The sequence below is a fragment of the Algoriphagus sp. genome, assembly GCF_046296635.1.
Lineage (GTDB): Bacteria > Bacteroidota > Bacteroidia > Cytophagales > Cyclobacteriaceae > Algoriphagus.
In genome coordinates this window covers 1-57671 of the sequence record NZ_JBKBKZ010000028.1, presented here as the reverse complement: position 1 = coordinate 57671, position 57671 = coordinate 1, and the positions used below count along the sequence as shown (strand labels likewise).

Below are 57671 nucleotides of genomic sequence, written 5' to 3'. Positions count from 1 at the left end.
CCCCAAGTGCTAACCAAATAAGTCTTAACTGATTCAGACATTTTCTTGGCTTCTAGAGCACCTTTCTCTGTAGACCCAACCAATTTGATATTAGTGGAAGGATATTTCATCATGCGTTCGCCAAGTATATTCAGCACATTGTAATACACCATCAGTTGTCGATCAGCCCGGCCAGCTAGATCTTTCGGTGCAAAGACATCCAATTGATCTGCTTTGAAATCTTTTACCTGACTTTTTTCAAGCGTTACATAGCGATTTGGAATAGCAGTGGAATTTGCATCAAAGTACACGTAGTTCCGAATTGGAAATGTCTCCAGGAAGCTGGTTGATCCAGGCTTATTCTCAGGAGAGTTTACAGCAAATTTAACCACTGGCACTGCCATTGGTGCAGGAGCCGGAGCTTGTACTGTCATTGGGATTTTACGCCCTTTACCAAACTTCAAAGCTGCCCCTACACGAAGCGTAGTCAGAGTCCAAGTTTCGGTAGAACGGGGATTCTGTCCAAAATATGGCTGGATGGCGACGAATGGTGAAAGGATGGTTTGTACTTTTTTGTTTTGGGAGGAAAGCTGAATATCATGTCCAGCTCCAATTTGCAGCGAAATCAGTTTTTGGTTCATATCGCTGAATTCCCCAGTTACTGCGGGAGTCGGTGCTTGATCAGGAAAATCCGGATTGATTCCCAATTGGTACTTGAATGCATTCGTTCTATTGAACGCAAATCGTGGACCTACATATAAATAGAAGCTATTTTTAAAAGGAGCAAAACGAAGGCTCGGCTCTATAGTAAGGTAACTCAAATCAGTAGACAAATCCGCCGGACAATTGCACGGAGTAGTGATCTGGTCAAATGAACTCTTACGGCTGTCATGTCCTGCCTGAAGCATCATTCCAAAACTCGATCCCAGACGATGATATTCGATCACAGGACCGAGAAACAAGCCAACCCCATTTCCGTGATTGAACCCCGCAGGAATGGTTAAAGTTGAGTTTAAACGCTGAGTAAGGCCTTGATTGAAGTTGAAATTCGCTCCGGCCGCCACTCCAAACTTCCAAGCAGGTCTGCTGTACTGATCCTGCTGAGCTTGAACCGTGATATGAGTTCCTGCCCCAAATATCATTGCGCCAACAAGAAGGGCTTTGACAGGGAGGAAATTAGGGGACCACGCAGCGCGCGATCCCTTAGTTTTATGTGTTATTAAGTTCATTAGTTTGAATTAAGGTTTTTCGATGGTATTTGTATTTGTCATCACTACCGCTCCATTGAGCACGAGCATTCTGCCTACGATCTTGGCATTGGAATTCATGGTGACTGAGGTCAATGCCAATACATTTCCTTTGAATGCGGTATTGTCTCCAATCGTAGCAGAGCTTCCTACTTGCCAGAAGATATTTTCGGCTTTAGCACCTCCACTGAGGATAATACTTCCACCTGCTCCTCCTACTGTGGTAAAACTTGAACCAATCTGGAAAATCCAGACAGCGTTAGGATCACCCTTTGCATCCAAAGTCAGATCACCTGCCTGTATCAAAAGCGAGGTATTGCTTTTGTAAATGCCAGGAGCAAGTGTTTTACCACCCTGGTCACCCGCGATAGTTGAAGGTGCCGGAGAAGTAGCTCCTTCAGCAAACAAATACGCTTCTAACAGATGTTGTTTAGCTTGTATCAACATGGCTGCCACGCCTGCTGGAGAGGCATCATCGGAGGCATAGATTGCTCCATTCACAATAGTTGCAGGCGGAAACCCGGTTACAGAAGAACGTGCACCAGGAGTAATACCTACATCCAAGTTTCGGATTACACTGAAGCCAGCATTATTACTGATTCCAGTGGCAGCGAAAATTCCAAACCTTCCGGCAGTCTTAAGATCTACAAAATAGGCAGACTGCTGAGTCAGGGTTGTGAAGGTCCAGACATAATTCTCAGCCAAACCGGTTCCTGCCAGATTTTGCGCACCTGTAGTGATAGTCGCAGTGTACGTTTGGTTAGGTGAAAGCGGGTTATTAGGAGTAAACGATGCCGTAGTTCCAATGTAAGTTACAGACCCATTGATCGTATTTGCACCTTGTCTGAGTGTAAAGGTTGTTCCCGAAATCGTCGCTGGATTCATTGGCTCACTGAATGTGGCTCTGATTACTTTATTCAGTGGAACATTTTGCTCATTGTTTTGCGGGTCAGTAGAAAGCACCGTTGGAGCGACTGCAACTGCCGTAGTAAATGTCCAGACATAATTATTGGCCAATGCAGTACCTGTTGAATTCTTAGCCCCCGTAGTGATTGTTGCGGTATAGACTAGACCAGGTAAAAGAGGATTAGTTGGCACAAATGAGGCAGTCGTACCAGTATAAGAAACAGTACCTGTAACAACTGTATTGCCTTGTTTTACCAAGAATGTCTCTCCTGTTATCGAGGCAGGATCCATCGTTTCACTGAAAACCGCTTTGATAGTCTTATTTAAGGCTACATTTGTCGCGTTGTTTTCAGGGTCAGTAGAAAGCACCGTTGGAGCGACTGCAACTGCCGTAGTAAATGACCAGACATAATTATTGGCCAATGCAGTACCTGTTGAACTCTTAGCCCCCGTAGTGATTGTTGCGGTATAGACTAGTCCAGGTAAAAGAGGATTAGTTGGCACAAATGAGGCAGTTGTACCTGAATAAGAAACTGTACCTGTAACAACTGTATTGCCTTGTTTTACCAAGAATGTCTCTCCTGTTATCGAGGCAGGATCCATCGTTTCACTGAAAACCGCTTTGATAGTCTTATTCAAGGCTATATTTGTCGCGTTGTTTTCAGGGTCTGTAGAAAGCACCGTTGGAGCCACTGCAACTGCCGTAGTAAATGACCAGACATAATTATTGGCCAATGCAGTACCTGTTGAACTCTTAGCCCCTGTAGTGATTGTTGCGGTATAGACTAGACCAGGTAAAAGAGGATTAGTTGGCACAAATGAGGCAGTCGTACCTGAATAAGAAACCGTACCTGTAACAACTGTATTGCCTTGTTTCACCAAGAATGTCTCTCCTGTTATCGAGGCAGGATCCATCGTTTCACTGAAAACCGCTTTGATAGTCTTATTCAAGGCTACATTTGTCGCGTTGTTTTCAGGATCTGTTGAAGTAACAGTCGGTGGAACTGGCGCTACTGTGGTAAATGACCAAACATAATTATTGGCCATCGCAGTACCTGTTGAACTCTTTGCACCGGTAGTGATGGTAGCCGTATAGACTAGGCCTGCCAAAAGCGGATTTGTTGGTACAAAAGATGCCGTGGTGCCTGTATATGATACCATGCCAGCTACTATTACATCTCCTTGTTTAACCAAGAATGTCTCTCCTGTTATCGAGGCAGGATCCATCGTTTCACTGAAAACCGCTTTGATAGTCTTATTCAAGGCTACGTTTGTCGCGTTGTTTTCAGGATCTGTTGAAGTAACAGTCGGTGGAACCGGTGGAACAGTTGTGAATGTCCAAATGTAATCACTAGCCAATGCTGTACCTGACACGTTTTTAGCACCTGCGGTAATCGTAGCAGTATAAACAAGATTAGGGGATAGCGGATTGGTTGGTACAAAGGAAGCTGTGGTACCGAGATAGGTGACCGTTCCAGCTACTACTGTATCTCCTTGTTTCACCAGGAATGTCGTCCCTGTGATAGTAGCAGGATCCATCACTTCACTGAAGAACGCTTTAATTGTCTTATTCAAAGGTACGTTAGTTGCTTTGTCCACAGGATCAGTGGAAGTTACAGTCGGTGGAACCGGAGCAGCAGAAGTCGTGAATGTCCAGACATAGTTATTTTCCATTGCCAGACCTGACAGATTCTTCACGCCGGTAGTGATGGTGGCCGTATAAACCAAGCTTGGTGATAAAGGACTATTTGGCACGAAGGAGGCAGTACCTCCTGAATAGGTAACCGTACCAGGAATTACTGTGTCTCCTTGCTTTAATAGGAATGTTGCACCAGAAATTGTAGTAGGATCCATTGCCTCACTGAAAGTGGCTTTTATGGTCTTGTTATAAGACACATTAGTCGCTTTGTCCACAGGGTCAGTGGAGGTTACTGTTGGAGGAACTATCGCAGCAGCTGTTGTAAATGACCAAACATAATTGCTCGCCATTGCGGTACCCAATAAATTCTTGGCACCATTAGTAATAGTGGCTGTGTAGATTAGGCTAGGCGACAGGGGATTATTTGCTACAAAAGATGCTGTTGTACCTGCATAACTCACTACTCCTGTGATTACATTGTTCCCTTGTTTCAAGGTGAAAGTCATCGTTGAAATTGAAGCAGGATCCATCGCTTCACTGAAAACCGCTTTGATAGTCTTATTCAAGGCTACGTTTGTCGAGTTGTTTTCAGGATCTGTAGATATTACCGTCGGTACGATTAGAGCTTCCGCTGCGGCCGTCGTGAATTTCCAGATATAGTTGCTTCCCAGCGGAGTTCCAAGAATATTCTTAGCACCGGTGGTGATGGTACCGATATAGACAAGACCTGGAGAAAGCGGACTGCTTGGCGTGAAAGTCAATGTACTTCCATTGAAGCTAAGTGTTCCGTTTATCGTCGTATTTCCTTGTTTTAGTGAAAAGGTGGATGCATTAATAGTAGACGGATCCATTGCTTGACTGAATACCGCTTTGACTACTTTGTCAAAGGCAACATTTGTAGCATTATTCACAGGATCTGTAGAAGTAACAGTCGGAGCAACAGCGACCTCAGATGCAGCAGTTGTAAAACTCCAGACATAATTGGTTGCTAGGGCTGTACCCAATGTATTCTTAGCACCGGTAGTGATTGTGCCAGTATAAACAAGATTAGGAGAAAGCGGACTATTCGGTTTGAAAGTAAGCGTTGTTCCACTGAAGCTGAGTGTCCCGTTTACCACAGTATTACCTTGCTTTAAGGAAAAGGTCGATGCCGTAATTGTAGCAGGATTCATCTCTTGGCTGAAAACAGCTTTGACCGTTTTATCGAATGCTACATTTATTGCATTAATCCCAGGATCTGTAGAAACGACCGTCGGAGCAACAACTACCTCAGAAGCCGCAGTAGTAAAAGTCCAGACATAATTTCCACCAAGGGCAATTCCTAATTTATTTTTAGCACCCGTGGTGACGGTACCCGTGTAGACAAGACTGGAAGATAGAGGCGTGTTGGAGATGAATGTAGCAGTTGTACCGCTATAAGTTACCGTTCCCGCAATGACCTTATCACCTTGTTTTACTGTGAATGTTGCTCCAGACAGTGTATTTGGATCCATCTCTTGGCTGAAAACCACACTGACATCTGTATTGATCGAAACATTTATTGCCTTATCTGCTGGATCGGTTGATACAATAGTTGGGGCCGCACCTGTATTAAAGGTCCAGGTGTAGGCAACTGCAAGAGGGATTCCGTCTGTATTTACCGCATCAACACTTATTGTGCCTGTGTAGGTAGTGGACGGCAAAAGATCTACTGAAGGAATAAATGTAGCAACACCGTTACTGTAACTTACAGCACCTGTTAAGCCTGTTGTCCCGTTATTCAATGTAAATGAAGTAGCATTAATTGTCGAAGGATCCATTTCTGCACTGAAAGTGGCAGTGATGCCAGTGTTAAGTGCAATTCCTGTAGCTAGATTAGTAGGGCTAGTAGAAGTCACAGTAGGTGCGACACCTGTAGTAAATGTCCATACATAAGGAGTCTGTAATACATTTCCCAATAAATCCGTCACAATCGGTTCTACCGTACCTGTATAGGTAGTATTAGCGCTAAGAGGACTATCCGGAAGAAAATTCATGGTGTTCGTTGGGGCATCATAAGTCAATGTACCGGAGACACTACTATCTACTCCGCCTGATGCATTCATTACTCTCAAGCTAAAGGCCGCTGCCTTAATGCTGGCAGGATTCATTTCCTCATTGAAAGTCACAGAAATGAGCTTATTCAGGGGAACTCCAACAGCTTTATCTGTAGGATTTGTGGACTCTACTTCGGGGCAAATTCCAAGGAGTTCATCAAAGGTATCTTGGCAACTTGCGAAGACTGCCGTTATCGATAAGGCGACCAAAATGGACCGCCAAAATCGGTTCTTAGTAGTTTCTGTTTTCATAAAACTTAAATTTTATTTTTCATTTAGTGTACTGGGTGATCAATTTTATATCCGCTGGTAATTCGAGTAGGAATAGATTAAAAAAAGATATAAACGGAATAAATAGTGAAAATTGAAATTGGTAACATCAAATTTGCATTTGGTAGGAAATTTGGTTTTTAGCTCTTTAACAGCCTTTTTTGAATCCTATATTGGCTAAAGGTGATGTGTCTATTTGCTGAAAAAGTTATACTCCAAGAGAAAGAAATTACATATTTCACTGATTTTGAAAAGTAGCAAACGGCGCATTTTCCAAGTAAAATTTCTATTATTAGGTTTGAATCTGAGTGATACCTTAAAGTTTCGGATACAGAATTTCAACCAACCATTCTAAATGCTAAAACTCTTTTTTTTGATTTCCATTGGACTCATTATACTCAACCCAAATCCTGCATTTTCCCAGCAAAAAACCGGGCTATTGGAAATCTCTAAATTCGTAGACGGAGATACTTTTTGGGTGCTCAATGAAAGGGGACAAAATGAAAAAATCCGATTAATCGGGATCAACACTCCTGAGGTGAGACGAACAGGCAGAAAAGAGGTAGAATACTTTGGCCAGGAAGCTTCTGACTTCGTGAAAAAGACGCTGACAGGAAAGAAAGTCAGACTGGAATACGATGTCCAACGGTACGATCGATATAAGAGAACATTGGCTTATGTTTATCTGGACGACGGCACATTTTTGAATGCCCTTTTGGTAAAAGAAGGGTATGCAACCGCCGCAACCTTTCCTCCTAATGTGAAATACTCAGAATATTTCGTAAAGCTGGAACGGGAAGCAAGGACTCTAAAGAAGGGGATGTGGAAGGATTGAGTCTTGAGGATTTACTCTTTAAATTATATGTATATACGCTACTTTGCCAGTAGATCAAAATGGCCTCGACTTCGCTCGGCCACCGGATTTGATGTTGTTAAAGGGAGGGGAGGAACATGCGGCTGCGCCGCATATTCCTCCCCTCCCTCAAAAACAAACCAACGGACACCGAGCGAAGTCGAGGTGGAACATAATAAAATTTGGCTGGTGGCAGAAAAGCATATACCCAAAATTTGTACAATACCCTGACTTTACCCCACCCTTGACTCCGAATACAAGTCATAAGCAGCCACCAATAATTGTCTGGCAGGGGAATAGCCATACTTTTCATGTTCCTCGATTTCACTTCGATTGATTGCAAAACCCGGTAAATACTTTTCATCCAACTCGTCCCAAAAAATCAACAAATAGCAATACGAGATCGGACTCGCCCTTCCTGCTTCCATCCAGGAATTAAAAAGTGCTTCATCAAGGGATTTTGGGTATCTCAGTCCTTCGAACATGGGAAAGATTTTTCTTATTCGATCATAAAAGTAGGCAATGCGAATAAATGTTTAGCTAGAAAATCTATATACTAGGAAGCAAAAAAGAATCCCAACCTTCTTTGTGGAAAGTTGGGACACTAGTTGATTTTTTGTGAATATCCTCCTCTTCACAAGTAGATAAAAAAGTATCTGGCAATTAAAATCTAAATTTAAGGCCTTCTTTGACTGCGGCCTCTTCGGTCTTCTCCTGCGCGCCGTGGCGTGGTCTCCGGTCTTCCAGCCTCAAACCTATGGAAGATTCGCCTGCTGAGAGAAATTCTTATACCTATATTCTTGAACTTTTCCAAGATCAATACACATCCAAAATCTGATATCTAAGCCCATTATATTCAATGATATCACCTTTTTTCTTACCCTTCATTTCTGGATAAATGGGTGCATGAACGGACAGTCCAAAAACTGATTTGCCATTCACTTCTACCGATTCGATGGAGGTGCTCACAAAGAAAATGCGTTGATCGGTCTCTATCACTGACCCTTCCCCTATTTCCTCGGTGACAGATTCCGGATCGATATTTTCCAAGACCATCAACTCATTTCTTAGAAAAAGTAATTCGTGCTCCATTCTCACCAATAGATCATTTTGCTCAGAGGTACCACGACCACCTTGGCTTTCCGATTCATCTTTGGTAGTCACCTCGGATTTGAGTCGAGCTACCTCCTTTTCAAAATCAGAAATGGTCAATTGCTGCTTGATGGTGCAAGCGTGTAAAATGCTGCTTTTCGAAAGTCTGGAGCTCATAGTAATATCAGATTATTGTTTACAATGATAGCTAACGCCAAACTTGCTTCATATGACGAAAGTCAGCAAAGAAACTGATTTAGAAATCAATGACTTGCTGACAGATAACACTTTGAGAATGAAATTTCATTTCAGATGGATTTCAATTCTTCCCAGCAAGCCAAATTCTCATCCATTTTTAAATAATAACTCTATTACCTTTCTCCGCACTTTCAAGAATTGCCTGAACGATTCGAATATCTCTGAGCCCTTCTTCTCCAGGCACCAAATACGAATTTCCTTCCATAAACGCCTTGGCATCCTGATCCATTTGATTGGCTTGTTGCCAAGGCACATCATAAGGAAAGTTGATCTCTCCAAGCGGGCTTTTTCCTTTGTTTCCAGCGTAAGAAGAAAAAGGAGCCATTTCTATAGTACCTTTTTCACATGTGATATTCAGAAAGTTGACGTTTTCCGCGAAAGATGTCTTGATCTTCCCGATTACACCTCCGGGGAATTCCAGTTCCGCCTCCACGATATCTCCCAATCCATCTTTATAAATTTCGGGACGCTCTGTCCAGACTTTGGCGGAATTAACAGCGACAGGCTCCATATTTGAACCCAATCTTGCACCTTGAATTGAATAAACCCCCATATCATAAATCACTCCTCCACCCATTTCACGCTTTTGCTTCCAGTGATCCGTTCTTCCTTCACGATACCCCGCTGCACAATCCAGGCTTAACACTTTCCCCAATGAACCCTCTCGGACTATCTTTTGGTACGCTTGGGTATTCGGTTCATGCTGACAGCGATAGCCAATAGAAAGTCCAACACCATTTGCTTTGCAGGCATCAATCATCGCTTGGCAATCTTCCGCTGTGACAGCCATGGGCTTTTCGCACCAAACTTCCTTTTTGGCCTTTGCGGCACGTTCCACATACTCCCGATGCATGGAGGGAGGGAGCACCACATAGATTACGTCGATATCCGGATTGTCCACAATCGTGTCAAAATTATCGTAGTTATAAATGTTTTTATCCGGGATATTGTATTTCGCTTTCCAAGTTTCGGCCTTTGATGGAGTTCCTGTCACGATACCAGCGAGATAGCAATGCTTGGTGTTTTGCAGAGCAGGAGCGAGTAGGTCAGTGCTATAGTACCCGAGTCCAACCAAAGCAACGCCGAGTTTATCTTTCTTGGATTTATTGCTGCAAGCAAAAAGGCTGGAGGATGCCAAGAGCCCGAGTCCGGTGGCCAATCCAAGGGTTTTGAGTGAATCGCGTCTAGAGGTCATAGAGTCAAAATTTGATTGAAAAAATAAGTTATTGGTTCTTTGTCTTTTATAAAAACCAAACTAGAGGTATTTTCAAATAATATTCTTCCTGATTGAAAATTCACATTGAAACTAATAACCTTCCCAATTATGAAAAAGCTTCTTATTCTTGTCTTCCTAGCCTTACCTATCATTGCTTTTGCGCAAACCAAGCCTTATTTATCACTTGATGATGCAGAACGAATCACTGAAGCCGCTGAAGCGAAAGCTATGGCTGAGGGCTGGAATGTTGTCATCGCTATTCTTGACGATGGCGGACATCTGATTTCTTTGAAACGGATGGATGGTGTCCAAATCGGATCAATTGATGTTGCTCAAGCCAAAGCAAAATCCGCTTTGTATTTCAAGCGACCCACGAAAGTTTTTGAAGAGGCAATGAAAGGCGAAGGAGGTGGCAGAATCGCTACCCTTCCGAATGCTGTCGGCGTCGAAGGCGGCCTCCCGATTTTCAGAGATGGCATCATCGTTGGTTCCATCGGTATCTCCGGCGTGACCTCCGCTCAGGATGGAATCATTGCAGAAGCAGGAGTGAAAGGGTATTGAGGAGGGATGAATTTGAATGTCTGAGTTCCGGATTTTAGGGTCGGATGTCAGGTGACCGATGACCGATGAATACCCAAAATCAAGTGTTTCGAAGAATTTTCTATTCTTTAATTCACACTACTGGTAAGATCCCGGATATCCACATTTGATTTTTTATTAGTTTAGATTCTAAGTTAATTTAGATCAATGAAGAAATTATTTTACCTATCGATTATTGGCATCCTAATTTCTTGCTCGGAGAAAGCTGAGGTTATCACCGGGAAATTAGAAGATTTTATTTCGGGTGAAGTCAGTTTTGAGCGGGATGAAAAAACCGGCTTCATGGGATTTAGGGAACCCATCCTAATTGATGGAAAGGAAGTTGTTTATACTGAATGGAATGGCATGTTTCAATTTTTTGATGCTCAGACTGGCTCGAGGTTAACACAATTTCAACTTCCAAAAGAAGGCCCAAATTCCCTAAAAGGTGGTTATCACGGTGGGAAAGCTTTTGACGGCCTGATTTTAATAGCTGCAAACAACATCGGAAATGTAAATTTTTATCAGTCGGATTCTCTTTTCAGAACTCTAAAATTGGATATGAATTCCTATGTATCGAAAGGTTATCTGGAATTACCAGACCCAGAGAACAGCTTGCATATTCTTTCGGAAAACGAATTCGAAATCACCTTCGATCCTTTTGAAATTATGTCATTTCGTACGAAGAAGGATGGCTTGGATCTTGAATTCGGATCCTGGATTGGCAAATTTGATTCTTTGGGAAACTGGTTATGCAAATCTGACTTCAAGGCTCCCTATGATGAGACCTATGCAAATTCTATTTCAGCGGGCAAATTATTGAGGCTCTTGGAGAATGGGAATTCTTGGGCAATGTTTCCCTTTTCTGACTCACTTTACTTAATCAAGGATTGTAAGATCATTGACCGAAAAAAACTGGATGGTTTGACTCCTAAAACCTATTTCCCTGAGCTATTTATTGAAAATGGGAATTCAGGGTCATGGGAAAAACCGGACAATAGCGCGATGAATAAGCACTTGCTATATGATTCGAAAACTAACCTTCGAGTACGAGTAACTTTAATCAATCAAATACGAACGAAGCCAGAAATCAAGGACATCAGACAACGAATGTTCCTCAATGAAACCACTTATTTATTATCGATTTATGATGAGGCGTGGAATCTCAAAGCGGAACTTGAGTTCACTTATCCTGTAGGCAGTAGATTAGAAAATATCTTCTTAAGCTCAGGCTACATTTACCTAAATAAGTCTGAGCAAAAGTCGGAGGATGAATATGAGTTTCATAAAATTGACTTGAGTCGGTTTATTAATTAGAAGCTATCATAAATGAAAAACTTTGCTCCACTCCTCCTAGTCTTTTTGATTCTTTTCTCCTGTTCAAAGAATCCTGCCTCCAACATTTATCAAGGGAAATTGGAGGAGTTAATTGTTGGTGAATTTACTTTTCATCTTGACTCATTAACCAAATCTGTATATGAAATAAAAGTAGTTAAAGATGGAAATCATGAACTTCTTTTAACAAAAAAATCTGCTCTGAAGTATAAAGGTTGGGCTTTTGTTTTTACAGATCCAGTGTCAGGATTTGAGGTAAATAGAATAGAAATTCCATACCAAGGTCCTGAATCCATGAAAGCAGGAATTTCAGGAAATGTCGTTATATCCAAATATTCGGTATTCGTAGTGAATCTCATGGGAGAAATTGCTGAGTATAACCAAAATGGACAACAAATTAGGTTCTTTTGCAACCTTAAAAATTACCTTGATAGTAATGAGATAAATAAAACGCGTTTAAGTCTTAATAGGAAATTTGAATTCATTGAAGACGCTATCTTACAATTTAATGTGAAACCCAATACAAATAACCTCCCCGAATCTAACGGGCAGAAATATGAATTTTCCATCAATTTTACTGAATGGATACTATCTATAAATCTAAATACCCTGCAAATTGAAAAAAGTGATTTTGGTATGCCTCAGGGGTATGAACGATTTAAAAATGATTTCACGGCAACAAACTTGGTAGGGTCATATGACCTTAAGAGAAATAAATATTATTTGGGCTGGCCTAGTTCAAATGAAATCTATGTTTTAGAAGGAGTAGATCTAATTGAAAGAATCACACCTGGATCGAATGTAGAATTTAATTTTATACCAAGGGAAATTGAGCTTTTACCAAGCGGATGGACAAATTGGGCCTTACCAAAAGAAGGGGCTGAAAATCTCTTTTTGCTTTATGTTGAAAAAAATGACTTGATTCTTAAATGCTCAAAGATAAAGGAATCTGGAGCTGGAAAAACAAAGTTTGAACGCACAAAACACTATGTTCTAAGTGTTTATTCAGGGGATTGGGATCCACTTGGAGAATACTTTTTTGATTATGAATTCGAATTAGATCTCGAAAATTGGTTTCTCACTTCAGAAGGTCTTTTCATCAACAAACCCGAGCAAAAGTCCGAGGATGAATATGAGTTTTACAAAATTGATTTGTCAAGATTTAAAAATTAAGCCCTAATCTTCGTCTATAAATTTGCGCCGATCTGCGACCTTTTCTGCGGCGGTCTGCGGGAAATAAAAAAACGACTGATCTTTGGCTAAAGCCCCATTTAGATCATAATTCTTTAAGGAATGGGCTAAAGCCACATTCCTATTCATAATTCTGTATTTTCAATTGGATTTCACTCAATTCAATTTGGTCGTTTATAAATCTGCGCCGATCTGCGTCTTTTTCTGCGTTGCTCTGCGGGAAATAAAAAAACGACTGATCTTTGGCTAAAGCCCCATTTGGATAATAATCCTCTTAGGAATGGGCTAAAGCCGCATTCCAATTCATAATCCTGAATTTCAATTTGATTTCACACAGGCCAATTGGGTTTTGTATAAATCCGTGAAAACCTGCCTGCCGCAGGCAGGTCTGTGTGTTTTTCTGTGAAGATCTGTGGGAAACAAAACGACTAAATCTCCCCAGCCGCTCGTAAATCATAAATCTTAAATCGTACTTAGGTATACATCGCCCCATTCACATGCAGCACCTGTCCTGAGATATAACTACTCATATCGGAAGCCAAAAACACACAGGCATTTGCTACTTCTTCCGGCTGTCCGCCACGCTTCATCGGTATTCCATCTCTCCAGCCCTGCACCGTCTTTTCATCCAAAGCCCCGGTCATTTCAGTTTCAATAAATCCCGGCGCCACCGCATTGCATCTAATATTTCTTGATCCTAGTTCCAAAGCCACTGACTTCGTGAAACCGATGATTCCGGCTTTGGATGCCGCATAATTTGCCTGACCGGCATTGCCTTTCACTCCTACAACTGAAGTCATGTTGATGATGGAACCAGCTTTGGCCTTCATCATAGTGCGTGAAGCCGCTTTTACGGTATTGAAGCAGGACTTCAGGTTCACATTCATGATTTCGTCCCAAGCTTCTTCAGTCATTCGCATCAGAAGGTTGTCTCGGGTGATGCCGGCATTATTCACCAAAATATCCAAGGCACCAAAATCAGCCACCACGTCAGTAATCAATTGCTCAGCAGCTTTGAAATCCGATGCATCGGAGCGATAGCCTTTAGCCTTAATTCCATAAGCTTCCAATTCTCCCTCAAGTGCCTGGCCCTTTTCCACACTGGACAAAAAAGTGAAGGCAACATTTGCCCCTTCCTCTGCAAATCGAATAGCAATAGACCTGCCTATTCCCTTTGAAGCTCCTGTTATCAATGCGGTTTTCCCTGTGAGTAATCCCATGAAGTGTAAAATTTTGTTTGGCCAAAATTAGAAAAAAAGCTCAGATTTCTGCTTTTCCAAAATTTATCAAATCGGTTTTAAATTGAAAACCAAAGTATTAAATCTCTAAAAATTGATTTCGCAAAATATAAGTGGGAGGATTAATGATTTGTTAAAATTTTCCCTTAAAAAGCTTAATTATTTCAGTTTTAGAGGGTTTTGAAGTAAAAGCCATGTGGGAACTCGGATTTTTTTCTGAAGCCAAAAGGCCTATTTTTGCAGAGTTTCAATTTGTAATCAAACAAGAATTAGATATGTCTTCGACAAAATTTGACTTGATCGTGCTGGGAAGTGGACCGGGTGGCTATGTAGCAGCGATTCGTGCTTCTCAACTCGGACTGAAAACTGCCATCGTGGAAGCAGCTGAGTTAGGAGGCATTTGCCTCAACTGGGGTTGTATTCCAACCAAAGCTTTGCTGAAAAGCGCACAGGTTTTTGAATATATCAATCATGCGGCAGATTACGGCATCACAGTGAAAGGTGCTGATGCAGACTTCACCGGAATGATAAAAAGAAGCCGAGGTGTTGCCGACGGAATGAGCAAGGGCGTGCAGTTTTTAATGAAAAAAAACAAAATCGAAGTCATCACCGGATGGGGTAAAATCCAGCCCGGTAAAAAAGTAGAAGTTGAAGACAAAGAAGGAAAAAAGACAGTTTACGCTGCTGATAACATCATTATCGCTACAGGTGCCCGAGCTAGACAATTGCCATCACTGAAAATCGATGAAAAAAAGATCATAGGATATCGAAAAGCCATGACCTTGGAAAAGCAGCCAAAAACAATGGTTGTCGTAGGATCAGGAGCTATCGGGGTGGAATTCGCCTATTTCTACAACTCCATTGGAACCAAGGTAACCATCGTGGAATTCATGGATAGAATCGTCCCTGGAGAAGATGCGGAAGTCTCCAAAACTTTAGAAAAAATTTACAAAAAAGCTGGCATGACCATCATGACCGCTTCGGAAGTGACGGCAGTGGACACCAAAGGTGCCGGTTGCAAAGTGACTGTGAAGACCGCCAAAGGTGAAGAGACGCTGGAATGTGAAATTGTCCTTTCCGCAGCTGGTGTAGTTTCCAATTTGGAAAACATCGGCTTGGAGGATGTTGGAATTTTGGTAGAGCGAGGCAAAATCAAAGTTGACGAATACTACAAAACCAATATGCCGGGATATTATGCCATCGGGGATGTGATCCCTGGACCAGCATTGGCGCATGTCGCATCGGCTGAAGGCATCACATGCGTAGAAAAGATTGTCGGTCACCACCCGGAACCAATAAATTACAACAATATCCCAGGCTGTACTTATTGCTCCCCGGAGATCGCGTCGGTAGGTTTTACAGAAGCACAAGCTGTGGAAGCTGGATATGAAGTAAAAGTGGGGAAATTTCCATTCTCAGCATCCGGAAAAGCTTCGGCAGCAGGAGCGAAGGACGGATTTGTGAAATTGGTATTTGATAAAAAATATGGAGAGCTCCTCGGCGCTCACATGATTGGAGCCAACGTAACCGAAATGATCGCTGAGATCGTTGCGATCCGCAAACTGGAAACTACTGGGCATGATTTGATTAAAACCATTCATCCACACCCGACGATGTCAGAGGCAATAATGGAGGCAGCGGCAGCAGCTTACGATGAAGTAATTCATCTTTAATTGAAAATAAATGAACACCAAGCTAAAACTTTCAGCTTGGTGTTCTATTTTTAAGCGTATTCTATTTCAACCCATTGACCTTTGCAGGAAGAACAACTTATCGAAGGCTTAAGAGCCAAAGACCGGAAAACCACGGAATATCTCTATGAGAAATATTCACGTGCTTTGTTTTCTGTGATTTCAAGAATTATTTCTGATCCAGACATTGCGGAAGAGATTTTTCACGATTCATTTATTAAAATCACTCGAAAAATAGATTCATACGAGGAGTCGAAAGGCCGTTTATATACTTGGATGGCTAATATTTGCCGCAATTCAGCCATTGACAAACTTCGCTCCAAAGAAATTTCACAATCTGCTAAGACCAACGGAATTGATGACTTCGTATATGGACTTGAAAGTCAGTCAGGAACTATGGAGCAGGTAGAGGCGATAGGAGTAAAGGAGTTGATCAATAACTTAAATCAGGATCAACGATTTATCATAGACCATATATACTTCAAAGGATACACGCATTCGGAGGTCTCGGAGGAATATGACATTCCTCTCGGTACAGTCAAATCCCGTGTCAGGGCTGCACTTCAAGTATTAAAAAAGAACTTAGACAGAATCTAGTGGATATTCAATCATACATAGCATCAGGTAAACTTGAACTCTTCCTATTGGGAGAGTTGACTGAGCGCGAGCGTGAGGAAGTCCTGACCCTGGCAAAAACTTATCCCGAAATCCAAAAGGAATTGGATGAGTTGGAGGAAGCAATGCATTCCTTTGACCATTTGACAGGACCATCACCCTCACCAGAGATCAAAGCACGAATATTTGAAAGTTTGGAATCAGACTTCAAAATAGAAGCGCCTAAAAAGGTAACAGCGGCAAAACCGGCAGAAACCAAGGTGGTACAGCTTTCCCCTTGGAAAAACTTTGCAGTAGCAGCATCTTTAGTGGCAGTATTAGCGAGTGCCGCGGCGATTTATTTCGCAGGTAAGTATTACGACGTAGATGAAAGATTCACCGCTTTGCTGCAAGATCAGCAAGTGATGGCGGATAACTTTAATCAAGTCAAACTTCAATACGAAGAGACAGATTCCAGATTGGATCGCTTGATAGCCGGTGATTTCAAACGAGTGGAAATGAAAGGCGAAGGTTTTGAGATGCAGAAAGACGCTAAAGTGGATGTCTTCTGGGATCAAAGCAAGCAAGAAGTCTTCGTTGCGGTGAACAATTTGAACTCTCTTTCCTCAGAATTCGACTACCAACTCTGGGCAATCGGCAAAGACGGTCCCGTGGGAATTGGTTTAGTTAATCCTGGAGAGAAATTCACCCTTCAGCAGATGCAAGCTGTCGCAGAAGCAGGAGTCTTTGCGATTACCATCGAGCCAAAAGGCGGATCCAAAGCGCCAACCCTAGAAAAGTTGGTTGTGTTAGGAGAAGTTGCTTAACTTACTTAGTATGAAAATCCCAAAGCCTGCTTTGCAAAAAGCGGGCTTTTTTTTTTAAAAAGGTTTGCATTTTTAACTTTATTTTTTTTTTTTTGATTAACTAAAACCAATTTTACTTTGATAAAAAAATCAGTAATCACGTTATGTTTAATTGTTGGTGCAATTGGATTCTCAAATCCCGAGTCCAAGGCCGACGCCGGAATTCCGAGAGGTAAATGGATTGATGTTTACCAGGGAGGGTCTATCCCGGTAGGTGCAGTGTGTGCAAGTTCATTACTTACCAAAAAGTGTATCGTTGGAGACACTAAATCATATGCCCCACCTACGATTGGAGGATAAGAAAACCTCGACCCACTATTACTTGATAAGAATGCTAGCAATTAGCATTCTTATCATAATTTGGTCTTGTTCTGATAAGAATGGATCAACAATTTTTATTGGATCAAAAGATCATTTTTCAGAGAACGCAACAAATCTCGAAAACATCTTTACTCCCTTGATGGAAAATCAGTACAATCGATATTCTTTTACCCAGATATATAATGATTCCTTATTGTTTGGGATGAATCCCTTTATAAATAAAACCAAAATTGATGTAATCAACCTTTTAGAACCTAAAAAATCATATGCTATAAAGTTAAAAGAAAAAGAATTCAGCGTAAATCCTTCTTCATTCTTTATCCATAATCTTGACAGCATTTTTCTTTTGCAGCCAAGTAGTAAGGAAATATCACTTATAAATAGTTCAGGTGAATTGATTGAAAAATTTGATTTTAATAAACCTATACTAGAAAAATATGAATTGCTTGAGTTTCTACCTCTCAAACCAATTTTTCATGATGGAAACCTCTACGTCAATGTTCGACCAATTGGTCTGCTTGAAAATAGCGATTTCCTAAGCTTGCCTCAATTCCTACAAGTAAATACCCTTACCAACGAATTATTACTTTTAGGTGAAATGAACTCAATCGCAGCTTATTTAGGGAATAATGAAGTAAATACTGATTTTTACTCTCCATATTATCAGGTTATCAATTCTAATTTACTTATTATATACCCATTTTATCCTTTTCTTATTCAAATAAATTTAGATTCACCAAAATCAACTCCTAAGTTTCATCCAATAAAAAGTCAATATGTTGAGAAAACTTCACCATTAGCTTCATCCAGAATTCACGAAGATCAATTCCTAAACGCAACTTACCGTTCAAGTATCACTACCTTTTCAGATTTAAATTTTCATAAAGGATCAAAATTAATATCGATAATTTTTATGCATCCTTTTGAAAGCCTTTCAGCGGAAGGCCGTTTAAAATCGTGGAATTCACGAGAAAGTTCCCTGATAATAATGGATACATCATTTGCAATAACTTCAGAAATTAAATTTAGAAATGGAGAATTACTTATGAATGCCTCCATCCCGTTTAGTTCTAGTTTAAGAATAGCAAACTCAATCGAAAATGAAAAAATTGAAGATAGTCTTCATTATTACAGGCATATTGATTTTTCAAAAATGTCAAGAAAACACTGACTTAAAAAATTTTAATTTACACTTAGAATACTTCAAAGAAATTAATTTCCATAACTATAATGAATATGAGTATATTCTAATTTACGATAAATACGGTTGTGAATTCTGCAATACCAAAGCGGACCCCATTATATCAAAATACTACAACAACTATAATGTAAAACTCATAGAGTTGTCAAACCCAAATGAAGTAAATTATCAGCACGAAATCATAGTGGATTCCGGCAGGATTTATTACAGCTTTCCCTTTCAATTCGATGGATTAACAATAATTAATCTAAAAGCGAAAAAAATTTTAAAGCCGCTAAATGAAAGTATAAAATGAAATATAAATCATTAACATTCATTTTTATTTTATTATTTAACTACTCAAAATCTCAAAGCCTAGAGTTCACGTTTATTGATATGTATACAGGTCTTGCCATACCTATGGTACAGATAGATATTTGCAACAAAAGATTTGAAGCAAATGAATTTGGAATGTTAAAGGTTAATCTTGCGGAAGAGATTTGTGAATTTTCTGCTTTTGCTTTTAATTTTAAAATTCTTAATGGCAAAATCGCAATCAAAAATAAAAACCAAATTACCTTAAAGCTTGAGCCATTAGAGGTACAATTGAAGGATTTCGAAATAATAGCAGATAAAATTAATATTACAGATGGGAGAGAAATAGTCAGAATTGCTCTTGCAAACTTCGAAGTGACTCATGAAAAAATTCAATTTCCAGTTGAAATTCAAGATAGCACTTCTTATACGATTGGTAATGAATCATTTTTTACAACAATTAATGACGGGAAATTTACGGACCATGATCTTTTTAATATGAAGTTTTCTCAGAAAAAAACCATTACCAATCCATCAAAATACAATTTTTTAAAGGAAATTAATGCTCAAAATGGAGCATCTACAATTCAACAAAAACTAAAAGAATATAAAATAAATAGAACAGATTATCTTTCAGAAACAGATTGTGATATTTATAGTAATATAGATTGTTATTTCTCGACTTTCTATTCTTCAATAAGAACGCTAAGGATTAACCCATATTTTTCAAACGTTCCAAAAAATCAGGAATTTGATCATTATGGATACTTTAATGAAGATTTTCTTATCAATCATGAATTTAAGCTGTTAAGTCTTGATACCATCTCGGGAAGAGCTTGTTATTTTATTCAAATTTTACCAAATAGAAAATCTCCACCAATTTCCATTGCTGGTCAAGGTGTGTCAAACTGGTATAACCCAACTGGTAAAATTTGGATAGACATGGAAGACCTAGCTCTAACAAGATTGCATTATAAATATCAATTTACGTTAAAGTCTAGATTATTTAGCCACAAGGTAGATAAAGCTGAATATGAATCAGGAAAAATATATTTTGAAAATTTTCTTGAATTTAAAAAGATAGGAAATAAATTTTCACCTGTATACCAAATCACAAGAGAAAAAAACAGAAACCTAAGAATTTTTTATACTGATACTTTTTTCGAGCCAGTTTACGTCGAACATTATTTAAAGTTTAAATCTCCAAACCCTTAATTTTAGTAGACACTCAGATTTAAACAAGTTATTCCATTTATCTTTAAAAAATGGAACTCCAACTCTCCACTCCTGCCCTGCTCTTTTCAGCCATTACCTTATTGATGTTGGCTTTCACGAATCGATTTTTGGCCATTGCCACCCTAATTCGTGGTTTGCACAAAAACTATCGCTCTGAACCGGAATCCGAGCTAATCGTTGAGCAGATTCACAATCTCCGCCGTCGATTGACGCTTATCAAAAACATGCAGCTGTTTGGAGTTTTCAGCTTTTTAATGTGCATCGTTTGTATGTATTTGCTTTTTCTAGGCTACACCCTTGCTGCCAATTGGGTATTTGTAGCTAGCATGCTTTCGCTTCTGATTTCTTTGATGATTTCCTTGGTGGAAATCCAGATTTCAACCAAAGCATTGAACCTGGAGCTTTCAGATATGGAAAAAATCTTCGAAAAGCGGAAAAGCAGCCTAGATATTTTCTTTAAAAAAGATCCTAAAAATGAAAATGAGTAAAAAATCAAAGTATTTCTCCCATGTTGATTGATTTAAGAAGTGATACAGTAACCCGGCCGACTCCGGGAATGAAAGACGCCATGTTTTCCGCCCCGTTGGGGGATGATGTGTTTGGAGAAGATCCGGCAGTCAATGCGCTGGAGGAGAAGATTGCAACCCTTTTTGGAATGGAAGCAGCGCTATTTTGCCCTTCTGGCACCATGACCAATCAGATTGCCATTCGCCTCCACACTCGAATTCAGACGGAAGTGATCTGCCATCAATATTCCCATATTTACCTCTATGAGGGTGGTGGAATCATGGCCAATTCCCATGCTTCAGTCAAACTTTTACCGGGAGATCTGGGGAAAATCACTGCATCACAAATCGCAGAGTCCATCAATCCTGATGATGTGCATGCTCCGGAGACTACCTTGGTTTCGCTGGAAAACACGATGAATAAAGGTGGAGGCAGCATTTATACTCTGGATGAAATCAAGCCAATTCATGCGCTTTGCAAGGAAAAAGGTATCAAACTTCACCTGGACGGTGCGAGACTTTTCAATGCTTTGGTGGAAACTGGCGACAGTCCTGCCGATTGGGGCGCTCAGTTTGACACGATTTCGATTTGCTTGAGTAAGGGATTAGGCTGTCCGATTGGTTCGGCATTGCTTGGATCAAAAGCAGATATTAAACAAGCCAGAAAGGTCCGTAAGGTTTTCGGTGGAGGAATGCGACAGGCAGGATTTCTCGCTGCTGCTGGCATTTATGCTTTGGATCATCAAGTCGAACGACTAAAGGAGGATCATGCAAGAGCCAGAACTCTAGGAGAAATGCTTAGCAAACTCCCCTACGTTTCGGAGATTTTCCCCGTGGCAACCAATATTGTGATTGCAAGATTGCAGGGAACTACTCCAGAGGAATTCATGAAAAAGCTGGCGGAGCAAAACATCAAATCCGTCAAATTCGGAAAAGATCTTGTACGTTTTGTTACCCACTTGGATTTTGATGATGTGCAATTGGAGGAGTTTGGGAGAAGGGTAAAAGAAATTTGAGATTCGGTATTTGAATTTTGAAATCAATTACTAACTTCAAACGTTAGTATCGTAAAACAGAACTAGTGATACAATCTTTTGGCGACAAGGAAACTGAGAAAGTTTGGAATGGAACCCGTTCGGCTAAACTCCCAAATGAAATTCAAGAAATCGCAAGAAGGAAACTTAGAATGCTCAATAACTCTCAAAACATAAATGATTTAAGAATTCCCCCATCAAATCACCTTGAAAAACTCTCAGGAAATTTATCGGGCCAATTTAGTATTCGCATCAATAAACAATGGCGCATCATCTTTACATGGGAAGGCAATCAATCATTTAATGTTCAAATAGTGGATTATCATTGATATCAAAATAATGGAAAATCTTAAAAACATCCATCCTGGAGAAATTCTGTCGGAAGAATTCTTAAAACCAATGAAAGTCTCCGCTTACAGACTTGCCAAAGAAACTCATATTCCTCAAACTCGCATCTCTGAAATCATTCAGGGAAAAAGGAGGATTACCGCAGATTCAGCGTTGAGGTTTTCCAGATTTTTTGGTACTTCCCCGAAATTCTGGCTTGGGCTTCAGGATGATTTTGATCTTGAGGAAGAAAAAACCACCAAACAAACATCGATTGATTCAATCACTCCATTCGATTACAATCAGGCCTAAAAGGCCTTTTTTTTATTCTAATTTGCGTTTCTATTCACAAATCAACCCATTTTGATTCTTGCCTATCGGCTCCATTTCTTGATACTAAAATCTAGCTACTTGATACTTTCTTGCTTCTAATCTCTTGCCTCTAAAAAAATGAACCCCACTCCCCTAGCCGAACGCATGCGTCCTACCCGATTGGAAGACTTGATCGGTCAGGAGCATTTATCCTCCCCCAACTCTTTTCTTCACAAAGCTATCAGGTCTGGAAATGTGCCTTCTTTGATCCTTTGGGGACCTCCAGGAGTGGGCAAAACTACGATCGCAAACATCATCGCCAATGAGATCAAAGCCCCATTTTACACTTTAAGTGCCATCAGTTCCGGCGTGAAAGATATCCGTGAAGTGATCGAAAAAGCAAGGTTTCAACAAGGAGTGGTTCTTTTTATAGACGAGATCCACCGCTTCAATAAATCTCAGCAAGATGCACTACTTGGCGCAGTGGAAAAAGGAACCATTCGCCTTATTGGTGCGACAACAGAAAACCCTTCCTTTGAGATCAATGCGGCTTTGCTGTCTAGATGTCAGGTTTTTACCCTGAATGCTTTGGGCAAACCCGAACTGGAAGCGATGATGCATCAGGCTTTGGAAAAAGATGTCGAGCTTAAGAAAATTACAGTAGAGCTTAAGGAAATCGATGCCTTGCTTCGAATCTCAGGCGGCGATGGTCGAAAACTACTCAACCTCCTAGAAATCGTAATTGACGGAATCAACGAGAACCCTTGCCAAATCACAGATGAAATCGTGATGACAATCGCACAACAAAAAGTTGCGCTGTACGACAAATCCGGCGAACAGCATTATGACATCATTTCGGCATTTATCAAATCTATTCGCGGTTCAGATCCAAATGCTGCTGTCTATTGGTTGGCCCGGATGATCGAGGGCGGAGAAGATGTAAAATTCATCGCACGACGACTAGTTATCTTATCCTCGGAGGACATCGGAAATGCAAATCCAAATGCACTGCTCTTAGCTACCAATTGCTTCGAAGCCGTCAAAATCATCGGTTATCCGGAGGCGAAAATCATCCTTTCCCAATGCGTGACCTATTTGGCGAGTTCTCCGAAAAGTAACGCCTCTTACATGGCCATCAACCAAGCCCAAGCCTTGGTCCGTGAAAAAGGAGACTTGTCAGTTCCCCTTCACCTCAGAAACGCTCCAACCAAACTGATGAAGGATCTTAACTATGGAAAAGCCTACATGTATTCCCATGACTTCCCAGGCAACTTTGTCGCTCAGGAATTTTTACCCGATGAAATCAAAGGCACCAAACTCTATGAACCCGGAGAAAATGCTCGTGAAAACGAGTTGCGGAAATATCTGTCCGGGAAATGGAAAGGGAAGTATGGCTATTAATGCAATTTTTGATTTAAGAAGTACGATTTACGAGGCTTGATGAAAGGATTTGTACTTGGCCCCATTTGATCTATAATCGAATACAAGTGCTAAATTTTTACCCAAAAAATCTGTGGAAATCTGCGGCTTTTTCTGCGTAAATCTGCGGGAAATCATTTTCATCTGAAGAAAACAAAAAAAAATACCCCTCATTTTCAAACAATTGCAAACGAATCAAACATTTTATTTGCCTGTAAAAAATTAGAATCTACCTTTGCAATCCGTTTGATAAGAGACGGGAGTTTAGCTCAGCTGGTTCAGAGCATCCCGACTACATCGGGAGAGTCGGGATTCAAATCCAACTTTAAAGTGAACCAAAACATCTTGGGAGTTTAGCTCAGCTGGTTCAGAGCATCCCGACTACATCGGGAGAGTCGGGATTCAAATCCTACTTTAAAGTGAACCAAAACATCTTGGGAGTTTAGCTCAGCTGGTTCAGAGCATCTGCCTTACAAGCAGAGGGTCGGGGGTTCGAATCCCTCAACTCCCACATTTTATAGTTTAGCTCAGTTGTTTCAGAGCATACAAATTGGATAAAGAAATGAGATAAGATCTTTTCTATCGTGAATTAAAACATCTTGGGAGTTTAGCTCAGCTGGTTCAGAGCATCCCGACTACATCGGGAGAGTCGGGATTCAAATCCTACTTTAAAGTGAACCAAAACATCTTGGGAGTTTAGCTCAGCTGGTTCAGAGCATCTGCCTTACAAGCAGAGGGTCGGGGGTTCGAATCCCTCAACTCCCACATTTTATAGTTTAGCTCAGTTGTTTCAGAGCATACAAATTGGATAAAGAAATGAGATAAGATCTTTTCTATCGTGAATTAAAACATCTTGGGAGTTTAGCTCAGCTGGTTCAGAGCATCCCGACTACATCGGGAGAGTCGGGATTCAAATCCTACTTTAAAGTGAACCAAAACATCTTGGGAGTTTAGCTCAGCTGGTTCAGAGCATCTGCCTTACAAGCAGAGGGTCGGGGGTTCGAATCCCTCAACTCCCACTAAAGCCTAGGAGAAATCTTAGGCTTTTTTTATTTTTAACTATGCCATGTTCATTTTATATCCTTTTTTCAATGTCGAAAGACAAATTCTACATTGGTCATACTTGTGAGGAGATACAGGAGAGAATCAGAAAGCACAATTCAAACCATAAAGGATTCACTGGAAATCAAGCAGACTGGAAACTGGTTTTCATTGAAAAATTTCCTGACAAATCGAGTGCTTATGCCAGGGAGAGGTCTGTAAAATCATGGAAATCAAAGAAAAAAATTGAAGAATTAATTAAAGATTTACCCTGATGGTTCAGAGCATCCCGATACAATCGGGAGGGTCGGGGGTTCTCCCGAAAGCTTTCGGGACTCAACTCCCACTAAAGCCTCGGTGAAATCTGAGGCTTTTTTATTTCCTTTTTTTTAGCTACGAAAACAAAAAATCGAATGTCATTTCTAACATTCGATTTTAATTTATCTGTGTCCATCTGTGACATCTGTGAGAAACAAATTCTCTCTATTCCAGATTAACCATTATCCCAGCCCTGAACCATCTCCCAGGCATTTGAACTGTCCCAGCCTCGATGTAATCAGTGTTCGTGATATTGGAAGCCTCAGCAAAGAATCCCAACTTTCCTAGCCGATTATAGTCCACTCTCATATCCAACAAGAAATAAGGATCTAAACTGATCCGCTCTACATAGCGCATTTTGGTATTCCACTCTACTTTTTCACCCAGTCCAACCAAAACACCTCCAATCAATTGATTTCTCAAAGCAGTCAATGCATAGCGGGACTCCAAACCCGGTTGAGTAGTGAAATTCGCGTCGATGAAATTGTAGGAAACCATCAATTCCTTGATCTGAACAGCTTTACCATTTGGGTTAACTCGATAATTAGTGGATGCCTCAATACCGTTAAAACCTACTTCATTGAAATTTTGAGGCTGCCATGGCTGATTTGAACTTGTTCTGGTCCATTCGATTACGCTTTCAGAGTAGCGATTGAAATACACCAATTCACCCCTCCAATTGGAATGCGTCCATTTCCCTCCAAACTCAAAAGATCTTGCCTGCTCTGGTTGTAAATCAGGATTTCCAATGTTTGTCGGACCTGCATAGAATAGATCTGTATAGGTTGGGATTCGGAAACTTGAACCAATTCCTGAATAAAGTCGGATGGCATTTGACACTTGGTAGCCAACTTCCAAACCCGGAAAATGCTTCCATCCATATTCTGAATAGTAGTTGGAATAGACCCCGGCACGGAGATCGGTTTTATCACCTAAGTTGACCAATTGCTCCAAGAAAAGCCCTATTAAACTTCTTTCGTGATCTCCGAGGTTATTGCTTACGATTTGCTCTTTTCTCAGTTCAAGTCCAAAACCGGTCACACCCAATTTACTTTTATAGCTACCGTTTGTCTCGAGGGCAAAAACATCGGAGGTATGATTATTTTGAAAAAACGCAGGTTCATTTCTCCGAAGCCGATACTCATCAACATTTCGTCTTCCATACAACCGTGTATTAATAGATAAAGATTGATGATTGAAAGTATGACTCAAGGCACCAAGGGTAGTTTGGATACTTTCCCATTGGTCGGGGAAAGCTGAAGTATAAAATCCATTCGCCCCAAAAGTCCGGTCCGTGTAAGCGATCATTCCACGAATTGAGTTTTTGGCATTGAGATCCAATCCTCCTTCGTAAAAAATATTGCTCACCTGATAGTCGGAATTGTACTGATGGCCATTCGACTCGTCATAGGAAACCGCTAAGTTTTGCTTGTATTTCCCTGCCGGAAGCGAACCAGCTAGGTTAATCCCTTTCATCCCAAAATCTCCTCCATAACCTTGCAACTTAAGACTCTTGGTATCACTCAAATTCGTAATGACATTGACCGCCCCGGTGTAAGCATTCTGTCCAAAGATTCTCGAAGCCGGACCTTTCAGCACCTCCACGCGATCGATGTTCACCAATGGAATGGGAATATTCATCATGTGGTGCCCTGATTGTGGATCTGAAAGCTTAATTCCATTTAGCAGCATCAACGTCTGATCAAATGTTCCTCCCCGAATACCGATATCCGCCTGTACTCCCGAAACGCCTCGTTGTCTGACGTCCACTCCGGGCACAAAGCTCAGCACCTCCTGAAGGCTCCTTGCCGGGGAAGTTTCGATTTGCTGCCGATCTATTACAGAAATATTTCTGCTTTGCTTCGAAAATGGAATCTGAATTCGATTTTCCTGAATAATTATTTCATTTAAATTTTGAGCAGTCGTGTCTGTTTGGGAATAAACTTGAACCGATAAAATGGCTAAACAGCCGATTAGGAGTGCTTTTTTCATTTAGGATGATAGAATTTTGGCCAAAGATAAAGTCCTTTTACTTCATGCTCCAACCAAAATCTGAATCTAAAATTTGGTTAATGAATTTCCCTTTTGAAAAAAAGCATCCGTTCAATTGCTCAGAGTCCGTATTTTGGCAGCAAATTGAAAGAAAATGATAAAATTTAAACTAATCGGGTGGATGATGACTCTCCTGCTATTATCGGGGAGTATATCCACTTTTGGACAGCAGGCAAGAGAGAACAATCAAAAAGATTTTGGAGAATTTCTGGACCGAACAGGAAATAGCTACAGAACTGCCTCGGGCAAACCCGGAGAAGCTTACTGGCAAAATGCTGCAGATTATCAAATCGAAGTAAGTTTGAATGATTCGACTCATGTCCTTTCCGGAAAAGTCACCATCACTTATACAAACAACAGCCCCGAAACACTGGATTTCATTTGGCTTCAGCTGGAGCAAAATCGATTTACTCCAGATTCCCGAGGTACATTGACCACTCCTATTCAAGGAAATCGCTACAATGGAGATATTGACGGAGGATACAACATCAGTAATGTAATTGCAAAGGTTGGTGCCAAAGGAGCTAATTCAGCCAAACACCTGATCGATGATACGCGAATGCAAGTTTGGTTTGCAGAGCCGATTCCTGCCAAAGGCGGCAAGGCGACTGTTTCCATGGACTTTTCTTTCAAAGTGCCTCAAAAAGGCATGGATCGAATGGGGAGATTGAAAGTGAAAGACGGATGGATCTATGCCTTTGCTCAATGGTATCCAAAATTGGCTGTATTTGACGATATCGAAGGTTGGAATGTGGAACCATACCTGGGGGCAGGTGAATTCTATCTGGAATACGGCAATTTCGATTACAAAGTAACCGTGCCCTATGACCACATTGTCGTAGGTTCTGGCAAACTGATGAATCCGAATGAAGTTCTGAGCAAGGAGATTCAAAACAGAATGGCAAAAGCCATGTCAAGTGATACTACAATTTATTTGATCACTCCAGACGAAATCAAAAACACTCAATTGACCCGTCCAAAACAAAGCGGCACAGTAACTTGGCATTTCAGAATTCAAAATGCTAGGGACGTAGCCTTTGCAACTTCTGACTCCTTTATCTGGGATGCTTCCAAGATCAGTTTGCCTTCTGGCAAGACAATCCTTGCTCAATCTGTCTATCCGATGGAAAGTAATGGGCAAGATGCATGGACTCGATCAACGGAATACACCAAGGCTTCTATCGAATATTACTCCGAAAAATGGTTTGAATTCCCTTACGAAGCCGCAACAAACGTAGCCGCCGAGATTGGTGGAATGGAGTATCCTGGTTTAAACTTCTGTCATTACAATTCCAAAGGTGCGTCGCTTTGGGGCGTGACAGATCATGAATTTGGGCACAACTGGTTCCCGATGATCGTCGGCACGAATGAACGTCGCTATGCATGGATGGACGAAGGATTCAACACCTTCATCAACCACTACAGCTCCAATGCCTTCAATAATGGAGAATATCCTTCAAACTTGACAGAAACCCGTCGTTTCAATAATTATTTTTCAAATGAAGGACGTGAGGGGATCGACAATTACCCTGATATAACTGATACCCGAAATCTTGGAATGGTAGCTTACATGAAGCCTGCTATTGGTTTGATTATGCTAAGAGAATATATTTTGGGTGAAGAGCGATTTGACAATGCCTTCAAATCATATATCAAAACTTGGGCATACAAGCATCCACAACCGAATGACTTTTTCAATCACATGGAAAATGTAGCTGGGGAAAACCTCAGCTGGTTTTGGAAAGGTTGGTTTTATGGAAATGGAAATATCGACTTAGGCATTACCTCGGTACAGCCCTATGGAGGAAATTATCTTGTAAATCTGGTAAACAAGGGAGATTTCCCTATGCCGGTTCTATTGGAAGTCGTCTATGACGATGATACCAAAGAGCGCATCAAACTCCCAGTGGAGATCTGGCAAAGAGGAAATACCTGGTCTTACCTCCACAAAACCAGCAAAAAAGTTAAATCTGTGGAAATCGATCCTGACAAGGTTACCACTGACATCAACCTTGGCAACGACCTTTGGCCAGTGACACTGTATAAATAATGAAAATGGCTCCCACTTAAATTTGGGAGCTATTTTTTTAAGAATTCTTTTCCCTATTATAAAAAGTAGACTTGGTGCGAAACCTAATTTTTTAATTTTCCAATCTTGTAATCTTTCAATTCTTACTCCAAGGCCTGCTCCAAATCCTCCAGCAAATCATCCGTATGCTCCAACCCAACCGATACTCTCAGCAGATTTTGCGGAGTTTTGGTATCGGGTCCTTCTACAGAAGCTCGTCGCTCAATAAGACTTTCTACTCCTCCAAGGCTCGTAGCATTTGCGAAATATCGAAGCTTGGAAACGACTTCGTCTGCACGTTTAGCATCTCCTTTAACCATAAATGAAATGATCCCGCCAAATCCACTCATTTGCGAAGCGGCAATCTCATGACCTGGGTGGGATTTCAATCCCGGATAAAAGACTTTCTCTACATTGGGATGATTCAAAAGGTATTCCGCCAAAATCGTCGCATGTTCTGCATGGCCTTTCATTCGATAGGCCAAAGTCCGAATACTTCTGCAGAGCATATAGCAATCCGTGGGAGAAGGAACGGCTCCGCCGACACGCTGGACAATTTTAATCTTTTCCCAAAAAGGATTGACTTCCTTGGTAATCAAAGCTCCTCCTAAAATATCGGAGTGCCCGCCAAAATACTTTGTACTGCTATGCATGACGATATCTGCACCCAAATCAATCGGGTTTTGAAAGACCGATGTGGCAAAGGTGTTGTCACAAGCGAGGATTGCATGTTGAGCTTTTGCAAGCTTTGAAAGTTCCCTGATATCTGTGATTTTCAAAAGCGGATTAGAAGGGGTTTCTACCCAAAAAAGTCTGGTTGTGGGTCGAATGGCCTTTTTAACTTCTTCGAGATTACTCATGTCAACGAAGCTCACTTCTAATATCCCTGCAAAGAGCTGTACCATCGAATTATGTAAACCATGATACATATCGTCAGGAGCCACGATGTGAGACCCCGGCTCCAAAGCTTGGAACACAGCCGTTCCGGAAGCATTACCCGAGGCAAATGCTGCAGCATCCGCACCTTTTTCCATTGCTGCAAGTACATCTTCTAGCGCTTTCCGGTTGGGATTGTTAGCTCGGGAGTACATCATTTCTCCCGCACCATGCTCGAAGGTTGTGCTGAGCGTTATTGGCTGGACAACAGGCTTTGCTGAGTCAGTAATTAGATTTCCTTTGTGTATGGTAAGGGTTTCGAATCGCATTATTATAGTTTTTAAAATTGAAATTAGAAAAGTCTCTCTTGAGTTTGCCCATATTTCTAAAATTTCCTTAAAGAGTAAACCTGATTCCAACCATTTCTGATTTTTTCTCCTCTTTTAAAATGCGAGCCTACTATAAGCGGAAACTGAATGCAAACATTTCACTTCAGGTTGGAGTCATTCCGACCGAAAATCTGAAGACATTCTATCCAACTATCGGAATACGATTCTGGTAATAGGATAAAACTTATTCAAAAGCAGAAAGCCAGCATATCACTGGCTTTCTGATTTTAAAATATATTGAGGAAACTTCAGTTATCTTTATTTTTGTGTCTTATATCTTGTGTCTTAAGACTCTCCTCTATCTAATCCTATCCACCGACCGAACCAATGCTTCATCTTTTCGGATAAATCGGTTGGCAAGCATATTACAGACCATGCCGATAAGTACAGCCCAAAAACCAATCTGATATTCCCCGGCTACCTCTGCTGCAATTTCCTGATTAATTCCGTTGGTAGTCAAAAAAACCGTTGCAACCAGACCTACCATAATTAAGCTATTGATCATGTTGAGCATCATTTGCCTGGAGCGGACCTTGTATTGGAAAATAGAAATCAACGCTAAAAGCCCTGCGAAAGAAGCCAATGCCGCGATGTACCACTTGGAAGAGGATTGGATCTCCTCCCCTGATGAATCCAAATTTGTCAACATAAATGCAGTAAGGTTCCAGGAATCACCAGTACCTGAACCTGTGTCCACTTGCTCCCAGAGCGGTGTCCCAATGGTAACTCCCATGGCTATTACCACAAGGAAAAGAAATATTGTTTGAAGGCGTTGAATCATTTTATCACTTTTTTTTGGCAAAGAAAAGATCAAATCCAATCATAACCAAGAATGGAAAAGTCTCCCAGAGGATTTGATAGGGAATTGTATCTTTGCAGCAGTATGAGTGAGACCAAGCGGTATTTCCTGGAATTGAGCTATAAGGGCACCCCTTTTCATGGTTGGCAAATTCAAAAAAATTCGTTTACAGTGCAGGAATGTCTTGAAACTGCCCTTAGCACCTATTTTCGAAAGCCAATATATGTAACCGGTAGTGGGCGAACTGACACGGGAGTACATGCTTCGATGCAAGTTTGCCACTTTGATTTGGCTGACAGTCTGCCAGGAGAAAATTTCCTGAAAGCGATTAATTCCATTTTGCCTAAGGAAATATCCATCCACACGATTCGTGAGGTGAACCCAGATGCTCATGCTCGATTTAATGCGAGAAGAAGATCCTACGTCTACCGGATTATTTTCAGGAAAAACCCGTTTCTGAATGACTTGGCTTGGATGTGCTTCCACAGTCCGGATGTGGAAAAAATGAATGAGGCTGCAAAAGCTTTACTCCGCCATGAGGATTTTGAGTGCTTCAGCAAAGTGCATACCGAGGTCAAGCACTTCCGATGTGAAATTATATCAGCCCACTGGGAACAAAAGGACGGCCAATTGCTATTTCATATAACCGCAAATCGTTTTTTGCGTGGTATGGTACGGGCAATTGTTGGAACTTTGATGGAAGTGGGGCTTGGGTTGAGAAAAGTCGAGGAAATGGATGAATTAATTCTAGCCCGAAACCGTGCCATTGCCGGAAAAGCTGCACCTGCTAAAGGACTTTTCCTCAGTCAAATCGTTTACCCAGAAGACATTTACCTAGATTAAACAGCCTTGAGCTTAGAAAAAGAAAAAGAATCGTCAGGCGAAATCGTCGACATGAAAGTACTGCGACAGCTTTACTCTTTCGTAAAGCCATACAAGGCGCAGTTTTACTTTCTGGTGTTTTTGACGATTGCTATGGCGATTTTGGCACCCACTCGACCTTATTTTATCCAGATTGCTATTGATGATTATGTGGCTATTGGAGATTCGGGAGGATTACTTCGGATCATTTACATCCTTGTAGGACTAATGATTCTTCAGGCGCTCGTGCAATGGGCACACACCTATTATTCAGGCTGGATAGGGCAAGTCATCATTAAAGATATCCGAGTGAGGCTTTATAAGCATTTGCTTAAGCTTCGGTTGAAGTTTTTTGACAATACGCCAATTGGCCGCTTAGTCACTCGAAATGTATCCGATATTGAAACATTGGCGGATGTCTTCAGTGAGGGATTAGCCGCGATTATTGGCGATTTGCTACAGATTATCACGATTCTGGGGGTAATGTTTTACATCGACTGGAAGCTGACTCTGGTGAGTTTGTGTACACTTCCATTGTTGATCATTTCAACTTATGTATTTAAGGAGAAAATCAAAGTCACCTTTAATGATGTGAGAAATGCGGTTTCCAATCTGAATTCATTCCTTCAGGAGCACATCACCGGGATGAATATCGTGCAGATATTCAACCGAGAGCAGCGGGAATTCGAAAAATTCAAAGACATCAATCGGGAACATCGGACAGCACATATCCGCTCTGTATTGTATTACTCCATTTACTTTCCTGTAGCTGAAATCATTCAAGCCATCGGCATCGGCTTGGTAGTGTGGTATGGGGCAGTGGGAGTTTTGGGACTTGAGATGCAAATCGGGGTACTGATCTCATTCATCATGTACCTTCAGCTTTTTTTTAGACCTATTCGGCAAATCGCTGATCGATTCAATACCCTGCAAATGGGGGTGGTCAGCTCTTCCAGAATCTTCAAATTATTGGCCAGCACTGATAATATTGCAAATGAGGGAAGCCATAAACCGGAAAAAATCCAGGGAAATATCCGCCTGGAAAATGTCTGGTTTGCCTATGTAGATGAAGATTATGTACTTAAAAACATCAACTTCGAGGTGAAAGCTGGTCAAACCATCGCCTTAGTAGGAGCTACAGGCGCAGGAAAATCCTCCATTATAAACTTGATTTCCAGATTTTACGAAATCAATAAAGGGCAGATTTTCATCGATGGCACAGAGATCCGAGAATTTGAATTAGGAACTTTGCGCAAGCACATCGGTGTAGTCTTGCAGGATGTTTTTCTTTTCTCCAACAGTATTTACCACAACATCACACTGGGTAACCCGTCTATTTCTAGGGAGCAAGTCTTAGAAGCAGCGGAAAATGTGGGTGCCAGAAAATTCATCGAACGCTTACCTGGGGGACTGGATTATAATGTCATGGAGCGAGGGGCAACCTTATCAGTAGGTCAGCGACAGCTGATTTCGTTCGTCAGAGCGATGGTCTACAATCCTGAAATCCTGATTTTGGATGAGGCTACATCTTCTGTAGACAGTGAAACCGAGGAACTCATTCAGGAATCTACCGAGAAAATGATGAAGGGTCGGACGTCCATTGTCATTGCACATAGGCTTTCAACCATCCAAAAAGCTGATAAAATTCTTGTCCTTCACAAAGGAGAAATCGTAGAATCAGGGACACATGATTCGCTACTCGAATTGGGTGGATATTATACTCAGCTGCACCAGATGCAGCTAAAAATGATGGCGATTTAGTGCTAAAAAAAGAACTGAACCAAAACTTATAAAAGTGAAGTATTGTATTCTTTTTCTATTTCTTCTGGGCCCATTTCTTGGTTATGCGCAGGAAAGAGGCGTAGGAATTCGTCTAGGTGAACCTCTTTCCTTGACCTACAAGGACTTTATAGAAGATTATCTATCCTTTGAAATTATGCTTGGCGGTGCCGGAGTCAATGGCTCGGATTACTACAGAAAGGCATTTGAAAAAAATCCTCCTACTTCGAATTCCTTTTACCAAACTCACTCTGCAAGCAGAGGAGTCTCCGTCAACTTCCGGATGGCGCTTCATGAGGACATCACGGATGTTTTTGAAATCACCCAAGGTTCTCTATTAGGCTATGGTGGTGCGGGCGTACAGCTACGAACTACCAATGTGAAGTACTCTTATTTCCAAAATACTCCTAGCAATCCATCCATCCTGAGAGAAGAGCGAACTAACCTAGACATTGGTCCTGAGATATTTGCCGGGGCTGAGTATTATTTTGACAATACACCAATCAGTGTTTTTGTGGAAGTAGGTATGTTTTTAGAATTAATTGATCGAATCAATTTTAAAGGTCAAGGCGGAATTGGAATTCGATATCTTTTTTAAGCGATGAAAAAAATCGGAGTAAGTCTAATCGTTATACTGACGATTTTCATTGTAACCTATTTCATATATGACCGACTAGGAGGTAATAACCCAATCGAAATCGAATTAGTTGAAAGTTCTCCTCCACAGCTTGCGGGAAAGTCCTTCAAGGGACAACCACAGGATGCGGAATTGGCCATCACATTTAAATCAATTGAAACACTCCTTTCCTTAAATCCGGGAAAGAAAATTCACACTATTTATTTTCAGGAACCTAGTGGCAAATTGGATACAATGGAAGTTTTTGTAGGTCTCGATTTACCTTTCCCGCCGGCAGATCTTGAATCGATGATTTTTACTGAGTCCAGATTCCTACTAGCCACCATCAAAGGCAATAAATGGGTGATGCCCGGACCTCTTAAAGTTAAAGAGAAGCTAGAGGCAGCAGCTAGGCAACAAAGCCTTTCACTTTCAGGCATTTTCATTGACAAGATCATTAGCGAATCTGAAGTTCAGGTAATTGCACCAATTCGTTAGCGAATTCTTTTTTTAGTAAACAAAACCTTGGCATGAAACCTGCCGTGGAAGGTGAAAACAAAATCTAAAATCATGCGAAATTTTACTTCAATTTTTGGCCTCTCCATGTTATTGGTATTTGTGTCATGTGAAGGCCCAGAAGGACTGCAAGGGCCTCAGGGACCACAAGGTGCGCAGGGACCACAAGGTGCACCAGGCGCTCCGGGTGTCAATATAGTAGCAACTACTTACGAAGCAGAAGTTGATTTTACCGAAGCTGGAGATTGGGAAGCTTTTCTTGAATTTCCAAATGAACTGGTTGAAAGCGATGTAATAATAACCTATATCCTTTGGGATGTAGTCCAAAATAGGCCAATCTGGAGAGCGCTTCCCCAAACGGTTTTCTTTCAGCGAGGCCCTCTGGTATATAATTATGATTTCACACAATTAGACGTTCGTCTTTTTTTAGATGGAACTGTTGACTTTAAAACCCTTGATGATGCATGGACACAAAATCAAGTTTTTAGAATTGTGGTTGTTCCTTCAGACTTCCCAAGTAGCAGAATTGATTTCAACAACTATGAGGCGGTTACCAAAATGTTGGGCATAACCGATTCGGATTTCAAAAAAATTGAGGTCAAAAAGAAGAACTAAGAAGGAAACCAACACCTAATTCAAACATGGCCCGGACTTCCGGGCTTTGTTTTTTTATTTTTTGAACCCTCCCAAAAGTAATTTGGTCCTTATCTTTGCGCCTATGCAACTCAAAAATGATTTGCTGCTTCGTGCAGCGAGAGGTGAAAAGACAGAGCGAACGCCTGTATGGCTAATGCGGCAAGCTGGACGAATCCTTCCAGAATACCGGGCTGTCCGTGACTCTGTGAGTGGATTTATCGAACTAGCACAAAGTCCAGACTTGGCAGCAGAAGTCACTATTCAGCCTGTAGATATTTTGGATGTGGATGCAGCAATTATTTTTTCAGACATTCTGGTCATCCCCGAAGCAATGGGTTTGCCATACGAAATGATAGAAAAGCGTGGGCCATGGTTTCCTAAAACGATAAGTAGCCAGTCAGATTTGAAAAAATTGAGAATTGCTGATGGAGAAAATGACTTGAAATACGTCATTGATGCAATTCAGATAACAAAAAAAGCCCTCAACGGAAGAGTTCCTCTGATTGGTTTTGCCGGTGCTCCTTGGACGATTTTTGCATACATGGTCGAGGGAAGCGGAAGTAAAACTTTTTCCAAATCACGGGAAATGTTGTATCGCGATCCAGTCTTATCTCATAAATTACTTCAGTTAATCACTGATTCCACGATTAACTATCTTAAGGCGCAAATACGCGCCGGAGTAGATTTGGTGCAGCTTTTTGACAGTTGGGCGGGGATTTTGGGACCAAAACAATACCAAGAATTCTCATTGAATTACATCTCCCAAATCTGCGATGCGATCACAGAAGTCCCGATGACTGTATTTGCAAAAGGCGCATTTTTTGCCAGAGAAAAAATGGGGCAGCTTAACTGCGAAACCATCGGACTGGACTGGAATATGGGGATTGCAGAATCAAGGAAACTAATTGGGTCCTCTAAAACGCTTCAAGGAAATTTAGACCCGGCGGCGCTTTATGGTAATCCTGATCAAGTTCGGGCAGCTACAATTGAAATGATGGAGCAGTTCCGAGGATCACGCCACATTGCCAATCTCGGTCACGGAGTATATCCCGATATTAATCCGGAAATGGTAAAAGTATTCATTCAGACAGTAAAGGAATTCAAGTGATTTAGTCACCTCTCGAATTAAAAAAAGCTGTCCAAATTAATTTTGGACAGCTTTTTTACTTTGTCTAAGTACTATGTAAAAAATTGACTTGCTCAATCTTGGGGGATTATGACATCGCCAATTTTGATTTTCCCCAACTGAAGAGCGACCACATTTTGACCAAAGTAAACTTTGTTATTTATGGTGCGATAGCTGGAAAGTGTTTTGAGTGGTTCTTTACCTTTTTCAGCTGTTTCTTGATTAACCGTGGTCATCACACAGCGTGCACAGGGCTTTACGATCTGAAATTGCAAGTCACCAATTTTGATTTTGCGAAGCGAATCTTCCATAAAAGCTGTCCCCCCGGAAAAAACGATATTTGGCCTAAATCGATTCATCGGAACTGGTATCTCCAGGCGGGAATTCAAGTCGTTCAGTGATTCCTGACCAATAATCAAGTAGGGCATCCCATCTGCAAAGCTGACAGATTCACCCTTCACTGCATAGCGTAGATCCACTTTTCTGTGACTTGTTTCGGGCATGATCACTAAGTGGACCTGAAAATCTAAAATTTCAGAAAACCAACTGCTGATTTCAGGGTGTACTACTTTTGCCAAGACTCGATCATCCCAGATGGTAACCAGAATCTCCGGACCAGTCGCTGAATCGAATGGGATTTTAATCGATTTTTCTTTTTCACTCTTATGAAAAACTAACAGCCCGGTTTTCTCTAATTTCACTGCTAACAGAGCCAAACTAGAATGCTCCCGCTGAGAAACAAATCGGCCAGAATTATCGACCAACATCCATCTTCTGTCGTATTGCAAACCCTTTTCTTCCACCATGGCCTCAGAAAGGCGAATTCCACCCAATGATTTGATTGGGTAAATAAAAATATCCTGTACGACCAGCTTCTCTTCCATTGATCAAAAATATAATAAATAGGCTTTGGGTCAGCCTAGGAAAAATAATTTACTTGAAGTCATGGCTTTTACAAGTGCCCAGATACTAGGGCTCACTTCAATATGATGGCGAAGGAAAATTATCGTCACACCTAGCAGGATGACGAAAAACCATTTGGCTCGTTCACGAATATTGTTGGTAGAAAAATGTCGCATCATCTGTTAGATGCGAGGTCTTAAGATAAGGTTGCACAAGTAGGTTCCTTTTCTCAAAGCCTGCCAAAATCGGCAGGTCCATTTTTTCAAAAGGTGACAATTCGATTTTTTTGATTCAAAATCCATGGCAGTCTCACTGACAAACTGACACCAAATCGGGTAATTTCTCCAGTGGCACATCCATTGAAGAAAGGGGATTGTACAATTTATGCAACTATCTAAATCTATATAATCATGGGAAAAATTATAGGCATTGACTTGGGTACCACCAACTCCTGCGTAGCCGTAATGGAAGGTAACGAACCCGTAGTCATCCAAAACAGCGAAGGAAGAAGAACCACTCCTTCAATTGTGGCTTTTCTTGACAATGGAAACGGTGAGCGAAAAGTGGGTGATCCCGCAAAACGTCAGGCAATTACTAACCCCGCAAATACCATTTCCTCAGTTAAGCGATTCATGGGAAAGAAATTCTCTGAAGTATCAGCTGAGAAAAAGCATGCATCTTACAAAGTAGAGCAAGGAACAAATGATACTGTAGTCGTAAGAATCGGCGACAGATCATATACTCCACAGGAACTTTCTGCAATGATCCTTCAAAAAATGAAGAGCACTGCTGAAGATTTCTTGGGTCAGACTGTAACTGAAGCTGTCATCACCGTTCCCGCATATTTCAATGATGCAGAACGTCAGGCAACCAAAGAAGCAGGACAAATCGCAGGTCTTGAAGTGAAGCGTATCATCAACGAGCCAACAGCTGCTGCTTTGGCATACGGGATGGACAAGAAGCATCAGGACATGAAAATCGCCGTGTATGACCTTGGCGGTGGTACCTTCGATATTTCAATTCTTGAATTGGGAGACGGAGTGTTTGAAGTAAAATCTACCAACGGCGATGTTCACTTGGGTGGAGACGACTTTGACCAAGTAATCATCGACTGGTTGGCAAATGAATTCCAAACCGAAGAGTCCATCGATCTTAGAAATGATCCAATGGCACTTCAACGTTTGAAAGAAGCTGCTGAAAAAGCAAAAATTGAGCTTTCTAGCTCTGCTTCTACAGAAATCAACCTTCCTTACATCACTGCAACTCAAACAGGTCCAAAGCACTTGGTGAGACAATTAAGCAGAGCGAAGTTTGAGCAACTTTCAGAGACTTTGGTAAGAAGATCTATGGATCCTTGCATCAAAGCATTGAAAGATGCAGGCATGACTGCCGCTGATATTGACGAAGTAATCTTGGTTGGTGGTTCTACCCGAATTCCAAAAATTCAGGAAGAAGTTGAAAAATTCTTCGGAAAGAAGCCTTCTAAAGGTGTAAATCCTGATGAAGTAGTAGCGATCGGTGCTGCGATTCAGGGTGGTGTTTTGACTGGTGAAGTGAAGGATGTACTTCTTTTGGATGTGACTCCACTTTCTTTGGGTATCGAAACCATGGGTGGTGTGTTTACCAAACTGATTGAATCTAATACCACTATTCCTACCAAGAAATCAGAAGTGTTCTCAACTGCTGTTGATAATCAGCCTGCCGTGGATATCCACGTACTTCAAGGCGAGAGATCCTTGGCAAAAGACAACCGATCCATCGGTAGATTCCAGCTTTCTGATATTCCACCTGCTCAAAGAGGTGTACCTCAAATCGAAGTGACTTTCGACATTGACGCAAACGGTATTCTGAATGTATCTGCAAAAGATAAAGGAACTGGAAAAGAGCAAAAGATTAAAATCGAAGCTTCTTCCGGACTTTCTCAAGATGATATCGAAAGAATGAAGCGTGAGGCAGAAGCCAATGCATCTTCTGATAAGGCTGAAAAAGAAAAGATCGAAAAGTTAAACCAAGCTGACAGCCTGATTTTCTCAACAGAGAAACAATTGAAAGAATATGGCGACAAGCTTTCTGATAGCAATAAAGCCAACATCAGCTCTGCTTTGGAAGCTTTGAAATCTGCTCATGGATCTAAAAACCTTGAAGGAATCGATGCTGCCATGGAAAACTTGAATAAAGCATGGGAAGCCGCATCTCAAGAAATGTATAATGCTGCAGGAGCGGGTGCTCAGCCAGGACCAGAAGCCAATGCAGGAGAAAGTACTGCTGGCGACGGAGTCTCTGATGTGGACTACGAGGAAGTAAGCGAAGACAAAAAATAAGTTAAGCTAATCCAACAAATACGGCATCTGTTTTTGACAGGTGCCGTTGATTTATTCAGAGCCAAGAATCAAGATTTCAAATCAAGACTCTTGGCTCTTTTTCTTCCCAACAAATTAGAAATGAGATGCAATTAACCGCTGAAAATAAATTAAAGAAACTGATCGTAGTCGGGGATAGGGTTTTGATCCGGTTGAAAAAACCAAACGAGAAAACCGGCTCGGGGCTTTACCTTCCGCCTGGTGTTCAGGAAAAAGAAAAAGTACAGCAAGGATATATTATCAAAGCTGGTCCCGGATATCCTATTCCAATGCCGGTAGAGGATAGCGAACCTTGGATGGATCAGGAAGAAAAAATCAAATATGTGCCGTTGCAGGCAAAAGAAGGAGATTTAGCGATTTTCATTCTTTCAGGAGCTCACGAAGTAGTCTATGAGGGAGAAAAGTATTACATCGTATCACAAGGGGCAATTCTGATGTTGGAACGAGAAACTGAATTATAAAAATAAAGCCCGAATGACCGGGCTTTTTTAATTTAGTGAATCCAAGATTTTTTTGGTCTCATTGACTTTGGCTCTTCATAGACAGCTTTAGTGTCTACGGTTGTAGGCTTCTTATCCCAAGGATTTCTATTTTTTGCATGAATACCTTTTGGATTATCGATGGTTTCTCGGAAACCAACATTAAGCTTCGAAGCAGGTTCACTCATCCATACCTCGGTATTCTTTGCGGCTGGGCCCTGAAGGGCAGAAGGATGAGACTCATGAACCAAAGTAATTTTTGGCCCTTGAACTGTTCCAGCAGGCGCATTCTTAAACTTAGGTCCCATTAACATGTCTTGGGAAAACGAAAGCGTGGAAATGAGGAAGGTAGAAGTAAACAGGGTCAACTTTTTCATAGCTGTACATTTGGGTTGATACAAAACTATACAGATTTTTCAGACCCAAGGTTACATTAATCAGTTGATTTAGGTCAAATAGGCCCTAGAAAAACAAATATTATTCTTAATAGCAGCAAATACCTCACCTAAACAGCATATAATTTTGAACCTGAATAATTGGAAAAATTAATTTTTCAAACAAAGATTGTATTGAAAGCAACTGATAATCTCAGCTTTTGCACAAAAAATAAAAAACCGGGATGAAATTCACCCCGGCTTTAACTTAACAATAGACCCTGTTTATATTCTTTATTATCAAACGATTATTTTTAGTTCATTGGCCCATACAATATTTGAAGAGCACTAATGTCATTAACAGTAAAAGGTATATCTATCCCCGGATTACAAGCTTGCATCCATGAAAATTGAGGCCCAATAGGAGAAAGGGGTATATGGTTTGCCCCAATAGAACTAACGCCCTCATTAGGATTTTCCACCCATGGTCCACAACTGAAAGTTCTATCCATGAAATCCGTATGCCTAAATCCTATTGAATGCCCAATTTCATGAGCAATTATTGTTGCTATTGCATTAACATTCAAATTCGCATTTTCAATTGTTGTACGGTTTAGATTAATACTGAAACCTGGACGCCCTTGAATCGGAAACGACCCTGTACCCCAAATCTGATTGGCTCCGTCGTAAAATGCCCACAATGTGATATCGGTCTCTGTCCCCATCATCTTATCTCTTTTAATATCACTAGGATTATTTGAATAAACCTTTTTCAAAAATGTATGCCTAAGTCCCAAGTTATTATATCGTTGAATAGCTATCTCTAGTGCTTGGTGGTATATAAGAGGACTTGACTTTACTGCAATTCTAATTGTTCTAGAGGGATAAACCAACGCATTAGTATGGTAATGCTTGTTCTCAACACCTACACTTTTCTTGCCGCCATTCTCAAGAGGCTCAAAAAAATACGACTCAGGAAAGAAAATGTCATTTTCGACAATATATCCACTGTCAACATTGATAATGCGATTAACATTGAACCCCTCCCTATTCAAAATCTCAACTACGTGACTAGGAATATTATCAGCATAATCAAAAGACTTGGATAAATGAAGATCACTTATCAAAATACTGTCATCAACAGTTTCAAATTCCTCCGAACACGATGACAACAACACAAAAACTAAAGCATAAATTTTAAATGGCTTCATAAGATTAATGTTATTAAAATGAGAATACTGCCGCCATGACGCATGAAATCAAGGCTTTAGAGTCGTTGAGATCCTTATCTTTGAAGAAATCATTACTCATCCTATCGACTCTGAGTTCGGGAATCAAAGTCAAATTGCCACCGATTTTGATATTGCCTGACAGTGTTGCAGCAAAGACACTTCCACTGCCTTCTGAATCCAACCCAACCACTTTTTCCAGACCTCCGTTGAACACACTGAAGTATTCTCCACGGAACCCAAGTCCAAACTTGTCGGAAGGCTTGGTTTGAAGATAACCAGCAAATCCATAAAATCCAGCTCCATCGCCAGCGACTTCCCGGATTTCAGAACCTGTAAAAATCTCGCCGGAACTAGTGGTATTGTAGGTGGTATTGAAACCAAGGTAAAACTTATCTGTCAGATCAAACCCAGTAGTCAAATCCACCTGGAATGTTTTTCCCAAGGAAGATTGGTCCCTGATCAAGCTGCCATCATTACTCAATTTACCATCTTGGTCTCCGTATACAAAGTTCAGGTAAGTACTCCCGGCATCTGTAGAATATCCCAGTTGTGCTCCAAGCGTGTAGGTACCGATGAGGTTAAATTCGGTCATGTCAGTAGGGTTCATCACTGCTGCCAAAAAGGAGAACTTATCTGAAAGTTGGAAATTAGCCTTTAACCCCGTGTGAGAAAATGGACCGTAAGAGAACATGTAGGAAGTGGAGTAATTGAAGTTGGCTGTTGGAGAGATGACTTCGTAACCGAGGAAGGTATTGAAATTTCCCATGGTCAAAGTAACCTTGTCAGACACATTCCAATAAACATACAACTGGTTGACAATCTGTGAACTTCCTGCCATTCCCCCACTATAAAGAGGAGATCCAAATACGGCATCTTCACCTCTTGGACCGAAAACCAAATCTGCGACAGCACCCACTTTCTTACCTTCGTAAGTCGCAATAATATTAGCCATGCCCAGTGAAAAACCAGGTAGATTTCCAAAAGATGAAGCTGGAGCTTGAAAATTCTCCCCTTTGTTGGGGGCATTAAGATTTGCGCGAAAATATGCGTCAATTGAACCTGAAAGTGTCAATGAGCCTGTTTCTTCAGTAGTTGCTTCTTGAGCGTTTGCAACCTGATAAGTGGAGAAAACCACACATAGTATTAGTAGGAATAAATTTTTCATTTTAATTTTGAATGTTGGTGAATGATAGAGTTGACCAATAGATCCTCGGACTGGCCGAAAGAGAGTCGCGTTTTTTTCTCCAGCCGAGGGTCTTTACTTTTAATTGAGAATTATTCGTCGTAAATGATAGTGTACCCTCGAATTCCATGTTCGTGAGAATCCAGGCCACTTTTCTCATGTTCTTCAGATACTCTTATACCCATAGTGGCTTTTAGAACATAGAAAATCAGGAAGGCGGAACCGAAGGCCATCGCCCCACAGACTGCCACACCGATAAGTTGTGCTAAGAATGAATGTTCCGGGTTGGTTGAAAAAATTCCGACAGCCAAGGTCCCCCAAACACCGCAAGTAAGGTGAACCGATACCGCACCTACTACATCATCGAGCTTGAGTTTGTCAAGTAGTATTGCAGATAGCACAACCAGAATTCCCGCAACAAATCCAATAAGCAAGGCAGCAGCCGGAGTAAATACATCTGCACCTGCCGTAATACCTACTAAACCGGCCAAAATTCCGTTGAGAAGCATTCCAAGGTCAAGTCTCTTGAAAGTGAAATAAGCGGTGAAGAATCCACCAAGACCCCCAGCACATGCACCAAGTGAAGTGATAACCAAAACCGAGGAAACAAGAGCCGGATCAGCAGAAAGAACAGATCCTCCATTAAACCCGAACCAACCTAACCAAAGTAAGAATACTCCAATAACAGCCAAAGGAACACTTGCACCGGGTTTCTCCATGGTTTTACCATTGATATATTTCCCAATTCTAGGTCCAACTAGAATCACACCTGCCAGCGCTCCCCATCCACCGACTGAGTGAACTAAAGTACTTCCGGCAAAGTCATAGAATCCCAAATCATCTAAGGCTCCACCACCCCATTTCCAGCTACCTATCAACGGATACACCAATCCCACAAAAAGGACGGTAAAAATCAAATAGGCGGAAATTTTTACTCGCTCAGCTATGGCGCCAGATACTATGGTAGCAGCTGTTGCGGCAAACATGGCCTGAAAGAGGAAATCGGTCCAGTAGGTATACCCTCCATCAGCATAGCCGGCTGTAACATCAGCATCTGCGGGAGAAAACCAAAACATGTTCCACCCTGCTGAGTCAAAACTGAACCAGCCTGGGACCTCAAATCCAGGATACATAAGGTAAAAACCTACTAGAGCATAGGACACAATTCCAATAATAGGTGTGATTGTGTTTTTGAACAGGATGTTCACTGTATTTTTGGCTTGGCCAAATCCAGTCTCAACTCCAGCAAATCCAAGGTGCATAATAAACACCAAGGCTGTGGAAAGCATCATCCATACATTATTTGTCGTCAAGAGATTTTGCGAAATCTCCAAAGACAAATCCGTGGTCGCGGCCAGATCTTGGGCCAACAGGGTAGCGAAATTCATCATAGGTTTTAGGTTAAATTTTGAACGTTTTCAGAATTTAAATAGGTTTGATAGCCGAAGCTTGATTCGAATGTAATTATAAAAAAAGCATAAAAACAAACTGAATTTTGTAGTATTGACAATTTTTACAAGATTATTGTATCAAATTTTAATCAAAAATTACATTTTTTTCAATAATTATTCATTTTTAGGTTGTTTTGTAAACCATCTTAGTGAAAAAATAAAATTTGGCTATCCTCTAAGATATTTTATGGAATCGATTACGAAATAGCCTAAACAGTATATAAATAATTATTTGATTATTTTTTTAGAATATTATTCTATGAATTACGAAAAAATAGAATTTTAATTCATTTTATAAATTTTATCAAAAACATAATTTTTAAAAAAGTAATTATTTTTCAAACTTAAATCCGAATTAAACATGTATCAATTGAAAAAAATGAATAAAATTTTAACCTCAAAATAAAAAAAGTTCGAAATACTCGAACTTTTGCTCCAAATTTATCCTTGTTCCTATTTTTTTAACTTGGCATATTCCTTTGCAAAGTATGTCAGTATAATTTTTGCCCCGGATCGCTTAATCGAGAGCAAGATTTCATGCATCGCTCGTTCAGAATCCAACCAACCTTGAGCCGCAGCAGCTTTGATCATACTGTATTCACCTGATACGTTATAGGCAGCAATAGGAACAGGGTAATTATCACTCAGAAGCTTGATAATATCCAGGTAACTCAGTGCAGGCTTTACCATGAGGAAATCTGCGCCTTCTTCCAAATCAAGATCTGCTTCAATCAAGGCTTCTTTAGAATTAGCCGGATTCATTTGATAGGTCTTTTTGTCTCCAAACTTAGGCGCAGAATCCAATGCATCCCGAAATGGTCCGTAAAAGGCGCTCGCATATTTTGCTGTATAAGACATGATAGATGTATCCGTAAAACCGTTTTCATCCAACAAATCCCGAATATATCCCACTCTCCCATCCATCATATCTGAGGGTCCCAGAATATCAACCCCGGCTTCTGCTTGAGCTAAAGACATTCTACCCAAAATTTCTAAGGTTTCGTCATTCATGATTTTGCCATTTTTGACCAAGCCATCATGCCCATCACTGCTATAGGGATCCATCGCCACATCGGAAATTAGGCAAACTTCCGGGAATTGTTTTTTGATTTCCCTCAGGGCTTTGAGGTAAAAAGTTTCTGGATTATAGCTTTCGGAAGCAACAGAATCCTTGAGTGATTCCGGATATGCCGGAAACACATCAAATGTGGTAATTCCGAGTTTCATGCATTCTTCTATTTCTTTAAGGAGAAGGTCCTGAGAAAATCTGAAAATTCCAGGCATTGAATTGACTTCGATCTTTTGGTTTGAACCCTCAACCAAAAACATTGGGAAAATCAGGTCCTTCACAGAAAGACTGGTTTCTTCTACCAAATTTCTTATTGATTCAGATTTGCGATTTCTTCGAGGTCTTCTTTGCATCAGCTTAATAAATTAAATCTAAAATTGTATCAACATCCAAATTGCGGTAGTCTTGAATATAATGATTGCAAACTGGCAATTCATCTTTGGTATGACTACTTAAGACAGCAACTACGCGCATTCCTGCCCTGAGTCCAGCAGTGGCTCCTGAGAATGAATCTTCGAAAACAATACAATCCGCCGGTTCTACTCCCATATTTTGCGCACTTTTCAAATACACTTCCGGATCAGGTTTATGTTTGCTTACCTGTTCACTAGCCAAAGCCGACTCCAGATAGGGAAAAAGATCGAGTCTGCCTGCGATGAGTTCCAAATTGGCAAAAGGAGCGGAAGTAGCCACTCCTGTCTTTACATTCGTATTTTTTAAAGCGTGGAAAAACTCCATAAAGCCTGGAATAGGGTCTACATGATGTTGATAAATTTCCCGGAAAAGACTTTCCTTTTCAAATTCCAAATCTGCGAGTTCTTCACCTTCAATTTTTCTTCCCAGAAAATGACTTAGGATATAGCCATTGTTTTTTCCATACATATGAAGCATAAACTCTTCCTCGGTTGGGAATAGATCACGTTTTTGAAAGAAAATCTTAAAAGCCTGAGAATGGAATGGATTGGTGTGACAGATGACCCCATCCATATCGAATATTACTGCTTTTGTCATCAGAAAGATTGAAAATGAAAGAATCGCTTCAGACCGAAGTCAAAAGCGATCCAAGGAATAGGTGATTTTATTATTTATTGAATTTGGAAATCACTTTTTCGATGATGTCACAGCATTCATGGAGTTGTTCTTCGGTCATTACCAGCGGTGGTGCAAAACGGATGATATTTCCATGGGTTGGTTTTGCCAGAAGTCCATTTTCAGCCAATTGTACACAGATATCCCAAGCAGTAGTGCTTTCTGCAGAATCATTAATAACCACTGCATTGAGTAACCCTTTTCCCCTAACCAGTTTTGCTATGGGATTCTTATCGACCATTTGCTGCATTCGCTGACGAAAGATCTTTCCAAGTTTCCGTGCATTTAGAGCAAGTTTTTCATCCCGTACTACTTCCAAAGCTGCCATAGCGACTTTGGCACCAAGCGGATTCCCTCCAAAAGTAGATCCGTGCTGACCTGGCTTGATGACATCCATAATTTCTCGATCTGCTAAAACCGCAGAAACTGGATAAAATCCGCCCGAAATAGCTTTTCCTAGGATTAAAATATCCGGCTTGGTGTATGTTTCTTGCTTTTCACAGTGACCTTCACAGGTACAATTCCCACAAACAGCGAGCAGAGAGCCTGTTCTTGCGATTCCAGTCTGAATTTCATCGGCGATAAAAAGTACATTTTGTGCTTTACATGCAGCTTTGGCATTTTTCATGTAATCTTCACTCGGAACATATACTCCCGCCTCGCCCTGAATCGGCTCAATCAGGAATCCCACAACACCATCCGTTTTCAATGCCTCCTCGAGTGCGTCTATATTATTATATGGTATGCGAATGAATCCTTCTGTAAATGGCCCAAAGCTCTTGCGAGCATTCGCATCATTTGAAAAAGAAATAATCGTGGTAGTACGACCGTGGAAATTATTTTCCGCAACTATGATTTTTGCCTGATTTTCCGCTACTCCTTTCCGCTCATATCCCCACTTCCGGGCAAGTTTCAAAGCTGTCTCCACTCCTTCTGCTCCGGTATTCATTGGCAAAACCATATCGAATCCGAAATATTCGGTGATATATTTTTCAAATGGTCCAAGCACATCATTATAAAATGCTCTTGAGGTCAAGGTCAGTGTTCCCAACTGCTCAATCATTGCATCCTTTATTCTTGGATGACAGTGGCCTTGGTTGACAGCAGAGTATGCAGAGAGAAAATCATAGTAACGTTTGCCTTCAACATCCCAGAGGAATACACCTTCTCCCCGTGCCAATACAACAGGCAAAGGATGATAATTGTGAGCTCCGTATTTTTCTTCTAGTTGGATGGCTTGTTTGCTGGAAGTGATTGTCTCCATGATTTGGTTATTTTTACGAAAATCTAAAAAGGTTTACGCCTCAAATATAGTAATTGCCCCTTGTCAAACCGATGAAACAGGAAAAGAACCCAACTCCTAAACTTACTTCTGAGGACTATTATTTCAATCCACAAGGATTAATGGTTTTCACCGAAAAATATCATCTAAAGAGAGGCTATTGCTGTGGGAGCGGATGCAGACATTGTCCGTTCCCAATAGGTAAATGATTTAGGGAAGAATTTTAAAACTGCTTGTTGTTAATTGCCAAAAAGTTCCGATATTTGCAGACTAATTACAGAAACGCATCCCAATTACGATACAATATCATGGCAAAAGTTTGTGACATTACCGGAAAAAGACCTCAAGTAGGTAACAACGTGTCCCATGCAAATAATAAAACCAAGCGTAGATTTTACCCAAATCTTCATAAGAAGAGTTTCTACGTTCCTGAAGAAGACGCATGGATCACTTTGAAAGTATGCTCTAAGGCATTAAGAACGATCAATAAGAACGGTATTACTGCAGTCTTGAAAAAAGCGCAGGACACTGGAATGATTATAATTAAATAATCAAAGTCACAGTCCCTTAAATAAATACAGAGATGGCTAAGAAAGGAAATAGAGTACAAGTGATTATGGAATGCACAGAGCATAAAAACTCTGGTATGCCAGGTACTTCTAGATACATCACAACAAAAAACAGAAAAAATACGACTGAGCGATTAGAGTTGAAGAAATTCAATCCAATCCTAAAGAAGGTTACTGTTCATAAAGAAATTAAATAATTTAGCTCGGAAGTAATTCCGCTTAAACAACAAAGATATGGCTAAGAAAGTAGTAGCAACCCTAAAAAAAGAAGGTGGCGTATCTTACGCCAAAGTGATCAGAGCGGTAAAGTCTGAAAAGACCGGCGCCTATACCTTCCGAGAAGAGATGGTTCCAGCAGCTCTTGTGCAGGAAACCTTGAAAAAATAATTTGCCAAGCGCATTGCGATGCATACTTAGTCCCTCTGGTTAAAAATCAGCAGGGACTTTTTCATTATATTCCACTTTTAAAAACTGTGCAACATGGGAATCTTTGGATTTTTCTCAAAAGAAAAAAAAGAAAGTCTTGACCAAGGACTTCAAAAGACCAGTGAATCCATCTTCTCCAAATTAAGCAAAGCTGTTGTAGGGAAATCTCAAGTTGATGAAGAGGTACTCGATCAATTGGAGGAAATCCTCATCACCTCAGATGTCGGGGTAGACACGACTATCAAGGTTATTAAAAGGATTGAAGAACGAGTTGCACGAGACAAATACCTAAATTCTGCCGAATTGGATGTCATTCTCAGAGAAGAGATTGCTTCACTTCTCGAAGAAAACAATTCCCAGGATTTACTGGATTTTGATATTCCTGCCGGAAAGAAACCTTATGTGATTATGGTTGTCGGTGTAAATGGAGTAGGTAAAACCACCACCATTGGTAAGCTTGCAAATATGTTTAAAAATGCCGGCAAATCTGTCCTTTTGGGAGCAGCGGATACCTTCCGTGCAGCCGCAGTAGATCAATTGATTCTATGGGGTGACCGTGTGGGAGTACCAGTCGTGTCACATGGAATGAATACAGACCCAGCTGCAGTGGCATTTGACGCTGTAAAGCAAGGCGTGGATAATGGCGCAGATATAGTCATCGTGGATACAGCTGGTAGACTTCATACCAAAGTGAACCTGATGAATGAATTAAGCAAAATCAAGCGAGTGATGCAGAAGTTTATCCCGGATGCGCCGCATGAAATCCTTCTGGTGTTGGATGGATCTACCGGTCAAAATGCATTTATTCAAGCAAAAGAGTTTACAAGGGTGACCGAAATCTCGGCCTTGGCAATTACCAAACTGGATGGCACAGCCAAAGGTGGCGTAGTGATCGGAATCTCTGACCAATTCAAAATTCCAGTCAAATACATTGGCGTAGGTGAAAAAATGACCGATCTTCAGATTTTTAACAGAAAAGAATTTGTAGACTCACTCTTCAAAAAGAAATAAAATCCACCAACTGGATTAGGTACCTCGGAAACCCCGAGGTATTTTTTTTTGCAAAAACTTGAACAAGAAGATATATTTATCGTACTTCACAATGATATCATTTTAACATCATAATGAAATGGAAAAAATAATCAAACCATCCTCAGGCTACCTTTATCTTTTCTTGGCATTGGCCGGAATCGCAGCCTCCATCTATCTCTTCACCCAAGAACTATTCCTCTTGGGGGCAATCCTCCTCTTTATATCCATCATTTGTCTTCCGGGCTTCTTCATTGTAGAACCAAACAAAGCCGTTGTCATGCTTTTATTTGGGGAATACAAGGGTACGGTCAAGGCTTACGGATTCTTTTGGGTGAATCCATTTATGACGAAAAAGAAGATATCCCTTCGAGTCCGAAACTTTGAAAACAAACCTGTCAAAGTGAATGACAAAATAGGGAATCCTGTAATGATCGGTACCATTGTCGTTTGGCAAGTTGAAGACACATTCAAAACCACTTTCGATGTCGAAGACTATGAAAATTTTGTACATCTGCAGACTGATGCAGCCGTTAGGAAGATGGCAGGCTTATTTTCATACGATAATTTTGAAGATGATCATTCTGAAATCACCCTTAGATCCGGGGTAGAGGAAGTGAATCATTCCCTAGAACAAGAGATTTCTGATCGACTGAATCATGCCGGAATTAAAGTAATTGAAGCCAGAATTTCTCATTTGGCCTATGCTTCTGAGATTGCTTCGGCAATGCTACAGCGTCAGCAAGCCACAGCAATCGTCGCAGCAAGACAAAAGATAGTGGAAGGAGCAGTAGGGATGGTAGAGATGGCTTTAGCAGATTTGAAAATGAAAGATATTATAGAGTTTGATAATGACAAAAAAGCTGTCATGGTTTCAAATTTGATGGTTGTCCTTTGCTCCGACAAAAGTGCAAGTCCTGTTTTGAACGTAGGAACGCTAAATCAATAAGATATGCACGGGAGAATTTTCAAGGAAGAACAAACTTATAAAGGTACATGGGTAATGTACTTCATACTTATGTTGGAAATTCCCACGCTCGTTTTGGTTACTTTTCTTGTTCTAAATGATGATTCAGGTAGAAAGGAAGGGATTTATGGCTTAATTTCTTTCTTCCTCATAATGATTATTGTTTCGACTTTTCTATTCAAGTTAAAGTTGAAAACGAGAATTGATGAGACTGGTATTCACTATGCTTATTTTCCTTTGATCAAGTGGCGAACAATTTCTAAAAAACAGATCAAATCTGCTGAATTAATTATGTTTAACCCGCTTGCAGATCATGGAGGGTGGGGTATCAAAGGGAACAAAACAACCAAAGCTTACACCGTCATCGGGGATGCTGGATTGTCGATAGACCTTGGAGAAAAGAAGAAAATTGTGATTGGAACTCAAAAGCCAAAAGAATTAGGTGAGTTCTTAGAAAACTGGATGAAGGGTTAAAGCATGTCCAAGAAAAAGGCGTTTGCACTCAGGCTAGACGAATCAATGATGAAGGCAATTGAAAAATGGGCTGCTGATGAATTTCGTAGTACAAATGGTCAATTGGAATGGATCATCCGGGAAGCATTACGTAAAGCAGGAAGATTGCCCAAAAGCAATACAGATGAACTATCTGACTAATATGTAGCTTATACAACTGAAAAACTCAAATATCATTTAATTATGAAAAAATTATCATTAATTCTAGGCTTACTAGTTGCACTTGTTTTTACAACCGCAGGCAATTACACCTATGGACAATCTGAATCCAGTCCTACAAAAAAAGAGTTAAAAGAAGAGAAAAAAATTCAGAAAGCTAAACTGAATTTGGAAAAGTCCAAGATGAAGCTGGGTAAAGCAAAAGACAAATACAATTCCAATTTAAGTAAGTTTGAAAAGAGAAATTCAGCGGGCAAACTCTCTCCAAATGCTGTTGCGAAAATCACAAAATCATTGGAAAAGCAACGTAAAAGTATAAATAAGTTACAGGATCAGATTGCCAAACTTGAGAGGTTCCTTGAGGAATCGGATGAAATTATTTGATCCAGGATTCAATATTTATAATGTTATACGGAGCTAGTATTCTATTAGCTCCGTACTTTTTTATAGGGAATAAGTAACTTGCTGTGCAATTTAACCACGATGAAGACCTTAATCAGTTTTGTAATCCGCTACATCCCTCGGCCCATTCTTCAGACTGTAAGCCCCTTGGCTATGAAGATGCTTTCGATATTTAACCAAGGAAATGAGGTTGAATGCCCAATCTGTGGTAGTCAGTTCAAAAAATTCCTTCCATATGGTCGGGTAGCGAGAGAAAATGCACTTTGTCCAAGCTGCCTAGCTTTGGAAAGACACCGACTGATGTGGCTTTTTCTCAAAGAAAAAACTGATTTTTTTAAAGAAAAACTGAAAGTGCTACACGTAGCTCCAGAACATTGTTTTATTGATCGATTTGAAGCATTGGGGAATTTGGAATATATCACAGCTGATATTGAATCACCTTTGGCAAAAGTGAAAATGGACGTTCATTCTATTCCTTTCGCAGACAATTCGTTCGATGTGATTTTTTGCAACCACGTTTTAGAGCACGTGGAGGACGACATTAAAGTATGTTCTGAATTCAATCGGGTATTGAAACATAATGGATGGGGGATTTTGCAATCACCCGTATACAGCCATGAAAAAACACTAGAAGACAAGAATATCACTGATCCAGCAGAACGGGAGCGCCTTTTTGGACAACGGGACCATGTACGGAAATTTGGAAAAGATTATGCTTCGCGGCTCAGAAAATCAGGACTTCAAATTGAAGAAAATCAATTTGTAAAAAATCTTTCAGATGAGAAGACCGCACGATTTGCTTTGGCAAAGGATGAAACTCTTTTTGTGTGTCGAAAAGGGCTTTAACTCGACAACTTTTTATTGAAAAGTTCCACTACCAATCCCAGCCCATAACTACATAACTGGATAATCGACGTAAAAAGAGCCAAATCACCTACGAGAATTGACCTATACTTCCAACTTGCCTGATAAATAACTAAGACTGCCCACGCACCAAAAATCAATAAATGGGGGATTATGAAAACTCGGAAAAAGATTCCGTTCAACAAAAGTGAAAGTAAAAACATTAGAAAAAAAGTAGGCATCCAATGAACTAACTTGATGGCCTCAGGGTGAAACCTGGAGACGTTGACGCGATTTCTCCCAAAAGAAAAGGCCTGTTTGGCAAAGGATATAAGTGTATTTTTTCGCTTATGGTAAACAAAGGCTTCTTCGACCAACTCTAACCTAAATCCAGCTTTTTTGATCCGAATACTCCATTCAATATCTTCACCTCGTTTTGGATCTACAAACCCTCCAGTAGTTTCAAAAACTTGACGAGAGACTCCCATGTTGAATCCCCGAGCTTGATATTTCGATGGATCTTTGAGTTTTCCTCGAATTCCGCCAGTCGTCCAAAAGGAAGTCATGGCAAAATCCATGGCTTTTTGAAGATTGGAGAAATCAGCTGCAGCAGCATCTGGCCCACCAAAGGCATCCAAATTTTTTTCCAGAATTGCGGATTTTAAAATCAATAAATAATTTTCAGGAAGAATGACGTCTGAGTCCAGAATAACGAAAAAATCGCCATTGGCTTGAGACATTCCAAAATTTCGAGCAAAACCTTGCCCTTGATTCTCTCGAAAAAAATAGTTAACAGAGATCTTGGATTGAAATAAAGATGCGATTTTGTCAGATCTATCTTTGGAACCATCCTCTACGAGAACCACTTCAAAATCTTGAAAGGATTGATTCACTAGACTGGTTAAGAGGTCAAATATTTCAGATGGTCTATTATAAACCGGTATGATAATCGAAAAAAGCATTAGAAATCAAAATTGAGTTCTTCATCGATTTTATATTCGATTTCCTTGGATTGATTTGAAGTCATCAATTCAGCTATGAAACCAGTTACAAACAATTGGACTCCAATAATCAAGGCAACCAAGGCGAGAAAAAACAAAGGTTGATCCACGATTTCCCGGACTTTTAGTCCTTTGCTTAGCCCATAGACTTTTTCAAAAATCAACCAAGCAGTAATTACAAATCCTGTCAAAAATGACAGTGTACCCAAAAGCCCAAAAAAGTGCATTGGCTTTTTCTTGTAGCGGTGTACAAATGAAACCGTAATCAAATCCAAAAACCCGTTTAAAAATCGCTCTAAGCCAAATTTGGATTCCCCATACTTTCGTGGTTGGTGTTGGACGATTTTTTCGCCGATTTTGGCAAAACCATTCCACTTGGCTAAAAGAGGAATGTAGCGATGCATTTCGCCATAAATCTGAATGTTTTTCACCACCTTATTTCGATAGGCTTTCAACCCACAGTTGAAATCATGGAGTTGAATTCCGGAAATCCAGCGTGTCACTCCATTGAAAAACTTGGAGGGAATAGTTTTAGAAATAGGGTCATGCCGCTCTTTTTTCCAGCCTGAGACCACGTCCAATCCCCCAGCGGTAACCATTTCGTATAATCCGGGGATTTCATCAGGACTGTCTTGTAAGTCTGCATCCATGGTTATTACCACCTCTCCTGCTGCACGACGAAAACCAGCATCTAAGGCAGCTGATTTGCCAAAATTCCGAGTGAAATTTAAGCCTTTAAAATCCGAATTTTGGTTAGAGATTTTTTGGATGACATCCCAAGAACGGTCGGTACTTCCATCATTAATAAAAATTACTTCAAAAGAAAAGTCGTGTGTCTCCATCACACGACTGATCCATTGTGCTAGTTCTGGAATAGATTCTTCCTCGTTGAAAACAGGAACAACTACGGAGATTTGGGTCATAGATTAGAAATCAAGCGATTTATCTCGCTTTTTGAGTATTGCAGCCAAAATTAACGCAACGATGGCATAAAAAATCAACAAAAATCCAAAACCTTTAATTTGTCCCATTACTGTAAAACTCCCAGCTGTCGATTTACGCATTTCCTCAAGTTGAGCAGGAGGCAAAGCATCTGGATTAGCACCAAACCTTTCCATTGTTTTCAAACTAGTCTGAAAAGCTTCATCTGCTAATACCTGTGGCAATGAAGGGTCCACCACATGATATAATAACATGACTCCTATCATTCCCACTATCCCTGATATGACCATGGTAATAAAACTGAAATTAAAAGCAGCTCCAAAAGCCATAAATCCTCCTATTTCATTGCGGTATTGAATTCCAAAATAAATAATGAGTCCTACCATAATTACCAAAGAAACTAATCCGAACCAGCCGGAAGCCAATAGGGATGAATCAATAAAATACGCAAGGTACGTAATTGCCAAAGAGATCAGACCAATGGTCAATCCTGGTTTAATTGCCGCTTGAATAGGTGTTTGTTGCTCTTCCATAAAAGATTTAGTTAGGGTTTTTCCTCAAAATTATTGAAATAATAATGCTAAAAAACATTCCGGGGATGATTTTCCAAATTCCGTCATTTAAAGCAACGTTCCATGGAGTCAATCCTTGCATACTTTGTTCTGTAGCAACGTATGAATTTTCTCCTACCTGGGAGATGATCATTTCCATATTTTCAAATAATAGGGCAATCTTTTGAGACTTTATAACCTCAAACAAATCAGGTGAAAAATGTAGCACCAACCAGATTCCCAGAGTAGACAAAACGCCAATAATCCCATAAGTAACAAACCCGACTGTCATTCCTTCTGCAAAGGATAGATAGCCGGAATTTGAATATTCCTTAAAGAATTTTATGGACAAGAAAATGGAAACAGGTATCAAAAAGTAGCCAAAAATCAAATTGAGATTAGTGGGATCAGGATATAAATAGGAGAGAAAATAAAAAGAAATTACACTTAATACTCCTCCAAGCGTTCCAAATTGATAAGCAGTACGTAGATATTTATGCATCTATCTGAATCAATTGACCTTTTTGAACGACATATTTGACTTTTCCCTGAAGCTCCATTCCAAACCATGGATGGTTTGCTGAAAGCGACTGATTTGATTTTTCATTAAAAACCCATTTTTCATTTGGGTCAAAAATTGTGAGCGAGTTTGCTGTTTCTCCAATTATTTTCTCTGGTCCCACTGTGATTTTCTCAATCAAAAGTTCCCATCCTAATTCCTCGGAGAGTTTTACCAAGGAAGGGAGAAAGGTCTGCAATCCCGCCATCCCAAATGCCGCCAAATCAAATTCAGCAAACTTGGAATCAAAATCCTGAGGTTGATGATTTGAAACAATCGCATCAATAGTTCCATCTTTCAAACCTTGAACCAGAGCTTTACGATCTTCTTTTCCACGAAATGGTGGCTTTACTTTATAATTAGAATCAAAAGTCTCCAAATCAGAATCAGAAAAAATCAATTGATAAATGGATATATCTGCTGTCACCTGAAGTCCTTCTTTCTTTGCCTTCCTTATCAAATCGACACCCTTTGATGTATTTATCGTCTGGAAATGCACACATCCACCAGAATATCTTAAAATCTCTAAGTTCCTTTGAATAGCAACATCCTCTGCTAAATTCGGAATCCCTTTTACTCCTAACTTAGTGGAAATCTCACCTTCATTCATTTGCCCGAACAGCCCCAACAGAGGGTCATAAGCGTGATCAAATAACACCCCATCAAACTTCTGAAGATATTGGAGGATCTTCATGTATCGGTCAGAATTCGCTAATGTCTTAATCCCATCCCCGAAAAATCGAAGTCCGGATTGAAAATGCATGTCAAGAATTTCGGTTAGGTCTTCTCCCTCTGCATTCCTTGTTACTGCTCCCATGACAAGTAAGTTTGCAGGATGGGACTTGGCTTTATTTAAAACGAAATCCACTTCATTCTTTGTTTGAATAACTGGATCTGTATTAGGCATTACCAAAGCCTGAGCAAATCCACTCGCTGTCAAGGAATCACAAAGACTTTCAACAGTTTCTCTGTATTCCTGACCTGGTTCTCCTAATCCGCACCGAAGATCGATCCATCCTTTAGAAGCAAAATAATCGGTACAATCAATTTTATTCTCAAAATCCAATGCACTGGTATCAACAACTTTACTAATTATCCCATTTTCAAGTGAAAAATCCGAAGGTTCTAAAATCCTGCCTTCTTGAATCAATCTGAGGTTTTTTAGTAATACTGCCATTCATTTAAGTTTTGCTGCAAAAGTGCAACTTTAAAGTAGAAAAAGAAAAGTACTCGGAATATTTCCTGCATTTCAGGATATGAAAGGGAAGTTGTGATCAAAGCTAGAAGCTAGGAGGATGGAAGTTTGTGAGCAGTAAGTAGTAAGTGGTAAAAAGTAACTAGTTCATCGCTCTTGCTTCACACCTCTTGATACTTACGTCTTGATACCTGCTACTTTGGGGAAGCTGGGAAGTTAGGAAGTAGGTAGGCTGGAAGATTGTGAGCAGTAAGTGATAAAAAGTAAGTGGTTCTTTGCTCTTGTTTCTAGCTTCTTGCTTCTTTGGTCTTGATACAAGCGTCTTGATACTTGATAC

The 57671-nt window shown here is 40.5% G+C and carries 58 protein-coding genes and 3 tRNA genes (1 of these 61 running past the window's edge); 38 read left to right on the top strand and 23 right to left on the bottom strand.

The features are described 5' to 3' along the window. Together ACK4HU_RS17770 and ACK4HU_RS17765 are read right to left on the bottom strand one after the other, a co-directional pair. On the bottom strand, nucleotides 1-1208 hold the 5' portion of the coding sequence (locus ACK4HU_RS17770) for an OmpA family protein (protein ID WP_409809045.1). 820 nt of this gene lie to the left of the window's left edge; only the first 1208 of its 2028 coding nucleotides appear in the window; its start codon is at nucleotides 1206-1208; its stop codon lies off the left edge, out of view. Nucleotides 1209-1217: 9 nt separating this feature from the next. After that, nucleotides 1218-6098: an Ig-like domain-containing protein gene (locus ACK4HU_RS17765; RefSeq protein WP_409809043.1), complete on the bottom strand. Its 4881-nt coding sequence runs from the start codon at nucleotides 6096-6098 to the stop codon at nucleotides 1218-1220. Between the two features lie 373 nt (nucleotides 6099-6471). On the opposite strand from ACK4HU_RS17765, the gene ACK4HU_RS17760 reads away from it, so the two are divergent. Further along, the gene (locus ACK4HU_RS17760; protein ID WP_409809041.1) at nucleotides 6472-6951 is read left to right on the top strand and encodes a thermonuclease family protein; all 480 of its coding nucleotides are present in this window, start codon (nucleotides 6472-6474) and stop codon (nucleotides 6949-6951) included. 251 nt (nucleotides 6952-7202) lie between these two features. On the opposite strand, the gene ACK4HU_RS17755 is transcribed toward ACK4HU_RS17760, so the two are convergent. The 3 genes from ACK4HU_RS17755 to ACK4HU_RS17745 form a co-directional block, all read right to left on the bottom strand. After that, nucleotides 7203-7454 (bottom strand): hypothetical protein, encoded by a 252-nt coding sequence (locus tag ACK4HU_RS17755; protein ID WP_409809039.1) that lies wholly within the window; start codon nucleotides 7452-7454, stop codon nucleotides 7203-7205. A 331-nt stretch (nucleotides 7455-7785) separates the two neighbouring features. Then, complete coding sequence (locus ACK4HU_RS17750; RefSeq protein ID WP_409809037.1) at nucleotides 7786-8238, bottom strand: hypothetical protein; 453 nt, start codon at nucleotides 8236-8238, stop codon at nucleotides 7786-7788. 178 nt (nucleotides 8239-8416) lie between these two features. Then, nucleotides 8417-9514 carry a Gfo/Idh/MocA family protein gene (locus tag ACK4HU_RS17745; protein ID WP_409809035.1) on the bottom strand — a complete coding sequence of 366 codons (1098 nt, stop codon included), beginning with the start codon at nucleotides 9512-9514 and terminating at the stop codon, nucleotides 8417-8419. A 129-nt stretch (nucleotides 9515-9643) separates the two neighbouring features. Between ACK4HU_RS17745 and ACK4HU_RS17740 the strand changes: the two genes are divergently transcribed. The 3 genes from ACK4HU_RS17740 (at nucleotide 9644) to ACK4HU_RS17730 (ending at nucleotide 12622) form a co-directional block, all read left to right on the top strand. After that, nucleotides 9644-10096 carry a GlcG/HbpS family heme-binding protein gene (locus ACK4HU_RS17740; protein WP_409809033.1) on the top strand — a complete coding sequence of 151 codons (453 nt, stop codon included), beginning with the start codon at nucleotides 9644-9646 and terminating at the stop codon, nucleotides 10094-10096. Between the two features lie 186 nt (nucleotides 10097-10282). Next, on the top strand, nucleotides 10283-11431 hold the full coding sequence (locus ACK4HU_RS17735) for a hypothetical protein (RefSeq protein ID WP_409809031.1): 1149 nt from the start codon (nucleotides 10283-10285) through the stop codon (nucleotides 11429-11431). Nucleotides 11432-11530: 99 nt separating this feature from the next. Beyond that, nucleotides 11531-12622 (top strand): hypothetical protein, encoded by a 1092-nt coding sequence (locus tag ACK4HU_RS17730; RefSeq protein WP_409809029.1) that lies wholly within the window; start codon nucleotides 11531-11533, stop codon nucleotides 12620-12622. 491 nt (nucleotides 12623-13113) lie between these two features. Here ACK4HU_RS17730 and fabG read toward each other — a convergent pair whose 3' ends face one another. Further along, nucleotides 13114-13860, bottom strand: a complete 747-nt coding sequence (gene fabG / locus ACK4HU_RS17725) for a 3-oxoacyl-[acyl-carrier-protein] reductase (RefSeq protein WP_409809027.1) — start codon at nucleotides 13858-13860, stop codon at nucleotides 13114-13116. A 293-nt stretch (nucleotides 13861-14153) separates the two neighbouring features. Here fabG and lpdA point away from each other — a divergent pair, with 293 nt between their 5' ends. From lpdA to ACK4HU_RS17650, 15 genes are all read left to right on the top strand, one after another. Then, the gene (gene lpdA, locus ACK4HU_RS17720; protein ID WP_409809025.1) at nucleotides 14154-15551 is read left to right on the top strand and encodes a dihydrolipoyl dehydrogenase; all 1398 of its coding nucleotides are present in this window, start codon (nucleotides 14154-14156) and stop codon (nucleotides 15549-15551) included. An 81-nt stretch (nucleotides 15552-15632) separates the two neighbouring features. Beyond that, nucleotides 15633-16166: an RNA polymerase sigma factor gene (locus ACK4HU_RS17715; protein WP_409809023.1), complete on the top strand. Its 534-nt coding sequence runs from the start codon at nucleotides 15633-15635 to the stop codon at nucleotides 16164-16166. Further along, complete coding sequence (locus ACK4HU_RS17710) at nucleotides 16166-16990, top strand: anti-sigma factor domain-containing protein (protein WP_409809021.1); 825 nt, start codon at nucleotides 16166-16168, stop codon at nucleotides 16988-16990. Before ACK4HU_RS17715 ends, ACK4HU_RS17710 begins: the two co-directional genes overlap by 1 nt. Nucleotides 16991-17107: 117 nt before the next feature. Beyond that, nucleotides 17108-17329, top strand: a complete 222-nt coding sequence (locus tag ACK4HU_RS17705) for a hypothetical protein (protein WP_409809019.1) — start codon at nucleotides 17108-17110, stop codon at nucleotides 17327-17329. A gap of 31 nt (nucleotides 17330-17360) precedes the next feature. Then, the gene (locus ACK4HU_RS17700; protein WP_409809017.1) at nucleotides 17361-18521 is read left to right on the top strand and encodes a hypothetical protein; all 1161 of its coding nucleotides are present in this window, start codon (nucleotides 17361-17363) and stop codon (nucleotides 18519-18521) included. Nucleotides 18522-18842: 321 nt separating this feature from the next. After that, a complete protein-coding gene (locus ACK4HU_RS17695; protein WP_409809015.1) occupies nucleotides 18843-20060 on the top strand; it encodes a hypothetical protein in 1218 nt (405 codons plus the stop codon). A gap of 50 nt (nucleotides 20061-20110) precedes the next feature. Beyond that, nucleotides 20111-20569, top strand: a complete 459-nt coding sequence (locus tag ACK4HU_RS17690) for a DUF2721 domain-containing protein (RefSeq protein WP_409809013.1) — start codon at nucleotides 20111-20113, stop codon at nucleotides 20567-20569. A 20-nt stretch (nucleotides 20570-20589) separates the two neighbouring features. Further along, the gene (locus tag ACK4HU_RS17685; protein ID WP_409809011.1) at nucleotides 20590-21603 is read left to right on the top strand and encodes a threonine aldolase family protein; all 1014 of its coding nucleotides are present in this window, start codon (nucleotides 20590-20592) and stop codon (nucleotides 21601-21603) included. A gap of 65 nt (nucleotides 21604-21668) precedes the next feature. Then, nucleotides 21669-21950, top strand: coding sequence for a type II toxin-antitoxin system RelE/ParE family toxin (locus ACK4HU_RS17680; protein WP_409809009.1), 282 nt, complete (start codon nucleotides 21669-21671; stop codon nucleotides 21948-21950). A 10-nt stretch (nucleotides 21951-21960) separates the two neighbouring features. Beyond that, nucleotides 21961-22260, top strand: coding sequence for a HigA family addiction module antitoxin (locus ACK4HU_RS17675; protein WP_409809006.1), 300 nt, complete (start codon nucleotides 21961-21963; stop codon nucleotides 22258-22260). A gap of 138 nt (nucleotides 22261-22398) precedes the next feature. Beyond that, nucleotides 22399-23661: a replication-associated recombination protein A gene (locus ACK4HU_RS17670; protein ID WP_409809004.1), complete on the top strand. Its 1263-nt coding sequence runs from the start codon at nucleotides 22399-22401 to the stop codon at nucleotides 23659-23661. Nucleotides 23662-24115: 454 nt separating this feature from the next. Continuing rightward, a tRNA-Val gene (locus ACK4HU_RS17665) sits at nucleotides 24116-24190 on the top strand. Nucleotides 24191-24369: 179 nt separating this feature from the next. After that, nucleotides 24370-24444: transfer RNA gene (locus tag ACK4HU_RS17660), tRNA-Val, on the top strand. A 179-nt stretch (nucleotides 24445-24623) separates the two neighbouring features. Next, a tRNA-Val gene (locus ACK4HU_RS17655) sits at nucleotides 24624-24698 on the top strand. A gap of 72 nt (nucleotides 24699-24770) precedes the next feature. Continuing rightward, nucleotides 24771-24995, top strand: a complete 225-nt coding sequence (locus ACK4HU_RS17650; protein ID WP_409809002.1) for a GIY-YIG nuclease family protein — start codon at nucleotides 24771-24773, stop codon at nucleotides 24993-24995. Between the two features lie 208 nt (nucleotides 24996-25203). Here ACK4HU_RS17650 and ACK4HU_RS17645 read toward each other — a convergent pair whose 3' ends face one another. After that, on the bottom strand, nucleotides 25204-27030 hold the full coding sequence (locus tag ACK4HU_RS17645; protein WP_409809000.1) for a TonB-dependent receptor: 1827 nt from the start codon (nucleotides 27028-27030) through the stop codon (nucleotides 25204-25206). 154 nt (nucleotides 27031-27184) lie between these two features. Here ACK4HU_RS17645 and ACK4HU_RS17640 point away from each other — a divergent pair, with 154 nt between their 5' ends. Further along, nucleotides 27185-29140, top strand: a complete 1956-nt coding sequence (locus tag ACK4HU_RS17640; protein ID WP_409808998.1) for a M1 family metallopeptidase — start codon at nucleotides 27185-27187, stop codon at nucleotides 29138-29140. 122 nt (nucleotides 29141-29262) lie between these two features. Here ACK4HU_RS17640 and ACK4HU_RS17635 read toward each other — a convergent pair whose 3' ends face one another. Continuing rightward, nucleotides 29263-30363 (bottom strand): trans-sulfuration enzyme family protein, encoded by a 1101-nt coding sequence (locus tag ACK4HU_RS17635; RefSeq protein WP_409808996.1) that lies wholly within the window; start codon nucleotides 30361-30363, stop codon nucleotides 29263-29265. Between the two features lie 358 nt (nucleotides 30364-30721). Continuing rightward, nucleotides 30722-31204: a DUF4293 domain-containing protein gene (locus ACK4HU_RS17630; protein ID WP_409808995.1), complete on the bottom strand. Its 483-nt coding sequence runs from the start codon at nucleotides 31202-31204 to the stop codon at nucleotides 30722-30724. Nucleotides 31205-31255: 51 nt separating this feature from the next. Here ACK4HU_RS17630 and truA point away from each other — a divergent pair, with 51 nt between their 5' ends. The 6 genes from truA (at nucleotide 31256) to hemE (ending at nucleotide 36738) form a co-directional block, all read left to right on the top strand. Continuing rightward, the gene (gene truA, locus ACK4HU_RS17625) at nucleotides 31256-32065 is read left to right on the top strand and encodes a tRNA pseudouridine(38-40) synthase TruA (protein ID WP_409808993.1); all 810 of its coding nucleotides are present in this window, start codon (nucleotides 31256-31258) and stop codon (nucleotides 32063-32065) included. A 6-nt stretch (nucleotides 32066-32071) separates the two neighbouring features. Continuing rightward, a complete protein-coding gene (locus ACK4HU_RS17620; protein WP_409808991.1) occupies nucleotides 32072-33844 on the top strand; it encodes an ABC transporter ATP-binding protein in 1773 nt (590 codons plus the stop codon). 34 nt (nucleotides 33845-33878) lie between these two features. Beyond that, on the top strand, nucleotides 33879-34460 hold the full coding sequence (locus ACK4HU_RS17615) for a hypothetical protein (RefSeq protein ID WP_409808989.1): 582 nt from the start codon (nucleotides 33879-33881) through the stop codon (nucleotides 34458-34460). Between the two features lie 3 nt (nucleotides 34461-34463). After that, nucleotides 34464-34976, top strand: a complete 513-nt coding sequence (locus ACK4HU_RS17610) for a hypothetical protein (protein WP_409808988.1) — start codon at nucleotides 34464-34466, stop codon at nucleotides 34974-34976. Nucleotides 34977-35048: 72 nt separating this feature from the next. After that, a complete protein-coding gene (locus ACK4HU_RS17605) occupies nucleotides 35049-35609 on the top strand; it encodes a collagen-like protein (protein WP_409808986.1) in 561 nt (186 codons plus the stop codon). A 103-nt stretch (nucleotides 35610-35712) separates the two neighbouring features. Then, nucleotides 35713-36738 (top strand): uroporphyrinogen decarboxylase, encoded by a 1026-nt coding sequence (gene hemE, locus ACK4HU_RS17600; RefSeq protein ID WP_409808984.1) that lies wholly within the window; start codon nucleotides 35713-35715, stop codon nucleotides 36736-36738. Between the two features lie 92 nt (nucleotides 36739-36830). Here hemE and ACK4HU_RS17595 read toward each other — a convergent pair whose 3' ends face one another. Then, nucleotides 36831-37640, bottom strand: coding sequence for an MOSC domain-containing protein (locus ACK4HU_RS17595; protein ID WP_409808982.1), 810 nt, complete (start codon nucleotides 37638-37640; stop codon nucleotides 36831-36833). Nucleotides 37641-38069: 429 nt separating this feature from the next. On the opposite strand from ACK4HU_RS17595, the gene dnaK reads away from it, so the two are divergent. Then, nucleotides 38070-39980 (top strand): molecular chaperone DnaK, encoded by a 1911-nt coding sequence (dnaK, locus tag ACK4HU_RS17590; RefSeq protein ID WP_409808981.1) that lies wholly within the window; start codon nucleotides 38070-38072, stop codon nucleotides 39978-39980. Between the two features lie 125 nt (nucleotides 39981-40105). Then, nucleotides 40106-40480 carry a co-chaperone GroES gene (locus ACK4HU_RS17585; protein ID WP_409808979.1) on the top strand — a complete coding sequence of 125 codons (375 nt, stop codon included), beginning with the start codon at nucleotides 40106-40108 and terminating at the stop codon, nucleotides 40478-40480. A gap of 32 nt (nucleotides 40481-40512) precedes the next feature. On the opposite strand, the gene ACK4HU_RS17580 is transcribed toward ACK4HU_RS17585, so the two are convergent. The 7 genes from ACK4HU_RS17580 to rocD all read right to left on the bottom strand — a co-directional run bounded on the left by ACK4HU_RS17580 (nucleotide 40513) and on the right by rocD (nucleotide 48160). After that, a complete protein-coding gene (locus tag ACK4HU_RS17580) occupies nucleotides 40513-40875 on the bottom strand; it encodes a hypothetical protein (RefSeq protein ID WP_409808978.1) in 363 nt (120 codons plus the stop codon). Nucleotides 40876-41186: 311 nt separating this feature from the next. Further along, entirely contained in the window at nucleotides 41187-42083 is an 897-nt protein-coding gene (locus tag ACK4HU_RS17575) for a M57 family metalloprotease (RefSeq protein WP_409808976.1), read from the bottom strand. Nucleotides 42084-42096: 13 nt separating this feature from the next. Then, complete coding sequence (locus tag ACK4HU_RS17570; RefSeq protein ID WP_409808974.1) at nucleotides 42097-43269, bottom strand: porin; 1173 nt, start codon at nucleotides 43267-43269, stop codon at nucleotides 42097-42099. Between the two features lie 110 nt (nucleotides 43270-43379). Beyond that, a complete protein-coding gene (locus ACK4HU_RS17565; protein WP_409809079.1) occupies nucleotides 43380-44675 on the bottom strand; it encodes an ammonium transporter in 1296 nt (431 codons plus the stop codon). Nucleotides 44676-45191: 516 nt separating this feature from the next. Next, on the bottom strand, nucleotides 45192-46160 hold the full coding sequence (hemB, locus tag ACK4HU_RS17560; RefSeq protein ID WP_409808972.1) for a porphobilinogen synthase: 969 nt from the start codon (nucleotides 46158-46160) through the stop codon (nucleotides 45192-45194). Between the two features lie 4 nt (nucleotides 46161-46164). Beyond that, complete coding sequence (locus ACK4HU_RS17555; RefSeq protein ID WP_409808970.1) at nucleotides 46165-46818, bottom strand: HAD family hydrolase; 654 nt, start codon at nucleotides 46816-46818, stop codon at nucleotides 46165-46167. A 70-nt stretch (nucleotides 46819-46888) separates the two neighbouring features. Next, a complete protein-coding gene (gene rocD, locus ACK4HU_RS17550; protein ID WP_409808969.1) occupies nucleotides 46889-48160 on the bottom strand; it encodes an ornithine--oxo-acid transaminase in 1272 nt (423 codons plus the stop codon). Between the two features lie 71 nt (nucleotides 48161-48231). Here rocD and ACK4HU_RS17545 point away from each other — a divergent pair, with 71 nt between their 5' ends. The 10 genes from ACK4HU_RS17545 (at nucleotide 48232) to ACK4HU_RS17500 (ending at nucleotide 53089) form a co-directional block, all read left to right on the top strand. Further along, nucleotides 48232-48387 (top strand): DUF5522 domain-containing protein, encoded by a 156-nt coding sequence (locus ACK4HU_RS17545; RefSeq protein ID WP_409808967.1) that lies wholly within the window; start codon nucleotides 48232-48234, stop codon nucleotides 48385-48387. Between the two features lie 99 nt (nucleotides 48388-48486). Beyond that, nucleotides 48487-48729, top strand: coding sequence for a 50S ribosomal protein L28 (rpmB, locus tag ACK4HU_RS17540; protein WP_409808965.1), 243 nt, complete (start codon nucleotides 48487-48489; stop codon nucleotides 48727-48729). Nucleotides 48730-48761: 32 nt separating this feature from the next. Continuing rightward, nucleotides 48762-48944 (top strand): 50S ribosomal protein L33, encoded by a 183-nt coding sequence (rpmG, locus tag ACK4HU_RS17535; RefSeq protein WP_009036148.1) that lies wholly within the window; start codon nucleotides 48762-48764, stop codon nucleotides 48942-48944. A 37-nt stretch (nucleotides 48945-48981) separates the two neighbouring features. Beyond that, nucleotides 48982-49134: a DUF4295 domain-containing protein gene (locus ACK4HU_RS17530; protein ID WP_409808963.1), complete on the top strand. Its 153-nt coding sequence runs from the start codon at nucleotides 48982-48984 to the stop codon at nucleotides 49132-49134. A 93-nt stretch (nucleotides 49135-49227) separates the two neighbouring features. Beyond that, on the top strand, nucleotides 49228-50184 hold the full coding sequence (gene ftsY, locus ACK4HU_RS17525; RefSeq protein ID WP_409808961.1) for a signal recognition particle-docking protein FtsY: 957 nt from the start codon (nucleotides 49228-49230) through the stop codon (nucleotides 50182-50184). Nucleotides 50185-50302: 118 nt separating this feature from the next. Next, nucleotides 50303-51151, top strand: a complete 849-nt coding sequence (locus tag ACK4HU_RS17520) for an SPFH domain-containing protein (protein ID WP_409808959.1) — start codon at nucleotides 50303-50305, stop codon at nucleotides 51149-51151. Nucleotides 51152-51154: 3 nt separating this feature from the next. Further along, nucleotides 51155-51643 carry a hypothetical protein gene (locus ACK4HU_RS17515; protein ID WP_409808957.1) on the top strand — a complete coding sequence of 163 codons (489 nt, stop codon included), beginning with the start codon at nucleotides 51155-51157 and terminating at the stop codon, nucleotides 51641-51643. A gap of 3 nt (nucleotides 51644-51646) precedes the next feature. Further along, the gene (locus tag ACK4HU_RS17510; RefSeq protein ID WP_409808954.1) at nucleotides 51647-51823 is read left to right on the top strand and encodes an Arc family DNA-binding protein; all 177 of its coding nucleotides are present in this window, start codon (nucleotides 51647-51649) and stop codon (nucleotides 51821-51823) included. A gap of 42 nt (nucleotides 51824-51865) precedes the next feature. After that, nucleotides 51866-52225, top strand: a complete 360-nt coding sequence (locus ACK4HU_RS17505) for a hypothetical protein (RefSeq protein WP_409808952.1) — start codon at nucleotides 51866-51868, stop codon at nucleotides 52223-52225. A 99-nt stretch (nucleotides 52226-52324) separates the two neighbouring features. Then, nucleotides 52325-53089 carry a class I SAM-dependent methyltransferase gene (locus ACK4HU_RS17500; protein WP_409808950.1) on the top strand — a complete coding sequence of 255 codons (765 nt, stop codon included), beginning with the start codon at nucleotides 52325-52327 and terminating at the stop codon, nucleotides 53087-53089. Here the strand turns inward: ACK4HU_RS17500 and ACK4HU_RS17495 are convergent. The 6 genes from ACK4HU_RS17495 to ACK4HU_RS17470 all read right to left on the bottom strand — a co-directional run. Next, complete coding sequence (locus tag ACK4HU_RS17495; protein ID WP_409808948.1) at nucleotides 53086-54048, bottom strand: glycosyltransferase; 963 nt, start codon at nucleotides 54046-54048, stop codon at nucleotides 53086-53088. The two genes, ACK4HU_RS17500 and ACK4HU_RS17495, sit on opposite strands and share 4 nt — an antisense overlap. Beyond that, nucleotides 54048-55010 (bottom strand): glycosyltransferase family 2 protein, encoded by a 963-nt coding sequence (locus tag ACK4HU_RS17490; RefSeq protein WP_409808946.1) that lies wholly within the window; start codon nucleotides 55008-55010, stop codon nucleotides 54048-54050. Before ACK4HU_RS17490 ends, ACK4HU_RS17495 begins: the two co-directional genes overlap by 1 nt. A gap of 3 nt (nucleotides 55011-55013) precedes the next feature. After that, nucleotides 55014-55562, bottom strand: a complete 549-nt coding sequence (locus tag ACK4HU_RS17485) for a DUF4199 domain-containing protein (RefSeq protein ID WP_409808944.1) — start codon at nucleotides 55560-55562, stop codon at nucleotides 55014-55016. A gap of 7 nt (nucleotides 55563-55569) precedes the next feature. Then, entirely contained in the window at nucleotides 55570-56082 is a 513-nt protein-coding gene (locus ACK4HU_RS17480; protein WP_409808941.1) for a DUF4199 domain-containing protein, read from the bottom strand. Beyond that, a complete protein-coding gene (locus ACK4HU_RS17475; protein ID WP_409808939.1) occupies nucleotides 56075-57316 on the bottom strand; it encodes a dihydroorotase in 1242 nt (413 codons plus the stop codon). The genes ACK4HU_RS17480 and ACK4HU_RS17475 overlap by 8 nt, the downstream gene beginning before the upstream one ends. Before the next feature lie 160 nt (nucleotides 57317-57476). Then, on the bottom strand, nucleotides 57477-57671 hold a 195-nt coding region (locus ACK4HU_RS17470; protein ID WP_409808937.1), incomplete at its 5' end, for a hypothetical protein.

Coding starts and splice junctions, on each gene's coding strand:
- ACK4HU_RS17765 (WP_409809043.1), bottom strand. CDS start 6,098: ATGAAAACAGAAACTACTAAGAACCGATTTTGGCGGTCCATTTTGGTC.
- ACK4HU_RS17760 (WP_409809041.1), top strand. CDS start 6,472: ATGCTAAAACTCTTTTTTTTGATTTCCATTGGACTCATTATACTCAAC.
- ACK4HU_RS17755 (WP_409809039.1), bottom strand. CDS start 7,454: ATGTTCGAAGGACTGAGATACCCAAAATCCCTTGATGAAGCACTTTTT.
- ACK4HU_RS17750 (WP_409809037.1), bottom strand. CDS start 8,238: ATGAGCTCCAGACTTTCGAAAAGCAGCATTTTACACGCTTGCACCATC.
- ACK4HU_RS17745 (WP_409809035.1), bottom strand. CDS start 9,514: ATGACCTCTAGACGCGATTCACTCAAAACCCTTGGATTGGCCACCGGA.
- ACK4HU_RS17740 (WP_409809033.1), top strand. CDS start 9,644: ATGAAAAAGCTTCTTATTCTTGTCTTCCTAGCCTTACCTATCATTGCT.
- ACK4HU_RS17735 (WP_409809031.1), top strand. CDS start 10,283: ATGAAGAAATTATTTTACCTATCGATTATTGGCATCCTAATTTCTTGC.
- fabG (WP_409809027.1), bottom strand. CDS start 13,860: ATGGGATTACTCACAGGGAAAACCGCATTGATAACAGGAGCTTCAAAG.
- lpdA (WP_409809025.1), top strand. CDS start 14,154: ATGTCTTCGACAAAATTTGACTTGATCGTGCTGGGAAGTGGACCGGGT.
- ACK4HU_RS17700 (WP_409809017.1), top strand. CDS start 17,361: ATGCTAGCAATTAGCATTCTTATCATAATTTGGTCTTGTTCTGATAAG.
- ACK4HU_RS17695 (WP_409809015.1), top strand. CDS start 18,843: ATGAAATATAAATCATTAACATTCATTTTTATTTTATTATTTAACTAC.
- ACK4HU_RS17690 (WP_409809013.1), top strand. CDS start 20,111: ATGGAACTCCAACTCTCCACTCCTGCCCTGCTCTTTTCAGCCATTACC.
- ACK4HU_RS17685 (WP_409809011.1), top strand. CDS start 20,590: ATGTTGATTGATTTAAGAAGTGATACAGTAACCCGGCCGACTCCGGGA.
- ACK4HU_RS17675 (WP_409809006.1), top strand. CDS start 21,961: ATGGAAAATCTTAAAAACATCCATCCTGGAGAAATTCTGTCGGAAGAA.
- ACK4HU_RS17670 (WP_409809004.1), top strand. CDS start 22,399: ATGAACCCCACTCCCCTAGCCGAACGCATGCGTCCTACCCGATTGGAA.
- ACK4HU_RS17650 (WP_409809002.1), top strand. CDS start 24,771: ATGTCGAAAGACAAATTCTACATTGGTCATACTTGTGAGGAGATACAG.
- ACK4HU_RS17645 (WP_409809000.1), bottom strand. CDS start 27,030: ATGAAAAAAGCACTCCTAATCGGCTGTTTAGCCATTTTATCGGTTCAA.
- ACK4HU_RS17640 (WP_409808998.1), top strand. CDS start 27,185: ATGATAAAATTTAAACTAATCGGGTGGATGATGACTCTCCTGCTATTA.
- ACK4HU_RS17635 (WP_409808996.1), bottom strand. CDS start 30,363: ATGCGATTCGAAACCCTTACCATACACAAAGGAAATCTAATTACTGAC.
- ACK4HU_RS17630 (WP_409808995.1), bottom strand. CDS start 31,204: ATGATTCAACGCCTTCAAACAATATTTCTTTTCCTTGTGGTAATAGCC.
- truA (WP_409808993.1), top strand. CDS start 31,256: ATGGAAAAGTCTCCCAGAGGATTTGATAGGGAATTGTATCTTTGCAGC.
- ACK4HU_RS17610 (WP_409808988.1), top strand. CDS start 34,464: ATGAAAAAAATCGGAGTAAGTCTAATCGTTATACTGACGATTTTCATT.
- ACK4HU_RS17605 (WP_409808986.1), top strand. CDS start 35,049: ATGCGAAATTTTACTTCAATTTTTGGCCTCTCCATGTTATTGGTATTT.
- hemE (WP_409808984.1), top strand. CDS start 35,713: ATGCAACTCAAAAATGATTTGCTGCTTCGTGCAGCGAGAGGTGAAAAG.
- ACK4HU_RS17595 (WP_409808982.1), bottom strand. CDS start 37,640: ATGGAAGAGAAGCTGGTCGTACAGGATATTTTTATTTACCCAATCAAA.
- dnaK (WP_409808981.1), top strand. CDS start 38,070: ATGGGAAAAATTATAGGCATTGACTTGGGTACCACCAACTCCTGCGTA.
- ACK4HU_RS17585 (WP_409808979.1), top strand. CDS start 40,106: ATGCAATTAACCGCTGAAAATAAATTAAAGAAACTGATCGTAGTCGGG.
- ACK4HU_RS17580 (WP_409808978.1), bottom strand. CDS start 40,875: ATGAAAAAGTTGACCCTGTTTACTTCTACCTTCCTCATTTCCACGCTT.
- ACK4HU_RS17575 (WP_409808976.1), bottom strand. CDS start 42,083: ATGAAGCCATTTAAAATTTATGCTTTAGTTTTTGTGTTGTTGTCATCG.
- ACK4HU_RS17570 (WP_409808974.1), bottom strand. CDS start 43,269: ATGAAAAATTTATTCCTACTAATACTATGTGTGGTTTTCTCCACTTAT.
- ACK4HU_RS17565 (WP_409809079.1), bottom strand. CDS start 44,675: ATGAATTTCGCTACCCTGTTGGCCCAAGATCTGGCCGCGACCACGGAT.
- hemB (WP_409808972.1), bottom strand. CDS start 46,160: ATGCAAAGAAGACCTCGAAGAAATCGCAAATCTGAATCAATAAGAAAT.
- ACK4HU_RS17555 (WP_409808970.1), bottom strand. CDS start 46,818: ATGACAAAAGCAGTAATATTCGATATGGATGGGGTCATCTGTCACACC.
- rocD (WP_409808969.1), bottom strand. CDS start 48,160: ATGGAGACAATCACTTCCAGCAAACAAGCCATCCAACTAGAAGAAAAA.
- ACK4HU_RS17545 (WP_409808967.1), top strand. CDS start 48,232: ATGAAACAGGAAAAGAACCCAACTCCTAAACTTACTTCTGAGGACTAT.
- rpmB (WP_409808965.1), top strand. CDS start 48,487: ATGGCAAAAGTTTGTGACATTACCGGAAAAAGACCTCAAGTAGGTAAC.
- rpmG (WP_009036148.1), top strand. CDS start 48,762: ATGGCTAAGAAAGGAAATAGAGTACAAGTGATTATGGAATGCACAGAG.
- ACK4HU_RS17530 (WP_409808963.1), top strand. CDS start 48,982: ATGGCTAAGAAAGTAGTAGCAACCCTAAAAAAAGAAGGTGGCGTATCT.
- ftsY (WP_409808961.1), top strand. CDS start 49,228: ATGGGAATCTTTGGATTTTTCTCAAAAGAAAAAAAAGAAAGTCTTGAC.
- ACK4HU_RS17520 (WP_409808959.1), top strand. CDS start 50,303: ATGGAAAAAATAATCAAACCATCCTCAGGCTACCTTTATCTTTTCTTG.
- ACK4HU_RS17515 (WP_409808957.1), top strand. CDS start 51,155: ATGCACGGGAGAATTTTCAAGGAAGAACAAACTTATAAAGGTACATGG.
- ACK4HU_RS17510 (WP_409808954.1), top strand. CDS start 51,647: ATGTCCAAGAAAAAGGCGTTTGCACTCAGGCTAGACGAATCAATGATG.
- ACK4HU_RS17505 (WP_409808952.1), top strand. CDS start 51,866: ATGAAAAAATTATCATTAATTCTAGGCTTACTAGTTGCACTTGTTTTT.
- ACK4HU_RS17500 (WP_409808950.1), top strand. CDS start 52,325: ATGAAGACCTTAATCAGTTTTGTAATCCGCTACATCCCTCGGCCCATT.
- ACK4HU_RS17495 (WP_409808948.1), bottom strand. CDS start 54,048: ATGCTTTTTTCGATTATCATACCGGTTTATAATAGACCATCTGAAATA.
- ACK4HU_RS17490 (WP_409808946.1), bottom strand. CDS start 55,010: ATGACCCAAATCTCCGTAGTTGTTCCTGTTTTCAACGAGGAAGAATCT.
- ACK4HU_RS17485 (WP_409808944.1), bottom strand. CDS start 55,562: ATGGAAGAGCAACAAACACCTATTCAAGCGGCAATTAAACCAGGATTG.
- ACK4HU_RS17480 (WP_409808941.1), bottom strand. CDS start 56,082: ATGCATAAATATCTACGTACTGCTTATCAATTTGGAACGCTTGGAGGA.
- ACK4HU_RS17475 (WP_409808939.1), bottom strand. CDS start 57,316: ATGGCAGTATTACTAAAAAACCTCAGATTGATTCAAGAAGGCAGGATT.